Genomic DNA, 56,607 nt, shown 5'->3' on the forward strand with positions numbered 1-56,607 from the left:
GGGCGACGGGACCGTCAGGTTCTCGGTATAGATGAAGCGGGTGCAGGCCTGACGGAAGCTCTCGGGCGTCTTCTGCTCGCCGAAGCCGTAGACCGGGACGCCCTGCTCGCGGATGCGCGCCGCCAACCGGGTGAAGTCGCTGTCCGACGACACCAGGCAGAAGCCGTCAAACCGTCCCGAATGCAGCAGGTCCATCGCGTCGATGACCAGGGCGATGTCGCCCGAGTTCTTGCCCTTGGTGTTCTGGAAATTCTGCTGCCACTGGATCGCCCAGCGCGGCAGGACGTCGATCCAGCCGCGTAGCGCCGGACTGGCCGCGTCGCCATAGATGCGCCGCGCCGAAGCCTCGCCCAGCGTAGCGATTTCGGTGAACAGGGCCTCGGCGATGCGGGCCGAGGCGTTCTCGCCGTCGATCAGCACGGCCAGGCGCGGGGCGCGGGCGGAAGGGATCAGGGCGTCGGTCGGCATGAAGGCTCCGGCTGAAGGCAGCAGACGACGGGAAGGCTCGCCTCCACGGCCTTTCGGGTCAACCGCAAAGCAAAACGGCCGGCGGGTCGCCCCGCCGGCCGTCTCGTTACGTCTGGATGAAGCGGCTTACTGGGCTGGCTTACTGGGCAGGCTTCGGCGCCTCGGCGGCGCGCACCTCGACCGGCAGGCCCAGGGCGTCCAGCTGCGGTTTGACCACCGAGGCGTCGCCGACCACCACCCAGACGAAGCTGTCGGGCTTGATCGCGGCGCGGGCGGCGGCGTCCATCTGCTCGGCCGTCAGGGCGTTGATGCGGCCCGCCAGCGTCTCCTGATAGTTGTCCGGGCGGCCGTACAGGGCGTTCGAGCGCAGGGCGCCCAACACCTGGAACGACGTCTCATAGCTGCCCGACAGACCGCGCGTGTCGCCCAGAACGGTGCGCTCGCGCTCAGCCGCCGTCACGCCGTCAGCGCCCAGGAAACGCTCGTACTGACCGATCAGGGCGGCGATGGACTCGCCGGTGCGGTTGGCCTGCACCGGGGCGTTGACGATGTAGGGCGAGCGGTGCTGCAGGGTGCTGACGTTGCCGCGCACCCCGTAGGACCAGCCCTTGGTCTCGCGCAGATCGGCGTTGATGCGCGACAGGAAGTCGGCGCCCAGGACCGTATTGGCCGTGGTCAGGGTCAGCAGATCGTCCGTGCCCGACACCGGCAGCACCTGACCGCCATAGATCAGCGACTGCGGCGACTGCGGACGGTCGATCAGGACGATGCGGGCCGAGGTCTGGGGCAGGGCGGCGTCGAAGGCCTTGGTTCCCTTGGCCGTCGACGGCGCGCGCCAGTCGCCGAATGCGGCTTCCAGCTGCGGCTTCAGCTCGGCCAGCGGCAGGTCGGACACCACGAACAGTTTGGCGTTGTCGGGACGGATCCAGCGGGCGTGTTCGGCCATCAGGTCGTCGCGCGACAGGCTGCGGATCACCGCCTCGTCGCCCGTACCGCTGAAGGAGCGGCCATAGGGGTGGTTCTCGCCATAGATCAGCGGCGGCAGGGCGCGGCCGGCTATGGCGCCCGGCTGGGTCTTCTCATTGGCCAGGCCCGCCAGACGAGTGGCGCGCAGGCGCTCGATCTCGGCCGGGGCGAAGGCGGGGTTACGCACCACGTCCGACAGCAGGGCCAGCGACGGCTGCAGATTGGTCGTCACAGCCGACAGATTGGCCACCGTACGGTCCATCGAGGAGCCGACGGAGACGCTGGCGCCCAGACGTTCCTGCGCCTCGGCCAGGGCCTTGGAATCGCGCGTCGTCGTGCCTTCCTGCATGACGTTCAGCATCAGGGTGTGGGCGCCCAGACGGTCGGCGCGGTCGGCGGCGACCCCGGCGTCGAACTCCAGCGCCACGCGCGTCACCGGCACGGTGGTCGAGCGGGCGTAGACGATCTCGACGCCGTTCGACAGGGCGGCGCGCTCCACCGCCGGGAAGACAACGTTGGACACCTGGCCGATGGCGGGGGCGGCGTCGCGGGCGACGCGCTGGATCGGCTCGGCCGGCGTCGGGGTCGCGCCCGACGGCGCGGCGGCGGCTTCGGCATAGGCCTCACGCTCGCCCGGCATGACGATCTGGCTGTAGACGGGGCGGCTCAGCCATTTGCTCATGGCCGCCTGGACCTGGGCCGGGGTCACCGCCGCATAGGCCGCCAGCTCCTTTTTGTAGAAGTCGGGATCGTTCGAATACAGCTGCCCCTCGGCCAGGACCGAGGCCTTGCCGTTGGCCATTTCCAGCCCCTGGATGCGCTGCGAGGCGTAGCGCGTGACCACCCGGTCGATCTCGTCCTGGGTCGGGCCGTTGGCGATCAGGTCGGCCAGCACCTCGTCCATGCGCTTGGCCACGGCGTCGGCGTCGGCCCCCGGCTTGACCATGGCGGAATAGCTGAACATGCCGACGCGCTGGAACACCTGATTACCGGCCGACACGCCCGAGGCCGTCTGCTCGTCGCGCACCAGGACGTTGTCCAGACGCGAGCTGGCCAGGCCGCCCAGCACCGAGGCGCCGACGCTCAGCGGCACGGAGTCCGGATCGCCCAGGCCCGGCACGGCCCAGGTGCGGCTGATGCGGGTCTGGGCCACGCGGTCGTGCAGCACCTGTTCGACCGGCGCCGCCAGCGTCGGCACGGGGGCCGCCGCCGGGGTGTTGACCGGGCCGCGTGCGATGGAGCCGAAATATTTCTCGGTCAGCTCGCGGGCCTTGGCTTCATTGATGTCGCCTGACAGGACCAGGACGGCGTTGTTCGGGCCGTAGTTCTGGCGGAACCAGTCGCGCACCGTCTCCATGCTGGCGGCGTCCAAATCGTCCATCGAGCCGATGGTCGAGTGGCGATAGGGGTGCCCCTCGGGGAACAGGGCTTCCAGCGTGGCGTAATAGGTCATGCCGTAGGGCTGGTTGTCGCCCTGGCGCTTTTCGTTCTGGACGACGCCGCGCTGCAGATCCAGCACCTCCTGGCTGACCTGACCCAGCAGATAGCCCATGCGGTCGGATTCCAGATAAAGCGTGTACTCCAGCGCCGGGGTCGGCACCGTCTGGAAATAGTTGGTGCGGTCGAACCAGGTCGTGCCGTTCAGGCCCGTGGCGCCCGCTGCGTTCATCGTCTGGATGTGGCTGGAAGGCGAGTTCTCCGACCCGCCGAACATCAGGTGCTCGAACAGGTGGGCGAAGCCGGTCGACCCCTTGGGCTCGTCCTTGGAGCCGACGTTGTACCAGACCGACACCGCCACCACGGGCGCCTTGCGGTCCTCGTGCACCAGAACGGTCAGGCCGTTCTCCAGCTGAAAGCGCTGCCACGGAATATCGACGCGGGCGATCAGCTCAGACACCGGCGCGCCGCGCAGAGGCTGGGCCTGAGATGGGGCCTGAGTTGCAGCGGCGGCAGTCGCGACGGCGGTCGCGACGGGCGCGGCCAGAACGGGCGTGCTCACGGCCAGAAGGGCGGCGAGGGCTACGGAAGAGGCGGCAAGGCGCATGGTGGTCAGTCCCCAACGGATCATGTTGGGACGGACCTTAGCCGCGTAAATGCGTCCCGCAACGCGGCACATGGTTACATGAACGATTGTTCATGTTCGGCGCCCAGGCCCGCGCGGCGTCCGATCGGCCGAAAACAGCCGCTTCGCCTCAGGCGCGCTTGCTGGGCAGGAAGGGCGAGAAGGTGATGACGGTGAAGGTGTCGCGGATGTGCGGGCGCGTCTGCACCTGCTTGGTCACGAAGGTGCCGATGTCGGCGTCCTTCGGCAGCTGGAACTTGGCCAGAAGGTCGTGCTGGCCCGATGTCGAATAGACCTCGCTCACATTCTCGACATTATCGACCAGATCGGCCGCAACATCGTTGGCGTAGCCCAACTCGCATTTGATGAAGACGAAAATGGCGGTCATCATGGCCTTCAAGCCTCCCGTTCAAGCGGAGGTCTCTAGCGGATGGAGACGACATGGGTAAGGCTTTGTCGCCCGAGGCGACGCAAGTAGAACGGGCTGCGGCCTATGAGGCGGCCTATAACAATCGCGCCCGCGTGCCGGGCCACCCCGCCATTCTGGATCGCTGGCGCAAGGATTCGCTGCGGGTGATCGACGCCCGACGGCCTGAAACCCTCGAATACGGCCCGTCCGAGCGCCAGAAGATGGAGTGGTTCGACGCCGGCCCCGGCGCCCCGGTCGCCGTCTTCATGCACGGCGGCTATTGGCAGGCGCTGGACCGGGGCTGGTTCGCCTGGGTCGCGCCCGCCCTGCTGGAGCATGGGATCAGCGTCGCCGTGCCGGGCTATGATCTGGCGCCGGGCGTCACGGTCGGCAAGATCATCAGCCAGATGCGCGAGGCGACAGAGTTCGTCCGCGCCCGCAGCGGCAAGCGGCCTTTAGTGTTCGGCCATTCGGTCGGCGGCCACATGGCGGCGGGCATGCTGTCGGAAGGCCGGGCGCGGGCGGCGCTGGCGATCTCGGGCGTGTTCGATCTGGAGCCGCTGATCCACACCACGCTGAACGAGGCGCTGAAGCTGGACGCGCCGGTCGCGCGCGCCCTGTCGCCGATCCACTGGCCCGCGCCGAACGGGGCGACCCCGGGCGGCACGACGCTGGACTGCTGGGTCGGCGGGGCCGAGAGCAACGAATTCGTTCGCCAGAGCCGAGAGATGGCCGCCGCCTGGGGCGGCAAGGGCGCCGACACTCATGTCGAGATCGTTGACGGCGCCGACCACTTCACCGTTCTGGATCCTCTGGCCGATCCGAACAGCCCGATGGTCAAGCGTCTGGTGGAACTGGCGACCGCCGAATAGGCTTCGGCTCTCAGGCTGTAAGGAGTTTTCATGCGTCACGACCGCCTCGCCGTGCTGACCGCCATCGAGACGCAAGGGGTGGTGCCCGTCTTCTACCACCCCGACGCCGAGGTCTGCGCCGAAGTGATCCGGGCCTGCGCGCGCGGCGGCGCGCGGGCGGTGGAGTTCACCAATCGCGGCGACTTCGCCTGGGAGACGTTCACCGCCCTGTCGAAGGAGTTCGCGCGGACTGACCCGGATATCCTGCTGGGCGTCGGCTCGATCCTGGATGCGGCGACGGCGGCCCTCTATCTGGCCTCGGGCGCGCGGTTCGTGGTCAGTCCCTGTCTGGTTCCCGAGGTGGCGCAGGTCTGCAACCGCCGGATGGTGGCCTATTCGCCCGGCTGCGGCTCGGTGCGCGAGATCTCCGAGGCCCAAGGTCTGGGCTGCGAGATCGTCAAGCTGTTCCCCGGCGCCTCGGTCGGCGGGGCGGACTTCGTCAAGGCGGTGCTGGGGCCGATGCCGTGGACCAAGATCATGCCGACCGGCGGGGTCGACCCGGACGAAGCCTCCATCCGCGACTGGTTCGGCGCAGGCATCGTCGCGGCGGGCATGGGGGCCAAGCTGATCACCAAGGCCGCCATCGAGGCGAAGGACTGGGCGAGGATAGAGGCGCAGGTGCGCCGGACGGTCGAAGCGATTGCGGCGTTCAGGGAGAGGTAAAACGGTTCTCCCTCCCCTTCATGGGGAGGGTGGCTGAGCCTGAAAGGCGAAGCCGGGTGGGGGCGGCCGGGTCATTCAAGCGCCGAGGCCAGGATCGCCTGGCCCTCCCCACCCGGTCTCCGCTTCGCTCCGACCACCCTCCCCATGAAGGGGAGGGAGAAGGTCGCGCTCAAGCAGCGAGCCGCCGCGCGGCGAGCGATAGCGCCCAAAAAAAAGAGGCCCCGCCGTTTCCAGCGGGGCCTCTTCATTTTCAGACACGCGCGCCGATCAGGCGGCGGCTTCGTGCTTGGCGGCGAGTTTGGCCTGGTGAGCGGCCATGCCGGCGGCGATCAGCTCTGCGGCTTCGCCCGCGTCGCCCCAGCCGTTGACCTTGACCGACTTGCCCTTTTCCAGATCCTTGTAGCGGGTGAAGAAGTGCTCGATCTGCTCGATCAGGATGGCGGGCAGCTGACGATAGCTGGAGACCTCGGTGTAATAGGGGTTCAGCTTGTCGACCGGCACGGCCAGGATCTTTTCGTCGCCGCCGGCTTCATCGACCATCTTCAGCACGCCGATCGGGCGCGAGCGGATGACGCAGCCCGGCACCACCGGCGTCGGATTCAGCACGATCACGTCGCAGGGGTCGCCGTCATCCGACAGGGTGTGCGGCACGAAACCGTAGTTGCCCGGATAGTACATGGCGGTGTGCAGGAAGCGGTCGACGAACAGGGCGCCCGAGTCCTTGTCCATCTCATACTTCACCGGCAGGCCGCCCTGCGGGATCTCGATGATGACGTTGATGTCCCACGGCGCGTTGGGGCCGACCGGGATGGCGTCGATGTTCATGGTACGCTCTTGTTGCAGGTGCGAACGGGGAGAATTGACGCGCGTGATAAGCTTTGCGCGCCTTTACGGCAAGCGTCGCGGCGATCACGCTTGCCTTGCGCGGGCCGACGTGGCGTCAATCAGGCATGAGTCTGTTCGATTGGATCGCCCTGTTCGTCTTCGTCATCGCCTGGTTGGGCTATGGCCCGCTGATGCGTCTGACAGCGCGACGCAGCGGCTCGCTCAACGTGGACATGCTGTCGGTGCGCGACGCCTGGATGCGCGCCATGACCCACCGCGAGATGCGGCTGATCGACAGCCAGCTGCTGGGCCATTCGATCAACTCGGGCTCCTTCTTCGCCTCGACCAATCTGCTGCTGATCGCCGCAGTGGCGGGCGTGCTGTTCGGAGGGGAGGCGGCCCTGCGCGGTTTCGCCGCCGTCGGCGCCGAGGCCGTCACGCCGCGCCTGATGGAGGCCAAGCTAGCTCTGGTGCTGCTGTGCCTGGCGCGCGGCTTCCTCGACTTCATCTGGGCGCTGCGCCAGCTGAACTACACTGTCGCCCTGATCGGCGCGGCGCCGGAAATCCATGAAGAGGCCGACCGCGTCGCCTATGGCCGGGCCGTGGCGCGGGTGCTCAATCCCGCCCTGACCAACTTCAATCAGGGTGTGCGCGGCTATTATTTCGCCCTGGCCGCCGCCGCCTGGCTGTTCGGGCCGCTGTGGCTGCTGCTCGGCGCAGTGTCTGTGTTCGCCCTGCTGGCCTGGCGCCAACTGGCCTCCCCCGCCGCCGGCGCCATTCGCCAGGCCCGGCGCCTGCTGGAGCGGGGCTAAGGCCATCTCGCAGTTGCGAAGGCGGCCATGACGCCCGGCGCCCGGAGAACGGCCAAACTTCGTAACATCCCGTGATTGTATAAGGTTGAATCGGGCCTTGTTTTTTTGTGCGCTGCAAACTAACTTTGCTTTCGACGCTTTCGGGCGTCTTGCCCTTCCTGGGCGTTTCCTCCCTATAGACTTTCCAAAGCCGCGCCGTTTGGCGCGGCTCTTTTTTGTCCCGCGCCCAATCGTTAGGCGACTTGTCGTCAGGCGCGCCAGTCGGCGCACAACTCGGCGATCACCCGTCGCAGGGCCGAGCGGCAGCGGTTCCAGCCGGGGGAGGGGGCCCAGGCGGCCTCGTCCCAGTACAGGCCCCGGCTCAGTTCCACCTGAATGGCCTCAAAGCCCTCGTCCGGCCGTCCCCACCGCTGGGTCGCATAGCCGCCCGCATAGGGCCGGTTCAGCCCTACCGTCAGCCCCTGCGCTTCGAACAGCCGTCGCAGCCGCCGCGTCAAGGCCACGTCGCAACTGGTCCCATGCCGGTCGCCCAGCACTACGTCCACCGCGCCGCCTGTCGCCCGCGCAGGCATGGAGTGCCAGTCGACCAGCACCGCCCGCCCGACGCGCGATCGCGTCGCCTGCATCATCTGCGTCAGGGCCGCGTGATAGGGGGCATGGACCTGCGCCACCCGCGCCTCGGCCTCGCTCTTGGTCAGGCGTCGGTCGTACAGAGGCGTCCCGTCTCCCGCCAGACGCGCCACCACGCCGTATCCGGCCAGAGCCTTGGCGGTGGCGGGCGCCTCGTCCGCGTCGATGATCAGGGCCGGATCCCACTCGTCCGGCGCCCTGTTCAGATCCACATAGGCCCGGCCGAACCGCGCGGCGATCACGGCGGCGCCCTCCTTCGGCCCGCAGTCGATCAATTGATCCACGGCGGCGTCCTCTGCGCTGCGGACGGCGCGGACAGAGGCGGCGGTCTTCATGTCCTCCGGATAGACGTCCCCCGAATGCGGCGAGGCGAACACCAACGGCGTCGCGCGCCCGGCGTCGGCCGGAACGATCCAGAAGGGCGACTGAGGCGCATCCATGCTTCGCCCATAGCCTGCTTCGCGCGCAAAGGCGCGTCTGGCGAGGTCGCCCTTCCTCTTCATCGCCGGTTTACCCGGCCTGCCTAGGCTGTCGGCTGATTTCCAACGGTTTAGACTCGATCATGGCGCGCATTCTTCTGGCCGAAGACGACAACTCCCTTCGCGGCTTTCTGACCCGCGCGCTCGAGCGGGCCGACCATGAGGTCGTGGCCTGCGAGAACGGCGACGACGCCATCGACGCCCTGGACCAGGGCCCCTACGACCTGCTGCTGACCGACATCGTCATGCCGGGCGCCGACGGGATCGAGGTCGCCCGCGTCGCCGCCGCCCGTCAGCCTGGCCTGCGCATCATGTTCATCACCGGCTTCGCCGCCGTCGCCCTCAGCGCCGCTCAGGCCTCGCCCCAGGCCAAGGTCCTCTCCAAACCCGTCCACCTGCGCGACCTGGTGAACGAGGTCGAACGCATGATCGCGGCCTAAGCGAAAGAAAAGTCGGAGAAAGGCGCCGAACCCCCTTGCAGCCCCCGCAAACTGCGGGTTATAGACGCCGCCTTCCCGCCCACCGGCCCAACCGCCGAGGGGCCGCAGAACAGGCGGACGCGTAGCTCAGCGGGAGAGCACTACGTTGACATCGTAGGGGTCACAGGTTCAATCCCTGTCGCGTCCACCATTCTTTTCAAGCAGTTATCTGGGATGCGTGGCGCGAGGGCGGTTTCACTTGCGCCGGGTTTGCCTCTGTCGGCGTGTGACGAGCTGTTCGCCAGCTTCGAGCCTCTTGCTGTCCGGGGTCGCATTTTCTTCGGCAAATGGTCGTGGCGTCATCGATCTGTCCGGGATTTCTGCGCGGGCCCTTGGTTTACATTCGGCGTAGCTTGCCGCCCAATCCCCCATTGGCGACGCTTGTTTGCGCGCCTGGCTCTCGAGGGGAGCCGTGACGCTTATTGGGGGTTGATGATGAAGAAACTGCTTGTCGCCGCGGTGTCGGCGCTCGCTCTGGCCGGGCCGGTCATGGCTCAGGACGCGGCGCCGGCCGGGGCGCGTTCGGATGCGGCGCGTGAACGTGGCGAGGCGGCCATTCCGCCGCCCGTGATGTCCGAGACCCGCCACACCGGCGTCTTCGGCGGGCAGCGCATCGCCTACCGCGCCATCGCCGGAGAGACCTATCTGAAGGACAAGGACGGCAAGCCGCTCGCGGCTATGGTCTCCTACAGCTACATCAAGGAAGGCCCGACCGATCCGAACCGTCCCGTGACCTTCCTGTGGAACGGCGGTCCTGGCTCGGGCTCGCTGTGGCTGCACATGGGCGCCTTCGGACCCAAGCGCGTGGTCGTGCCCTCCGACGCCAAGGATGACGGCGCCGCGCCGTTCCCGATCATCGACAACGTCGATTCCCTTCTGGACGTCACCGACATCGTCTTCATCGACCCGATCGGCACCGGCTTCAGCCGCGCCCTGGGCAAGACCGACCCCGCCGACTACTGGGGCGTGACCAAGGACGCCAAGTCCATCGCCGAGTTCATCCGCCTGTGGCTGAACGAGCATGGCCGCTGGAATGCGCCGAAATTCATCGGCGGCGAAAGCTATGGCACCACGCGTTCGGCGGCGGTGATCCATGAGCTGGAAGGCAGCTATACTGACGTTTCGATCAACGGCATCCTGCTGATCTCGTCGATCCTGGACTTCAGCCTGGCGGCCGATGCGCAGGGCAATGAATTGGGCTTCGTCACCAATCTGCCGTCGATGGCGGCGACGGCCTGGTATCACGACAAGGTGCCGAACAAGCCTGCCACGGTGGAAGAGTTCGTCGCCGAGGCCCGCGCCTGGGCCATCGGCCCCTACGCCACCGCCCTGCTGAAGGGCAATGATCTGACGGCGGAAGAGCGGGCGGCCATTCTGCCGCAGCTGTCGCGCTATACCGGCGTGTCCCAGACCTATCTGAGCAACGCCAACCTGCGCCTGTCGCCCAGCCGTTTCTACAAGGAGCTGCTGCGCGATCGCGGCCTGACCATCGGCCGTCTGGACACCCGCTACACCGGCGTCGACTATGACAATGCCGGCGACCGGCCGGACAATGACCCCAGCTTCTACGGCATCGACGGCGCCTATACCGCCGCCATGAACGCCTGGGCGCGCGAAGGTCTGAAGTATTCGCCCGACGTGGTCTATTCCTCGATCGGCGGCACGCGCGGCTGGGACTGGAACCTTCCTTCCGCCGGGCGCGGCGGGGCTGAGTATCTGAATGTGGCCCCCTATATCGGCCGCGCCCTGCGTGAGAACAGCGGCCTGCGCGTCTGGGTGGGGCAGGGGTACTACGACTTCGCCACCCCCTTCTTCGGCGCCGAATATTCGCTGAACCGTCCAGGCTTCCCGACCGACGGCCGCATCGAGTGGCACTACTACCACGCCGGCCACATGATGTACGTGCGTGAAGACGACCTGAAGAAGCTGTCCAGCGACATCCGCTCCTTCATCCGCGCGCGCTAAACAAGCGCCCGCCAAGGCTGAGACGCCGCCCGTTCCTCATGCAGGGACGGGCGGCGTTTTTCCGTCGCCCCTGAGCGGCGATGAAGGACGCCGGTCGTCCCTGAGGTCTGATCTTCGCCTCCTTGCGCGTCAGCGTCGTGGCGCAAAGCCGCGCGCCGTGCTACGCGCGCCGGACCATGACGACGCCCCCTATCGAACGCATCCGCAACTTCTCGGTGGTCGCCCACATCGACCACGGCAAGTCGACCCTGTCCGACCGCCTGATCCAGTTCACGGGCGGCCTGACCGCGCGCGAAATGTCCGAGCAGGTGCTCGACAACATGGACATCGAGAAGGAGCGCGGCATCACCATCAAGGCGCAGACCGTGCGCCTGAACTACAAGGCCAAGGACGGGCTCGACTACGTCCTGAACCTGATGGACACGCCGGGCCACGTCGACTTCGCCTATGAGGTGTCGCGCTCGCTGGCCGCCTGTGAAGGCTCGATCCTGGTGGTGGACGCCTCGCAGGGCGTCGAGGCGCAGACGCTGGCCAACGTCTATCAGGCCATCGACAACAACCACGAGATCGTCCCGGTCCTGAACAAGATCGACCTGCCCGCCGCCGAGCCGGAGCGGGTCAAGGCCCAGATCGAGGACGTCATCGGTCTGGACGCCTCGGACGCCATCGAATGCTCGGCCAAGTCGGGTCTGGGCATCGAGAATGTGCTGGAAGGCATCGTCGCGCGCCTGCCTGCGCCCAAGGGCGACATCAACGCCCCGCTGAAGGCCATGCTGGTCGACGCCTGGTACGACCCTTATCTGGGCGTGGTGCTGCTGGTGCGCGTCTTCGACGGCGTGCTGAAGGCGGGGATGCGCGTCAAGATGATGCAGACCGGCTCGACCCATCTGGTTGACCGCGTCGGCGTCTTCCTGCCCAAGAACACCCCGGTCGAGCAGCTTGGCCCCGGCGAGGTCGGCTTCATCACCGCCCAGATCAAGGAAGTCGCCCACGCCGCCGTCGGCGACACCATCACCGACGAGAAGAAGCCCACGGCTGAACCGCTGAAGGGCTTCAAGGAAGTCCAGTCGGTGGTCTTCTGCGGCCTGTTCCCGGTCGACGCCGCCGATTTCGAGGACCTGCGCGCCGCCATCGGCAAGCTGCGCCTGAACGACGCCAGCTTCACCTATGAGATGGAGAGCTCGGCCGCCCTTGGCTTCGGCTTCCGCTGCGGTTTCCTGGGACTGCTGCACCTGGAGATCATCCAGGAGCGCCTGAGCCGCGAGTTCAACCTCGACCTGATCGCGACGGCGCCTTCGGTCGTCTACAAGATCGGCCTGCGCGACGGGACCGAGATGGACCTGCACAATCCGGCCGACCTGCCGGACGTCATGCAGATCGAGACGATCAGCGAGCCGTGGATCAAGGCCACCATCCTGACCCCCGACGAATACCTCGGCGGGGTGATCAAGCTGTGTCAGGACCGTCGCGGCAGCCAGATCGAACTGTCCTACGTCGGCGCCCGCGCTCTGGTGGTCTATGAGCTGCCGCTGAACGAGGTGGTGTTCGACTTCTACGACCGGCTGAAGTCGATCTCGAAGGGCTACGCCTCGTTCGACTATGAGATCACCGACTACAAGGTCGGCGACCTGGTGAAGATGTCGATCCTGGTCAACGCCGAGCCAGTGGACGCCCTGTCGATGCTGGTCCACCGCGCCCGCGCCGAGACGCGCGGCCGCGGCATGGTCGAGAAGATGAAGGAGCTGATCCCTCCGCATATGTTCACCATCCCGATCCAGGCGGCCATCGGCGGCAAGATCATCGCCCGCGAGACGGTGCGCGCCCTGCGCAAGGACGTGACGTCCAAATGCTACGGCGGCGACGCCACCCGCAAGAAGAAGCTGCTGGAGAAGCAGAAGGCGGGCAAGAAGCGCATGCGTCAGTTCGGCAAGGTGGAGATCCCGCAGGAAGCCTTCATCGCCGCGCTCAAGATGGACGAGGACTGACGGCCGAGCCCGCCCGTCTTCATCCCTGTTCGCACACGGATGATGCCTGGGCGGGTTTGATCCAGGGCAAAGTCATCCCCCTCGGGGTGACGCTGCGATGCGGATCGCTTACATCTCTCGTCAAGGGAGAAACGATATGACGCGATCCAACGCGCCCGCCTATCAGACAGGCTTCGCCAACCACTTCGCCACCGAGGCGGTGGACGGCGCGCTGCCGGTCGGCCGCAACTCGCCGCAGCGCCCGGCGCTGGGCCTCTATGCCGAACAGCTGTCGGGCACGGCCTTCACCGCCCCGCGCGACCACAATCTGCGCAGCTGGCTGTATCGCCTGCGGCCCTCGGCCCAGCACGGGCCGTATAAGCCGTTTGAGCAGGGCCGGGTGCGGTCCGGCCCCTTCACCGAGACGCCGCCCAATCCCAACCGGATGCGTTGGGACCCGCTGCCCATGCCGGACCAGCCGACTGACTGGGTCGAGGGGCTGACCACCTATGGCGGCAATGGTTGCGCCGATTCCGGCACGGGGGTGGGCGTCCACCTCTATGTCGCCAACCGCTCGATGGTCGACCGCGTCTTCTATTCCGCCGACGGCGAACTGCTGATCGTGCCGCAGCAGGGGACGCAGCGCTTCGTCACCGAGATGGGCGTGATCGAGGCGGCGCCGGGCCACATCCTCGTCATCCCGCGCGGCGTCCGCTTCCGCGTCGAGGTTGACGGTGAGGCGCGCGGCTATGTCTGCGAGAACTACGGCGCGCCCTTCCGCCTGCCGGACCTCGGCCCTATCGGTTCGAACGGTCTGGCCAATCCGCGCGACTTCGAGACGCCCGTCGCCTGGTTCGAGGACGTGGATCGCCCGACGCAGTGCGTTCAGAAATACGGCGGCCAGCTGTGGGCCACCACCTTCGATCACAGTCCGCTGGACGTTGTGGCCTGGCACGGCAACTACGCCCCCTGCCGTTATGACACGGCGCGGTTCAACACCATCGGCACGGTCAGCTTCGACCACCCGGATCCGTCGATCTTCACCGTCCTGACTTCGCCCAGCGACACGCCCGGCACGGCCAACTGCGACTTCGTCATCTTCCCGCCGCGCTGGATGGTGGCCGAGGACACCTTCCGTCCGCCGTGGTTCCACAGGAACGTCATGAGCGAGTTCATGGGGCTGATCTTCGGCGAATACGACGCCAAGGCGGGCGGGTTCGCGCCCGGCGGCGCCTCGCTGCACAACCGCATGAGCGGCCACGGCCCTGATCAGGCCAGCTGGGACGGCGCAACCAGGGCGGACCTGAAGCCGCACAAGATCGAGAACACCCTGGCCTTCATGTTCGAGACGCGGATGGCGATCCGCACGACGCAATGGGCCGAACAGACGCCGTTGATGCAGCTGGACTACGACGACTGCTGGACCGGCTTCGAGAAGGGTAAGGTCGAATAGGCCATCAAAAAGGCCCCCGTCGCAGGCGCGGCGGGGGCCTTTTCTATAAGGGTATCGCCGACCTTAGTTGGGCTTGGCGGCGTCCTTGATGGCGTCGGCGCGCTCGCCGGCCGCCTGCTGGGCGTTGTCGGCTTGAGCCTTCATGGCGTCGGCTTGCTGTTCGGCCTCGGCCTTGACGGCGTCGGCCTGAGCCTGCGCCTGGGCGACGGTGGCGTCGGCCTGGGCGTTCAGTTGGTCAGCGGCGGCGTCGCCTTGAGCTTCGACCGCATCCGCGCGGCTGTCCGCAGCTTGCTCAGCCGGGGTTTGGTTGCAGGCAACGAGACCGGCGACGGCGAACAGGGCGGCGGCGGTGAGGGCGATCTTCTTCATGGAATTGCTATCTCCTGAACTCATGAACCCCATTAACGCCGTATTTCAAATTCGGTTCACGCGGCCGTGATCATTTTGCCGGACAGCGCCGACCCTGCGCGCGCAGCCCCCAGCAGGGCGGCGTGTTCGTGCAGGATCACCTTCGTCGGTATGGCGGCCATATAGCCCTCAAACCGCCCCTTGCGCTCGAACCGGCGCCGGAAGGGGCTGGCCTTGATGAAGGGCAGGATGCGCGGGACGATGCCCCCGGCGATATAGATCCCGCCGCGCGCGCCGGTGGTCAGGGCGATGTCGCCCGCCACGGCGCCCAGCATGGCGCAGAACCGGGCCAGGGTGGCGCCGCATGCACTGTTCGGATCGTCCAGCGCCTGAGCCGTGATCTGGGCGGGGTCGTCGATATGGGTCTCGCGGCCGTCAATCTCGGCCAGGGCGCGATGCAGGTTCAGCAGACCGGGGCCGCAGATCAGCCGCTCGATCGAGACCCGTTCATAGCGGCGTCGCAGGATGCGCAGCACCTCGTCCTCCACCGCGTCGCCGGGGGCGAAGCAGGCGTGCCCGCCTTCGCTGGCCAGCGCGGTCTCGCGCCCCTGGGCGTCGCGCGCCAGGGCCGATACGCCGAAGCCCGTGCCGGGCCCGACCACGGCGATGGCGGCGTGGGGATCGCCCTCGTCCGGCCCGCCGAGCGACGCCAGCTGATCCGGCGGCACGACCGGCGCGCCCCAGGCCTGGGCCTCGAAGTCGTTGATCAGCCGCACGGGATCGAGGCCCAGCGTCTGCAGCTCCTGCTCCGACACGCGCCAGGGCGAGTTGGTCATGTCGATGGCGCCGTGCGTGACCGGCCCGGCCACAGCGATCACTCCCCCGGCAGGCCGAACGGGGCATCCGTCCAGATAGGCGGCCACGCCCTCCAGAAAGGTCGGATAGGTGCGGGCGGGAAAGCTGTCGAAATGCTCCAGCACCGTGCGGCCCTCGACGGTGCGGGCCAGGGCGAAGCGGGCGTTGGTGCCGCCGACGTCGCCGACCAGAAGCGGGGCCGGAGTCATGTTTTCCTGCGTCATGCGTCCACCGCGCGATCGACCAGGTTCGGATCGGGCGGGCCGTCGTCGTGGCCGTCGGCGCCGATGGGGGCGGTGAAACAGACGCTGGCGCCGTCCTCGGCCGTGGACACCGCCTGGCGGAAGGCGCCGAACAGCTCGCGCCCATAACCCCAGGACGAGCCTTCGGCGTGTGCGCGCGACCGCACCGCCGCTGGACGCGCGCTCAGGTCTCCGACGCCCACCGTAGTCAGCACCCCGGCCTCGGGGTCCAGCCGGATCACGTCGCCGTCGCGCACATGGGCCAGCCGCCCGCCCGCCAGCGCCTCGGGGCTGACGTGGATGGCGGCGGGCGTCTTGCCGCTGGCGCCCGACATCCGGCCGTCGGTGACGAAGGCGACCCTGAAGCCCTTGTCCTGCAGCACGCCCAGCGCCGGCGACAGGCTGTGCAGTTCCGGCATCCCATTGGCGCGCGGCCCCTGAAAGCGCAGCACCACCACCACATCGCGGTTCAGCTTCCCGTCCTTGAAGGCCTGCAGCGCGTCCTCCTGCGTCTCGAACACGGCGGCGGGAGCCTCGACGATGCGGTTCTCAGGCTTGACCGCCGAGATCTTGATCACCGCCCGGCCGAGGTCGCCCTGCACCAGCCGCAGCCCCCCCTCGCGGTCGAACGGGTCCGAGGCGGGGCGCAGGATGGTCAGGTCCAGACTCTCCTTCACCGTATCGAGCCAGACCAGTTCGCCGTCCTCCAGCCGAGGCTCCTTGAAATAGGGCTCAAGGCCCTGGCCCATGATGGTCGTTACATCGGGGTGCAGATTGCCCGCCTCGACCAGTTCGCGGGTGACGAAGGCGACCCCGCCCGCTGCCTGAAAGGCGTTCACATCGGCCGAGCCGTTCGGATAGACCCGCGCCAGCAGCGGCGTGACCGAGGACAACTGGTCCATGTCGGTCCAGTCGATCAGCACGCCAGCCGCCCGCGCCATGGCGACCAGATGGATGGCGTGGTTGGTCGATCCGCCGGTGGCCAGCAGGGCCACGATCATGTTGACGATGGTCTTTTCCGACACGACGTCGGCCATGCGACCTTTGCCTTCGCGCGCCAGTTCGATCGCCCGTTGGGCCGCCGCCGCCGTCAGGGCGTCGCGCAGCCCCGTATCCGGGTGAACGAAGGCGGTGGACGGCATGTGCAGCCCGGCGATCTCCATCATCATCTGATTGGAGTTGGCCGTGCCGTAGAAGGTGCAGGTGCCGGGCGAGTGGTAGCTGGCGATCTCGCTCTTCAGCAGTTCGGCGCGATTGATCAACCCTTGCGCATATTCAGCGCGCACCCGGGCCTTCTCGGCATTGGGGATGCCGCTGGGCATCGGCCCGGCCGGGGCGAAGACGACGGGCAGATGGCCGAACGCCAGCGCGCCCATGAACAGGCCCGGCACGATCTTGTCGCACACGCCCAGCATCAGGGCCGCGTCGAAGGCGTCGTGGGTCAGGGCCACCCCCGTCGACATGGCGATGACGTCGCGACTGAACAGGCTCAGCTCCATGCCGGGGCGGCCTTGCGTGACGCCGTCGCACATGGCCGGGGTGCCGCCCGCCACCTGGGCCGTGGCGCCCGCCTCGCGCGCGGCCTGTCGGATGATCTCGGGGAAGCGCTCGAACGGATGGTGCGCCGACAGCATGTCGTTATAGGCGGTGACGACGCCGAGGTTCGGCTGGGCGCCGGTCATGGCCGTCAGCTTGTCGGCGACGGTCTGCCCGGCGAAGGCGTGGGCCCAGTTGGCGCAGGACAGCTTGGCCCGCCCCGGTCCCGAGGCGGAGCCCGCGTCCATGTGGCGCAGATAGTCGGCGCGGGTCTGTCGGCTGCGTACGACGATGCGGTCGGTGACCTCGGCCACCACAGGATTGAGCGCCATCACCCGGCCTCCGTCCACAACACTTCAAGGGGAGCGTTCGCCGCGATCAGGGCGGCGACAGGGCTGACGGCCGGATCGCCCGCCGCCTCACGCTCGAACACGGCGCGCTTGTTCGCGCCCGTCAGGGCCAGCACCACGCATCGAGCCCCCGTCAGCCACGGCAGGTTGAGCGTCAACCGCTCCTGCGGCGGCGCCGCGCCGTCGCGCCCGGCAGGCACGCCATAGACGGCGGGTTTCAGCCCCGGCGTCAGCAGGGTGGTCAGCGTCGGACTGCCGGGAAACATCGAACAGATATGCCCGTCCTCGCCCATGCCCAGCAGAACGGCGTCCAGGGCTCTCCCCTCGGCGGCCAGAGCCTGAGAGGCGAGGGCGGCCGCCCGATCCACCGTCACGGCGGGACTGTAGAGGGGAATGAACCGCGCAACGGCGGCTGGACCGGTCAGCAGGGCTCGTTTCAGCAGGGGTGCGTTCGAATCCGGCGAGGTCTCGGGCACATAGCGCTCGTCCACCAGCGTCGCCGTGACCCTGGTCCAGTCGAGATCGGCCTGCGCCAACCGGGCGTAGATGGGCGAGGGCGTCGATCCGCCCGACCCGGCGAACAGGGCGCGCCCGTCGGCGGCCAGCGCCTCCGCCAGCGCCGCGGCCAGCCGATCCGCGGCGGCCTCGGCCCATGCCTCGCGGGTGGGAAAGTTCTGGATCATGCCGACACGCTCCTTCTCCCCTCGGGGGAGAAGGTGGGCCGCAGCGCGGCTCGGATGAGGGGGACGCCAGATGCAGGCTCTACGTTGACGGTCGAGCGGGCGGACACAGCCCCCTCATCCGTCCTGCTTCGCAGGCTGCCTTCTCCCCCGAAGAGAGAAGGAAGGGCGTTGCCGTTTCTCATCTCACGTTCCACTTCCTGCCCGTGCGCGACAGCAGCACGTCCGCCGCCTCCGGCCCCCAGCTTCCTGCTCCATAGTCCAGAGGCCGACACGTGCGGCACGACCAGGCGTCCGCCACCTCATCCACCCATTTCCAGGCCTGCTCGGCCTCGTCTCGCCGTACAAACAGGGTGGAGTCGCCATGCAGGGCGTCCAGCAGCAGCCGCTCATAGGCGATGCGGCGACGCGGAGCCGCGCCGTCCTTCCCGTTCGTGTTTTTTGGCTGCCCCCACGACAGACTCATCTGGATCGGCTGAAGCTGCATCCGCTGCTCCAGCCCCGGCTTCTTGTTCATCACCGACAGGGAGATGTCCTCGTCCGGCTGCAGCTCGATCACCAGCCGGTTGTCATAGATGTCCCCGCGCTCTCCGTGGCCGAAGATGGAGTGGGGCACCGGCTTGAACTGGATGACGATCTCGGTGCGCTTTTCGGCCAGCCGCTTGCCGGTCCGCATGAAAAAGGGCACGCCCGCCCAGCGCCAGTTGTCGATATCGGCGCGGATGGCGACGAAGGTCTCCGTGTCCGACGGCTGGCCGCGTTCGGTTTCATAGCTCTCGACCGCTCTGCCCTCGACCTCTCCGCTCGTATACTGGCCGCGTACGGTCACGCGCTCGGAGTCCTCAGCCATGACGGGGCGCAGCGAGCGCAGCACCTTCACCTTCTCATTGCGCACCGAGTCGGGGTCCAGGTCGCTGGGCGGCTCCATCGCCACCAGACACAACAGCTGCAGCATATGGTTCTGCACCATGTCCCGCAGGGCGCCGTATTCGTCGTAATAGGGCCAGCGATCGCCGACGCCGACCGTCTCTCCGACCGTGATCTGCACATGGTCGATGGTCAGATTGTTCCACAAAGGCTCGAATATGGCGTTGCCGAAGCGCAGGGCGATCAGGTTCTGCACCGTCTCCTTGCCCAGGTAGTGGTCGATGCGGAACACCTGCCGCTCGTCAAAGGCGTGGGCCACGGCGTCGTCGATTTCGCGGAAGCTCTCCAGATCGCGCCCGACCGGCTTTTCCAGCACGATGCGGTCGTCGGGACCGGCCAGACCGGCCGCCTTCATCGCCGTGACGATGCGGCCGTACAGCGACGGCGACACCGCCAGAAAGGCTGTGATCGCGCCCTCGCCAGCGCGGGCCTTCAACGGCTTCAGACTCTCGGCGTCGGTGGCGTCTACGGCCATGTATTCCAGCCGCCCAGTCAATCGCCGCCAGCTGTCTTCGCTCCAGGCGCCGTCAGCTTCGGCGCGGGGCTGCACCGCCTCGCGCACCTTCTCCAGATAGGCCTCCGTCGTCTCTTCGGTGCGCGCGGCGGCGATGATCTTCAGCCCGTCCGGCAGAAGGCCGTCGTGATCAAGGAAATACAGCGACGGCAGCAGCATCCGCATGGCGAGGTCGCCCCCGCCTCCGAACAGTATCAGCGCCGCCATTCAGGTCTCCTTCGCTTAAGGCCGACCCGCACGGCGGGCCGTCAGCCTTGATCTTCAGCCGGTTCCGCCCGCTGGGCCAGAACGTCCAGCACGTCCTGGAACACCATGTCACGGGCGTGCAGAAGCACCAGCAGGTGATAGATCAAATCCGCCGCCTCGCTGGCGAGTTCCGCATTATCTCCCGCCGCCCCGGCCAGAGCCGTCTCGACGCCCTCTTCGCCCACCTTCTGGGCCGCGCGTTTGGGCCCCTGCGCCATCAGCCGTGCGGTCCAGCTGTTGTTGGGATCGGCCTGAGCCCGGACATGAATGGTGCGCTCCAGCCGCCCGATGCGGCCCAGCCCCGGCGCGTCCTCGTCGCCGAAACAGCTGATGCGGTTCAGGTGGCAGGCGTTGCCGACCGGACGCACCTTCACCACCACGGCGTCGCCGTCGCAGTCGGGCGTCACCGAGACGACGTTGAGAAAGTCCCCTGACGTCTCGCCCTTCCTCCACCGCCCGCCGCGCGAGCGCGAGAAGAAGGTGGCCTGTCCGCTGTCCAGCGTCTCGCGCAGAGCCGCTTCGTCCATATAGGCCAGCGTCAGCACCTGCAGCGTGTCGGCGTCCTGCACCACGGCCGGGATCAGGCCGCCGCCCTTGGCGAAGTCGATCTCCATCATCCTTCTCCCCTCGAGGGAGAAGCGGAAGATGAGGCAGGCAGCCCCCTCATCCGTCTCGCTGCGCGAGCCACCTTCTCCCCCAAGGGGAGAAGGGCGTTGAACGTCTTCATATCCTGACCTCCACGCCCTGCTGATCCAGATAACGCTTCAACTCCGGCACAGCGATCGCGCCCGAGTGAAACACGCTGGCCGCCAGCGCGCCCGACACGTCCGCCTGCACGAACACCTCGCGGAAATGCTCCACCGCCCCCGCCCCGCCGGACGCCACCAGCGGAATGGTCAGCCGTCTGCGCGCCTCGGCCAGCTGGCCCACGTCATACCCTTTGCGCACCCCGTCCTGATCGATGCAGTTCAGCACGATCTCGCCCGCGCCCAGCCCCTGCGCCTCGACGATCCACTCCATCGTCAGCCGCCCGGCGCCGCGCCGCGCATTGGGATCGCCGGTATACTGATGCACCCGCCATTCGCCGTCCTGAAAGGCGCTGTCGACGCCGACGACGACGCACTGGCGCCCCAGCCGCGCAGCCATCTCGCCGATCAGTTCGGGCCGCTCCAGCGCGGGCGAGTTGATCGACACCTTGTCCGCGCCGTGGTCGAGACAGCGCGCCGCCTGTTCCACGGTGCGGATGCCGCCCGCCACGCAGAAGGGAATGTCCAGCAGGCGGGCGATATCCTGCACCCAGCCGTAGTCCAGCGTGCGTCCTTCAGGGCTGGCGGTGATGTCGTAGAAGACCAGTTCGTCGGCGCCCTGATCGCGATAGCGCGCGGCCAGCTCGGCGGCGTCGCCCATGTCGACGTGCCCCTCGAACCGCACGCCCTTGACCACCCGGCCGTCCTTGACGTCTAGGCAGGGGATGATGCGTCTCGCGGTCATTGAGACACCGCCTTCAGCGCTTCGACCACGGTGAACCGCCCCTCATAGATGGCCCGCCCGACGATGGCGCCGTCGCAGCCGATGGCCCGCGCGGCGGTCAGGTCGTCCAGCGTCGCCACCCCGCCCGAGGCCTGTATCTTCAGCTCGGGCCGCCGCGCCCGCGCCTCGCCCAGCAGGTCGAGGTTCGGCCCGGTCAGGGCGCCGTCGCGACCCACATCGGTCATCAGCACATGGGTCAGCAGGTCGGACGGATAGCGGTCCAGCACGCTCCACAGACCAACGCCCGCCGACTGGGTCCAGCCCTTCAGCGCCGGGACCGGAACCCCATCCTCATACTTTACGTCCAGCGCCAGGGTGATGCGCTCGGACCCGAAACGGTCCAGCCAGGCCAGCACCTCGTCCGACTTCGTCACGGCCAGCGACCCCACCACGACGCGGCTGACGCCGGCCGCCAGCAGACGCTCGATATCCTCTTCAGAGCGCACGCCGCCGCCCGACTGGATTTTCACCGCGACGCTGGTCGCCAGTTCTCCGATCAGGCCGTGCTGCATGGCGCGTCCGGCCTCGGCGCCATCAAGATCGACGACGTGAACCCATTGGGCGCCCTCTGCCGCAAAGGCGGCCAGACGTGCGGGCGGAGACTCGTCATAACGGGTCACCTGATCGAACCGCCCGTGCATCAGCCGCACGCAGACGCCGTCCTTCAGGTCGATGGCGGGATAGACGATCACGCGGGCAACTCCAGGAAGTTCTTCAGAATACGCGCCCCGGCGGCCGCCGAACGTTCCGGGTGGAACTGGCAACCCCAGCGGTTGGCGCTGTTGACTACGGCGGGGACAGCGATGCCGTAATCGGCGGCGGCGAGGGTCGCCGGGCCGTCCGGGCAGACAAAGCCGTGGACGAAATAGGCCCAGTCGCCGGACTGGACGCCGTCCAGCAGCGGATTGTCGCGCCGGATCGTCAGGCGGCTCCAGCCCATGTGCGGCGAGGGGCGCGACGGGGCGGGCAGGATGGCCTCGACCCGGCCGGGGATCAGACCCAGCAGGTCGGCGCCCCCGTTCTCGGCGTCCTCGTCTTCCGCACTCGTCTCGAACAGCAACTGCTGGCCCAGACAGACGCCCAGCAAGGGGCGCGGGAAGCGCCGCAGCGGCTCGATCAGGCCCAGCGTCTTCAGCCGCTGCATGGCGTAGCCGGCTGCGCCGACGCCGGGCAGGATAATCCGCTCGGCCTCGGCCACATCGGTCGGGTCGTCGGTGATCCGCACCCGCGCGCCCAGCCGCTCCAGCGCGAACCGCACCGAGGCGACATTGCCCGAGCCGTAACCGATCAGGGTGACGTTCACAGCACGCCCTTGGTGCTGGGCACTACATCGCCTTCGACGCGGATCGCCTGACGCAGGGCGCGGCCCAGCGCCTTGAACACGGCCTCGGTCTTGTGGTGGTCGTCGTCGCCGGTGATGCGGACGTGGATCGCTGCGCCCAGGTTTTCGGCCAGAGACCGCACGACGTGCGCTGTCAGATCGGTGCGGTAATCGCCCAGCATCGGCGTGGCGAACGTCCCTTCGAACACCGGATAGGGCCGCCCCGACAGGTCGATGGAGACCGACGCCTCGGCCTCGTCCATCGGCAGGACGAAGCCGTAGCGGCCGATGCCGCGCCGCTCGCCCAGCGCCTGTTTCAACGCCTGACCCAGCGCAATGGCGCAGTCCTCGATCGTGTGGTGCGGGTCGATGTGCAGGTCGCCCTCGCACGACAGGCGGATCGAGAATCCGCCGTGCGCGGCCACCTGTTCGATCATGTGGTCGAAGAAGCCGACGCCGGTTTCGATCTTCACCGGCCCGGCGCTGTCCAGATCGACGGCGCAGACGATGCGCGTTTCCTTCGTGTCGCGGATGGCCTGACCGACGCGGCTGCGACGGACGCCGGGGCTGGCGGCGCCGAGCGCGGCCAACAGGCGATCGTTGACCTCGGGCTTCAGCGAGACGGGCAGGCGCAGCCGCTCGCCCGCCGGATCGGCGCTCAATCCATAGCGGCGCAGGGCCTCCACCGCGCCGGTCAGATCAGACGGCTTGGTGATGATCACCGGCCCGACCCCGGCCTCCAGCGCCATGATGCGCGACAGGGCCTCGGCGACACGGACGCGCTCGCGGCGCACGGCGTCGATACGCGCCGCCGTCTCGATCATCCGCGACGGGTCCAGCGCTTGCATCGCCAGCCGCACCGAGACCTCGGGCAGGGCCCAGGGCTCCAGCACGTCCGCCAGCCGGGCGAGCGTCTGCGCCTGTGCGGCTGCGGCCCCGACCCGCGCCCCGGCCAGCCCATAGGCCAGCGACAGGCTGCGCAGCACGATCAGATTGGCGTGATCCTTCACCACGGCGGCAGCGGACGGCGTCTCGGCGAACTCGACCAGCCCTTCATCCACGACCAGCAGGGCGGGAGCGACGCGCTCGGCCATCTCGGCCACGGCCTCGGGCGAGCCGAGGGCGCGGATGATTACAGCGGCGGTGTCGGCGTCGTCGGCCGGGCGGGCGTAGAGGGCGGCCAGTTGCGTATAGGGTTCGGCATCGGGCGCCTGCACCTTCTGACCGTCGCGCGCGGCCAGACGCCAGACCAACTCCAGCCCGTGCGTCAGCCCGCGCGTCGGCAGCACCTGATCTGCGCCGACGCCGTAAAGTGCGGCCATGCGGGCCGCCAGCGCGGCAGGCTCGACCGGATAGCGATCCAGACCATCGCCGCCTGAAACCAGCGGAGGATAGGGGGCGGGCAGCGTCATGATCCTTCTCCCCTCGTGGGAGAAGGCAGCCTGCGCAGCGAGACGGATGAGGGGGCAGTGTCCACACACGCGACGGAGGAGGGCGAAGCCGGCACACCCCTCATCCGAGCGCCTCCGGCGCCCACCTTCTCCCTCAAGGGGAGAAGGAAGCGATCGTTGCTCATCCCGCGCTCCTCAGATCGGCGGCTCTGGCGTGGGCCTCCAGCCCTTCCAGTCGGGCCAGTGCGGCGGCGACGGGGGCGAGGGCGGCGGCGCCCTGCTTGCTGACGGTCTGCACCGACATGGTGGTCATGAAGCTGGCGGTGGTGACGCCTCCCATCGTCCGCGCCGCGCCGTCGGTGGGCAGGACATGGCTCGGCCCCGCCGCATAGTCGCCCAGCGTTTCCGCCGCCCAGCGCCCGACGAAGACGGCGCCCGCCGCGCCGATCTGTTCGACCAGTTTTTCGGCTTCCTGCGTCTGGATCGACAGGTGTTCGGGGCCATAGAGGTTGGCGACCTCGCACGCCTCGGTCCTGTCGCGCACGCGGATGGCGCGGGTCTCGGCCAATGACGCGCGGGCGATGGCGGCGCGGGGCAGACGCTCCAGCTGGCGCTCGACCTCAGCGATGATCTCGCTCAGGGCCGTGCCGCTGTCGGAGACGAGGATGACCTGCGCATCGGCGTCATGCTCGGCCTGGCTGAGCAGGTCGGCGGCGACGATCTTGAAGTCGGCGTCGCGGTCGGCGATGACCAGCAGTTCCGACGGTCCCGCAGGCAGGTCGCAGGCCGGGCCGCAGGGCAGGGCAGCGGCATAGCGCTTGGCCTCGGCCACATAGGCGTTACCGGGACCGAACAGCTTGTCGACCGGCGCGATGACGCCGTCTTCCAGTTCGACGCCGAAGGTCAGGGCGGCGATGGCCTGCGCCCCGCCCAGCAGCCACAACTCGTCCAGTCCCGCCTCGGCGGCGGCGGCGATCATGGCCGGGTGGACCGAGCCGTCCTTCGACGGCGGCGTCACGGCGACGCGCCGCCCGACCCCGGCCACGTCCGCCGGTATGGCCAGCATCAGCAGCGATGAGAACAATGGCGCCGTCCCGCCCGGAACATAGAGGCCCGCCGAGCCGATGGGCCGCCAGACCAGCTTCGACCTCACGCCGGGCGTCGTCTCGATGAAGGGCGTGTCCTCGGGTTTCGTCGCCTGATGGAAGACGCGCACATTGTCGGCGGCGACCCGCAGGGCGCGGGCGGCGGCGGGCGGCAGGTCGCGACGCGCCTTGGTCGCAGCGGCCTCGGTGATTTCGATGCGGCGCGGCGGGGCGCCGTCCAGACGGGTCGCCCAGTCGCTCACGGCCTCGCCGCCGCGCGCCTGCACGTCGTCGAAGATTTCGCGCACCACGCTGGAGACGAAGCCCTCGGTGCGACGCTGCGGGCGGGCCAAAGCGGCTTTGCGCCCGGCGGCGTCCAGTTGGTTCCAGTCGATACGCTTCATCACATCATCTTCTCGATGGGCAGGACCAGTATGGCCGACGCCCCTTCGGCCTTCAGTTTCTCCAGCGTCTCCCAGAAGACCGCCTCCTGACACACGGCGTGGACGGCCACGGCGTCGTCGCGACCCGACAGGGGCATGACGGTCGGCGACCCCGCGCCGGGCAACAGGGCGGTGATCCGGTCCAGCGCCGCGCGCGGCGCGTTCAGCATCACGTATTTGGCCCCCTGCGACGACACCACGCCCGCCATCCGCTCGACGATGGAGTCCAGCAGGTGCTGCAGACCCGCTTCGGGCGCGGTCGGCGCCTTGATCAGCACCGCCTGACTGTCCAGCACCGTCTCGCGCGCGCTCAGGCCGTTGGCCTCCAGCGTGGCCCCGGTCGAGACCAGATCGCAGATGGCGGCGGCCAGCTTCAGCCGCGGGGCCACCTCGACCGCGCCGCGCATGGTGACGATGTCGGCGTCCACCCCCGCCTCATCCAGAAAGCGCCGCAGGATCTTGGGGTATGAGGTGGCGATCCGCAGGCCCTGCAGCGACGTCGGCCCGGCGTAATCCAGCCCCGGCGGCGTCGCGATCTTCAGCGTGCATCGACCGAAGCCCAGAGGCATGACGACCTCTGCGTTCGGCCCGCCGTTCTTCACCTCTTCCAACACATTCTCGCCGACGATGCCCAGATCACAGACCCCGTCCGCCACGAAGGTCGGGATGTCGTCGTCGCGCACCCGCAGCAGGTCGATCGGATAGTTCTCGATCCGATACAGCAGGTCGTTGTTGCCCTTGACCACGCGCAGGCCCGCATCGCGGACCAGATCGAGGCTTCGTTCGGCCAGGCGGCCGGATTTCTGGACGGCGATGCGCAGCCGCCCCTGAACCGTGCTCATGATGTCAACTCAGGCTTTCAGTCTGTCCAGCACCAGCCGATAACCCTGGTGCGGCATGTCCTTCAGGGAGCGCGCGACGCGCACCACGGTGGTCGGGCTAGCCGGGGCCTCGGCGGCGATCTCGCGATAGGTTCTGTCCCCGGCGTCCAGCATCCGCGCCACCTGCCACCGCTCGGCCATGGCGCGCAGCTCGGCCGGGGTGCATAGGTCGGCCAGAAACGCGTCCGCCTCCTCCCGCGTTTTCAGCGAGAGCAGGGCGTCCAGCAGGGCGGTCTTGGCGGCGTCGGTGCTCATGGCGCGTTCCATTATGCTGTAACAATGGAACGGTCAACCCGCCGAGTTGACGTCACCTCTTTTTCCTCCCCATTCCATGGGGAGGAAAAAGTTGACGACCACTCGCTAGTCGAGCCTCGCCGCTCTATCTGTCCGCCATGAGCAAGGTTCTGATCATCGGCGCGGGACACGCGGGGGGCTCGGCGGCGGCGCTGCTGAGGCAGTATGGGTTTGAGGACGAGATCGTCCTGGCGGGGCAGGAGACGGTGCCGCCCTATCAGCGACCGCCCCTGTCCAAGGCCTGGCTGAAAGGCGAGGCGGGTCTGGAAGACCTGTTGCTGCGCCCCGAGAGCTTCTACGCCGAGCAGAATATCGCGCTGCGCACCGGCGTCACGGCGACCGCCATCGACGCAGGCGCCAAGACCGTGACCTTCGCAGATGGGGCGGTCGAAACATACGACACGCTGATCCTCGCCACCGGCTCGACAGCGCGCAAACTGACGCTTCCCGGCGCCGACCGGCCCGACCTGCTGGAGCTTCGCACCCTTGAGGACGCCGAACGGCTGAAGGCGGTTCTGGCTCCGGGCAAGCGGCTGGCGGTGGTCGGCGGCGGCTATGTCGGGCTGGAGGCGGCGGCCTCGGCCCGCGCCCTCGGCGCCGAGGCGGTGGTGATCGAGCGTATGGACCGGGTGCTGGCCCGCGTGGCCTCTCAGCCCCTGTCGGCCTTCTTCACCGACCTGCATAAAAAGCACGGCGTCGAGATCCTGACCGGCGTCGAGGTCGCGGGGTTCGAGGATGCGGGCGTGCGGCTGGCGGACGGGACGCTGATCGCGGCCGACGCGGTGCTGGTCGGCGTCGGCGCCTTCGCCTGCGAGGCTCTGGCGCATACGGCGGGACTGGTGTGCGAAAATGGCGTGGTGGTGGACGAGACGGCCCGCACCCGCGACCCGCACATCTACGCCATCGGCGATGTGACGCGGCGGCCGATCCCGGTCCATGGCGGCGTCATGCACCGGCTGGAGAGCGTGCCCAACGCCCTTGAACAGGCCAAGCAGGCGGCCTCGGCCATCGTCGGCCGAGCGGCCCCGGCGCCGGAGGTCCCCTGGTTCTGGTCTGACCAGTACGACGTCAAGCTGCAGATCGCGGGCGTGCCCTTCGACGCAGACCGCCAACTGGTGCGCGGCGATCCGGCCAGCGGCGCCTTCTCGGTCTTCCATCTGGCGGGAGAGCGCATCGTGGCGGTGGAGGCGGTCAACGCCCCGGCCGACTTCATGGGCGGGCGCCTGCTAATCAGCAAAGGGGCGCCGGTCGACGACGTTCTGCTGGCCGACCCTGCGGTCTCGATCAAGGCGGTGGCCAGGCCTCAGACGTGACCTGCGTGTGACATTGAAGTCGCAAGTGCGATTTAGTCGCAGGAGTCAGATTGTCGCACCCCGAAATGGTGCTAATGCGAGCCGGTCTCAATCATAGATCGGTTCCTCCCCCATGTCCGACGCTCGCCCCGACGCTCGCCCTGACACTCGCTCCGCCGCCCTCAAGGCGCTCCTGTTCGCGTCCAGCGCTGCCGGCATGCTGTGCGCCGCGCCCGCGATGGCGGCGGCCGCTGACGAAGCCGCGCCTGCCGATGGCGTGATCAGCCAGGACGCCACCCACCTGGGCACGGTGGACGTGAACGGCCATCGCGTGAAGCGCGAGCCGAAGGACCCGCAGTTCGTCGCCCCCCTGGTCGACACGCCGCGCGCCGTGACCGTGATCCCGCAGCAGATCATCGAACAGACGGCGGCCACCTCGCTGCAGGACATCCTGCGCACCTCGCCGGGCATCACCTTCGGCGCGGGCGAGGGCGGCCAGCCCCTGGCCGACCGGCCCTTCATCCGGGGTCAGGCCTCGGGCAACAACATCTTCGTCGACGGGGTGCGCGACACCGGCGGCCAGCAGCGCGAGGTCTTCAACCTGGAGCAGGTCGAGGTCATCAAGGGCGCCGATTCCGTCTACTCGGGCCGGGGCTCGGGCGGCGGCAGCATCAATCTGTCATCCAAGGCGCCGCGCCTGACCAACTTCGTCAACGGCTCGGCCGGGGCCGGTACGGACGATTATCTGCGCGGCACGGTGGACGCCAACTGGCAGGTCGGGCCGACCGCCGCCATGCGCCTGAACCTCATGGCCTCGCAAGGCGACGTGCCGGGCCGCAACGGCGCCGACTTCGACAAGTGGGGCGTCGGCGCCGCGATCGCCGTGGGTCTGGGCGCGCCGACGACCGTCACCGCCAGCTACTACCATCTCGACAGCAATCAACTGCCTGACTACGGCGTCCCGCTCTACACCAAGCTGGGCGGGGCGACCGCGCCGCGTCCTGACGCCTCGGGCGTGCTGGACGTGCCCTACGACAGCTTCTACGGCCTGAAGGCGCGCGACTATCTGAACAATACGGTCGACAGCCTGACGCTGGAGATCGAGCACCGGTTCAGCGACAATCTGGCCCTGCGCAACGTCACCCGCTACTCGCAGACGCTGAATGATTACGTTGTCACCAACCCCGGCGACGGTGGAAACGCCCAGTTGATCGACGGCGTCTGGTGGATGAAGCGGGGCCTAAAGTCGCGCTGGAATCCGGCCGAGACCCTGGCCAACGTCACCGACCTGCACGGCGCCTTCCTGACCGGTTCGATCAAGCACGACTTCGACGTCGGCGTCGAGCTGTCGCGCGAGAAGAACCAGAACGCCTCCTACACGGTCACGACCCTGACCGGCACGGCTTGCCCGGCGCCGCTGACGGGGCTGGACTGCACCCAGGTCTATGCACCCAATCCGAACGACCCGTGGACGGGCACGAAGACGCGCGGTCTGGTCAGCCGGGCCGACACCGATTCCATCGGCGTCTACGCCTTTGACGCCATTCACCTGAGCGACCGGCTGATCCTGAACCTGGGTCTGCGCTGGGACGACTATTCGGTTGAAGGGCTGAACGCCTCGGGCACGGTGACGGCTCCGGTCTATAGCCCCACGCGCGGCGACTGGGACTTCGTCAACTATCAGGTCGGCCTAGTGTACAAGCCGACGGCGAACAGCAGCATCTACGCCTCCTTCTCGACCGCCTCGACGCCGCCGACCATCTCGGCCGGGGATCAGAATACGGGCACGACCAACGGCAGCGCCAACTTCGTCGCCACCGTTCTCGACCCTGAGGAAACCGAGAGCTTCGAGATCGGCGCCAAGGCCAATCTGTTCGGCGATCGTCTGGCGCTCAGCGGCGCCCTGTTCCACCTGACCCGCAAGAACGCCGCCATTCTGGTGGCGCCGGACCGCTATGAGCAGGCGGGCGAGGCCAGGGTGCAGGGTCTGGAACTGGGCGTGTCGGGCAACATCACCGACAAGTGGCAGATGTTCGGCGGCTACACCTGGATGGACTCCGAACTGGTGCGCGGCGCCTATAACAGCATCAATCTGGGCGACGCCCTGGCCAATACGCCCGAGCACAGCGCCAGCCTGTTCACCACCTATCGCCTCCTGCCGAAACTGAGCCTGGGCGGCGGCGTCTACTACGTGTCCAAATCCTGGGGCGGCAATCAGGGCGGGGCCGGCGGTGGCGGCAATCGCGTCTATGCGCCCGAATACACCCGGTTCGACCTGTTCGCCTCCTACGATATCAACGAGCGCGCCTCGCTGCAGCTGAACGTCCAGAACGCCGGGGATGAGGACTACATCATCCGCACCAACGGCGTGCACCACGCCGACGTCGCCCCGGCGCGTCAGGCCATCCTGACGCTGAACGTCCGCTACTAAGAGGCCGCGTTTCGCGCCATCATGTCGGCCCCGCGCTTTCGCCAGCAGCGGGGCCGATGCGTTTCCAGACGGTGAGAGAACCATGCTGCTGCACATCCCCGAAGTCTTCACCAAGGCCGAGGTGAAGGCGCTGCGTCAGACGCTGGACGCCGGTCCCTGGGCCGACGGCAACATGACCTCGGGCCATCAGTCGGCGACGGCCAAGCGCAATCAGCAACTGCCCGAGGACAGCGCCCCGGCGCGCGAGGTGTCGGCTCTGGTGGTCCAGGCGCTGAACGCCAATCCGATGTTCGTCTCGGCCGCCCTGCCGCACACGATCTTTCCGCCCCTGTTCAACCGCTATGAGGGCGGCGGCGAGTTCGGCACGCACGTCGACAACGCCATCCGCCAGCGCGAGGGCCATCGCATCCGCAGCGACCTGTCAGCCACCCTCTTCCTGTCCGAGCCCGAGGACTATGACGGCGGCGAACTGATCATCGAGGAGATGTACGGCGCCCAGTCGATCAAGCTGCCGGCGGGCGATCTGGTCCTCTACCCGTCCAAGAGCCTGCACCGGGTGACGCCCGTCACGGGCGGCGCCCGCGTCTCCAGCTTCATGTGGCTGCAGAGCCTGATCCGCGACGACGCCGATCGCGAGACCCTGTTCCGCCTCGACGTGGCGATCCAGCGCGTCAACCTCGACAAGGGGCCCAAGGATGCGGCCGTGATCGAACTGACCGGCGTCTATCACAACCTTCTGCGCCGCTGGTCCGAGGTGTGACGCCTCGGCGCGCTCAGGCCGCCTGCGCCGCCTCGCCGCGCGACAGTACAAGCCGTATCGCGTTCAGCAGGGCCTCGGGCTGGATCGGCTTCTGCGCCACCCCGTCCATCCCCGCCGCCAGGTAGACGACCTCGTCGCGCGGATCGGCGTTGGCCGTCAGCGCCAGAATGGGCAGGGCGGCGGCCGGGCCGGGCAGGGCGCGGATCGCCCGCGTCGCCGCCACCCCGTCCATCACCGGCATCTTCACATCCATCAGGATCAGATCGAAGGGCGCGGCTGCCGCGCGATCGACCGCCTGACGGCCGTTCTCGGCGGTCTCGTGGGTGCAGCCGAACAGCTCCAGCACCTTGCCCGCGACGAAGCGGTTGGCGGCGTGGTCGTCCACCACCAGCACATGCAGGGTGTCATGGAAGGTCGGCGCCGCCTGACGGTCCTCATCGCGGCGGCCGTCGGCCTGCGCCAGCGGCAGGCGCAGGTCGAAGCAGAAGCGCGCCCCGCCCTGAGGCGAACGCTCGACCGCCAGCACCCCCTCCATCCGTTCGACGATCTGACGGCAGATGGCCAGGCCGAGGCCCGCGCCCGCGCCCTGCCGTCCCGCCTCGCCGGTGTTGAACGGCTCGAAGATGGCGCGCGCCGCCTCGTCGCTGACGCCGGGGCCGCTGTCGTCGACGGTCGCGGACAGCCGCACCTGTCCGTCCTGCAGCGCCGTCGCCAGCCGCACCCGCACCACGCCCGCCTCGGTGAACTTCAGGGCGTTGCCGATCAGATTGTTCAATAGCTGTTTGAGCCGCATCTCATCGCCGACGACCCATCGCGCGGCCGTCAGCTCCGCCTCGACCTGCAGTTCCAGCGCCTTCTCCTCGGCGCGCGGGCTCCACAGGGCCGACAGGTCCGCCGCCACCGACTGCAGGTCCAGCGGCGCGGGCTCCAGCGTCAGCATCCCGGCCTCGGCCCGCGACATGTCCAGCGCATCGGTCAGCAGCCGCAGCAGGCTGGCGCCCGAATCCAGAATGGTGCGCACGTGCGGGCGCAGGGCTTCCTGCGTCAGCTGCCGCTCCATCAGGGCGGCCACCCCCAGCACCCCGTTCAGGGGCGTGCGGATCTCGTGGCTCATCACGGCCAGGAACTCGGACTTGGCGCGGCTGGAGGCGCGGGCCTCCGCCTCGGCGCGGACCAGATTCTGGGCCAGTTCGGCCATGGCCTCCGCGCGGCGTTTGTGGATCGCCACCCCGGCCTGAAGCACGTGCAGCCCTGCGCCCACCCCCACATAGCGGCCGCGCGAGACGACAATGAATCCTTTCAGCAGGGCGCCCAGACCGGCCGCGTCCATCGACTGGAACAGCACGTCGGCTGAGGCGTCCGCCTCCACCACCATCGGCGCCGGGTCCATCAGCGCCGAGACCGGGCGCCGGACATAGAGGGCGCGGCCGAACTCGGCCGCCAGCTTCAGGGTGAAGGCGTTGCGCTCGATCAGGCCGACGGGCCGTCCCTCGGCGTCGGCTACGGCGATGACCAGGGTTTCGGGCTCAGCCTCGAACCGGGCCAGCGCCTCTGCGCCCAGGGCGTCGGGCGCCATCGGCGCCGAGGCGTCCACGAAATCTCCGATCCTGGCCATTTCCTAGCCGTCTCCTGCGTCTTGCCAGAGCAGGGTTAGGTCAGGGCGCTTAACAGGCGCTTTGCCGGAAATGAATGTTTTGCAAGGCTAATTTGACGATTGATCTGATGGCGGACAGTCAGAGGCGCGCCAGCAGTTCCGCCGCAAAGGTCGACAGGCTGTCGTCGCGCGCCCCCATGACCACGACCCGGTCGCCGGGACGGGCCATGTCCACGATGCGGTCGCCGCAGTCGGCGCGGGTCGCCAGCGCCTGGGCCTGACGCCCGGCCGCGCGCACGCCGGCCGCTATGTCCTCGCTGCCGACGCTGCGGTCGGTGGTGCCGCCGTAATAGACCGGCTCGGGCATCAGCAGCACGTCGTCGGGCCGCATCAGCCCGGCGAAGCCCTCGATGAACGCCTGCTGCATCAGCTTCAGCGGGCCGAAGCCGTGCGGCTGGAACAGGATCAGCAACCGTCCGTCAAAGGCGTGCAGGGTCTTAAGGGTGGCGGCGATCTTGTCCGGATTGTGAGCGAAGTCGTCGATGACGGTGACGCCGCCCTGCGTTCCCACCACCTCCAGCCGCCGCCGGATACCGCTGAAGGTCTCCAGCGCCGCGACCGCCTGATCCATGTCGACGCCCAGCGCCCGAACCGCGCCCAGCGCCGCCAGCGCATTGGCGACATTGTGCGCGCCCGGCACGTTCAGCCTCGCCGCCCGCGTCGCCTCGCCGCGCACGCGCAGCTCAAACGTCATGCCGGTCGGCAGGGGCTGAAGGTCGTGCGCCGACAGCTCCGCCTCTTCCTCGCCCAGCGCGAAGGTGATGGCCTTGCCGGCGGGCAGCGTTTGGGCCAGCGCCGCCGTCTCGGGATTGTCGAGGTTCAGCACCGCCGTCGTGGCCCGGCCGACGAAGCCGCCGAATAGCTCGCGCAACTCCTCCATCGACTTGTGGTCCAGCGAGATGTTGGAGACCACGGCGACCGTGGGGTCATAGCGGGCGATGGAGCCGTCGCTCTCGTCCACCTCGGCCACGAACAGGTCTGGTCCGCCGACCAGGGCGCTGGCGAAGGGGTGGTCGGCGTCGGCGAAGTTCTTCATCACCGCGCCGTTGACCACGGTCGGCGCGCGCCCCGCCTGATCGAGAATCCAGGCGACCATGCCGGTGATGGTCGACTTGCCGCTGGTGCCCGCCACGCCGATGGAGGTCGGGGCGGCGTTGAACAGTTCGCTGAGCAACTGGGGCCGGGTCTTGATGACGGCGCCGACGCGCCTGGCTGCGCCGATGTCGGGCACCGTATCCTCGACCGCGCCGGTGGCGACGACGACCTGATCGGCGCTGACCACGCCCGAACCGTCCTGAGGATGCAGGGCGACGCCGTGGGCGCGCAGCCAGTCGAACTTCTCGGGCGTGCGGCCCTGATCCAGCGCCCGATCGGAGCCTGAGATTCGGTTCCCCTGCGCCTGAACGATCATGGCCAGCGGCATCATGCCGGAGCCGCCGACGCCGCAGAAGAAATAGTCTTTGTTCATCGGCTTGATTTCAGAGCTCGAAACCGGGGAATGTCCGGCGGCCTGACTAGCACGTGAGGCGACCGAGGCCACCCCGTCCATGCAGACCAGACCGTTCCGAATCGGCGTCGTCAACGCCAGCTCCCGTCTCGATCCGGCGCGGGGCGAGGCGATCCGGGCGTGGGCGGCGGCGCAGTGGCCGGACGGGGCGGTCGAACTGGTGCTGCACCCGGCCCTCCATGACGTCCACGGTCATTTCGGCGGCGACGACGCCACCCGCGCCCGCGCCTTTGTCGAGACGGCCAACGACCCCGACATCGACGCCGTCTGGTTCGCGCGCGGCGGCTACGGCGCCTGCCGCATCGCCGAGGCGGTGATCCCCGAACTGACGGCCCACGCCTACGCCAAGCGTTATCTCGGCTATTCCGACGCGGGCAGCCTGCTGGCGGCGCTGTATCGCGCGGGCTTTCCCCATGTGGCGCACGGACCGATGGCCTCGGACGGATCGCGTCATGACGCCACGGGCCTGCGCGCGGTGAACTGGCTACGGAGCGGCGACCCGGCCTCGCTGGAGCCCTCCCTGCTGAGCGATCCCCGGCCGGCCGTCGGCTTCAACCTGACCATCCTGAACGAACTGGTCGGCACGGCGATCGAGCCGGATCTGACCGGCCACGTCGTCATGCTGGAAGAGGTGTCCGAGGCCCTCTATCGCGTCGACCGGATGATGTTCCACCTGACAGGCCAGGCCTCGATCCGCCGCGTGGCGGGCATCCGTCTGGGCCGCGTGTCCGACGTGACGGCCAATGACCCCGACTTCGGCCTGACGGCGGAGGAGATCGTGCGTCACTGGTGCGTACGCTCAGGCATTCCCTATCTGGGGCTGGCCGATATCGGTCATGACCGGGACAACAAGGTCGTGCCTTTCGGCTCCCGCGCCTGAGGCCCAGTCTGCCTTTCAGGATCAGCCCCTCAGAATCAGCCCGTCCGGCCGCGCCTCAAAGGCCGACAGACGGCCCAGAAAGCTCATCCCCAGCAGGGCCGCGGGCATGTCGCGGTCGATCACCAGGGCCTCGACGGAGGTCATCTCCACCCCCGCCACCGACAGGGAGGTCAGCAGCACCCGCGCGGCGGGAACCTGGCCCGAGGCGGTGTTCAGCGTATGGCTGAAGTCGTGAGCCTTCAGCCGCACGCCCAGCCGTTCGGCGTCGGCGCGGCTCAGCGTCACCACGCTGGCGCCGGTGTCGACCAGCATCCGCATCGGCCGCCCTTCGACCGTCGCTTCGGCCCAATAGTGGCCGTCGGCCGCGCGCGTCACCGACGGCGCCTCCTTCAGCGCCACGGCGGCGTAGGCCTGAGCCGGGCCTTCCCACCACATCAGGGCGCCGATGCAGGCGCAGCCCGACGCCAGGGCGGCGGCGAAAACGACAGCGGAGCGCGGGTCAAAGCGGATCATGAAGCGGACTATGCCGCCTGGGTCTTCCCATGCGGTGAAGCGACGTGGCGAACGAAAGGTTGACGCCCGACCGCTGATCGCCCCGGCTCACTCGCCCAACAGCCTGGGGTCGATCCGGCTCTTGCGGCCCGGCAGGTCGGCCATGACGGCGGCGCGACCCTCGTCCGTCATCCGGCTCCAGGTCGCGATTTCCTGCAGCGTTCGCAGACAGCCCAGACACAGGCCCGAGGCGCCGTCGACGGTGCAGACCATGACGCAGGGGCTGGCGATGGAGCGGGGCGGGGGGGAGGCGGGGGTGGCGGACATGGTTCGTGACGGTATCGCAACAATGAGTCCGGGAACGGACTATAATTTCTTGACTTTTCGCGCTAGGCGGCTATATTCATCCTCGACGCGAAACGACTGACAGGGTGAGAGTCCCAAAAAGCACGACGTGTCTTCTTTCATCGTTCAACGAAAGGAGACGCCAAAAATGAACGAAAACAAAGAGCGCAATCTCCAGCACGCCATGATGTCCTTCGCCCTGTTCGGCGGGATGCTGGTGAACACGAAGCAGATGAACGGCGCCGCCGACCGCGTGGTCAGCCACCCGTCCAACTTCGTACCCATAACGATCAAACGGCCGCGCGCGTAGTCGCGAGACTGGATGATCCAGCCAGAAGCCCCGGTCAGAACGACCGGGGTTTTTCAATTCCGCCCTTGCCATCGCCGCGCGCCCTGGCCGAAACCCAAGCCTGCATTGTCAAAGAGGGTACGCGGCATGGGTCTGATCGTCGAAGAGCGCAAAGGCGCGGTCATGGTCTGGACGCTGGACCGGCCCGACCAGCTGAACGCCCTGCCGGACCTTGAGGACGGCGAGGCCTTCGCCGCCGCATGCGACGCCGTCAACGCCGACTCCTCGATCCGCTGCGTGGTGATGACCGGGGCCGGACGCGCCTTCTCGGCGGGCGGCGACCTGAAGGCGATGAAGGACCGCCGCGACCTGTTCGAGGGCTCGGGCGCCGCCATCCGCGAACGCTATCGCCGGGTCGTCCACCGCATCGTGCGCGCCCTCTATGGGCTGGAGGTGCCGTTGATCAGCGCGGTCAACGGCCCGGCCATGGGGCTGGGCTGCGACATCGCCGGTCTGGGCGACATCCGCATCGCTTCCGAGCGCGCCAGCTTCGGCGTGCCCTTCATGAAGCTGGGCATTATTCCCGGCGACGGCGGCTCCTGGTTGTTGCCGCGCAACGTGGGCTACGCCCGCGCCGCCGAACTGCTGTTCACCGCCCGCTCGATCGACGCGGCGACGGCCGAGCAGTGGGGCCTGGTCAACCGCGTCGTCCCGCATGAAGCGCTGATGGACGAGGCGATGCAGACGGCGGACCAGATCGGCGCCCAGCCGCCCCAGGCCCTGCGCATGGCCAAGAGCCTGCTGCGTCAGGGCCGGGACATGAATTTCGATCAGATGCTGGAACTGTCCGCCGCCATGCAGGCCCTGGCCCACCTGACCGACGACCACATCGAGGGCGTGAGCGCGGTGCTGGAAAAGCGGGCAGGAGAATTTACGGGAAACTGAGTTCCTCTCTTCCGCTCACCCCGGCGGACGCCGGGGCCCAGTGAGAGCCGCGTGCACCGCGCCTGCCCATTCCGCCTCCGCAAGTGAGGCCAAAACACTGGGTCCCGGCGTCCGCCGGGATGAGCGGGGAGGAGGGCGATCAGCCAACAAAAAAGGGGCCCCGCGCGAGGCCCCTTTTCCGTCTTCATCCCGATCCGCCCTTACGTCCGTGCGGGCGCCTTCATGGCGCGCGTAGCGGGCACGCCGGTCGAGGCGTTGTCGCGCTTGGCGCCCGCCGTCTCGCCCGGCTTCATGAACTTGACCAGCACGCGCTGGCCGATCAGCAGCGGGGCCTCGTCGACGGCGACCACCACCTCGACCACGCGCTCGTCGGTGCGTTGCGACGGGTCGTCCGAGGCCAGTTTGCGGGCGCCGAAGACGGCGGCGCGGCGCAGCACCTTGCCGACATAGACCTTGGACGGATCGCCTTCGGGGGTGATCTCGACGGCCTGATCGACGCTGACGTTGGGGATGTCGGCCTCGACGATCTCGGCGCGGGCGATGCGCGGGGCGGCGGGCTCCAGGTCGAACATGTTCGACACGTTCAGGGTCGAGGCGCCGGCGCCGGGGTTGGCGTAGCGGCGCACGATGCGGCCGTCGGCGGGCGAGCGGATCACCGTCAGCTCGACATTATAGGCGGCCTGATCGCGGCGGGCGCGGGCGGTCTGGACGGCGGCCTGTTGCGAGGCGAGGCGGGCCTGGGCCTGGGCGATGGCGTCGCGGGCCTGATCCATGCGCTGGGCGGCGACGAAGTTGGTCGCGACCAGTTTCTGCAGCCGGTCGTGCTCGCGCTGGGCCGTGGCGATGTCGACGTTGATCATGCGCAGCTGGCTTTCGGCCTGGGCCAGATCGGCGGTCGCCGTCTGCAGCGACAGGCGCGGCTCGTCGTCTTCCTGACGGGCCAGAATCTGACCGGCCTTCACCAGGTCGCCTTCCTGAACCAGGACGTCACGCACCACGCCGCCGCGCCGCGCGGCGATCTGGATGATGCCGCCCTCGATGTCGATCTTGCCGTTGGCGATGGCCGAATAGGGGCTTTCCACCTTCTTCTCGGCCGCCTCGGCCAGCTCGGCCTTCTTGGCGGCGCCGGCCTTCTGCATCAGGCTCAGGCCGATGACGACGGCGACCAGCAGCGCCAGGCCGATCCAGAGCCATTTGTTTTTCAGGAATGCGGGCATGGAGGTCCTCAAGGGGATCGGGGTCAGTGCGACGCCAGGATGGCTTCGGGATTGGGGGTGCGGCGCTGATCGTCGATGATCACGCCGTCTTCGATGTGGATGACCCGGTCGGCCCAGGCTTCCAGGCGCGGGTCGTGGGTCACGCAGATGACGGCCGCGCCGTGTTCGGTGGCCGCCCGGCGCAGCAGTCTGATGACCACCTGGCCGTTCTCGCCGTCCAGCGCCGAGGTCGGTTCATCGGCGAACAGGATCTGCGGGTCCTTGGCCAGGGCGCGGGCGATGGCGACGCGCTGCTTCTCGCCGCCGGACAGGGCGGCCGGGCGCTGATGCAGGCGATGGCCCAGGCCGACCTCCTCCAGAGCGAGCGCGGCGCGCTTCTTGGCCTTCTCGGGCGACAGGCCCTGATATTTCAGCACCGTCGTCACCTGCTGCAGGGCGCTGAGCGCCGGGAACAGGTTGAAGCCCTGGAAGATGAAGCCGCAGTGATCCAGCCGGAACTTGTCGATCCTGCCGCCCGACAGTTTCCACAGGTCGTCCACGTCCAGGGCGTCGACGCGCCCTTCCTCGGGCCGCAGCAGGCCGGACAGGGCGGCGATCAGCGTCGACTTGCCCGAACCCGACGGCCCCATGACCATGGTCAGGTCGCCGTGGCGGGCGTCGAAATCCACGCCCTTCAGCACCTCGACATAGGACCGGCCGGACTTGAACCGCTTGACCAGTCCCCTGGCTTCCAGGGCGAACTCGCCGTGCTTGCCGTGAACCTTGGTGTGCCCAGAAGCCATAGTGTTCATCGCAGCAGGTCCGCAGGTTGGCTCTTCTTCAGAATGCCCATCGACAGCAGGCCCGAGAGCATGGAGATGGCGATCAGGCCGCCCCCGACGATGATCAGCAGCATCGGCGGCATGGAGATGATGACGGCGTTGGACAGGGCCAGCAGCGACAGCAGCCAGGTCAGCAGGATGGCCGCGCCGACTCCCACCATTCCGACCCAGAAGCTAAGCTCCATGACGATGCGGCGCAGGCTGCCCATGCCGACGCCCAGGGCGCGCAGCGAGGCGAACTCCTTGATGTTGGCCATGATGGCGCCGCGCAGGGTCTGCCAGGTGATGGCCACGCCGATGATGATCCCCAGCACGACGCAGCCGCCGATGATGATGACCAGAATGCCTTCCTCGAACATGGCGCCGGCGTTGGCGTCGGCCAGCTGCTGGCGGGTCCAGGCCTTCCACTGGCCGTTGCCCATGGCGTTCAGCTGGGCGACCACGACCTCGGCGCGGGCCGGGTCCTTGATCTTGAGCATCAGCGGGCCGACGCGCGGCCCCTCAAAGGCCTGGCCCAGCATCCGCAGGCTGTCGCGCGACATGACGATGGTCGGCTGCATCATGTTGGGATAGCCGCGCAGCACGCCGACCACGGTCACGGTCTGGCCGTTGAACAGGGCCTTGTCGCCCAGTTTGACGCCCAGCGGCGTCAGCGCCGTCTCGTCCACCGCCACGGTGAAGGGCTGGCGCAGGGCCTCGACCAGTTCTTCGGAATAGTCGCGCGGGATGGTGACCGAGCCGGGCGCCGTGTCGATGATGTTGACCAGCACGCTCTTCTGGCGCGGCGCGCCCTGCTTGGCGCGGTCGGCGGCCGTGGCGGTCGGGTCGACGTTCTTGATGTTCTGGAAATTGCCGCCCGACATGTCGAGCGTCTTCACCTCGACCACCTCGGGGTGGTTATAGGCCAGCGGGACAAAGCGTCGCGGCATGCCCATCGGCCCGCTGAACAGGGCCTTGGCGCCCGGCTGCATGATGAAGATATCGGCGCTGGAGCGCTCGATGGCGGCGGTGAATCCCTTGCCGATGCCGATGAAGACCCCGGTCATGGCCAGCACCAGCAACCCCGAAAGGGCCAGCGCCATGACGGCGGCCATATAGCGGCGCCACTCGAAGAGCAGCGTGGACAGCGCGAGCGACATGACGCGTATTCATTCCCCTGACTTGCGCTGTTATCTGACCGCCTGCGGGCGCTGGGCCAAGTTAAATCGGGGTAAGGCTGGCTGCGCCGGATTTGTTACGGGGGTTGAGGGCGCGGCCCTTGCGGGTCTAGTGACGGCGGACAGCAAGGCGTGGGCGTGGTGTCCCGCCTCACGGAGACGCCCATGTCGCTTCGCCGCACCCTTTCCTTCACCGCCTCGCTGGCCGCCCTCGGCATGGCCGCCGTGGTGGTCAACGCCCCCGCTTCGGCCGCGCGCGCCGACGAGGGGATGTGGACCTTCGACAGCTTCCCGATCCAGACGGTCAATGAGAAGTACGGCACGCGCATCGACCAGGCCTGGCTGGACCGCGTCCGCAACGCCGCCGTGCGCCTGCAGGGCTGCTCGGCGTCGTTCGTGTCGGGTGAAGGCCTGATCCTGACCAACCACCACTGCGTCATCTCGTGCGTCCAGGACCTGTCGACGGCCCAGAACGACTACGTCAAGAACGGCTGGATGCCCGCCACGCGCGAGGAAGAGAAGACCTGCCCCGGCCAGACGGCCGAGGTCCTGACCGACATCACCGACGTCACCGATCGCGTGCTGGGCGCTGGTTCGGGTCTGGAAGGCGCGGCCTTCGTCGCCGCCCGCTCGGCGGAGATCGACGCGATCCAGAAGGAGGCCTGCGGCGACGACCGCAAGCTGACCTGCCAGGTCATCAGCTTCTATCGCGGCGGCAAATACGCCCTGTACAAGTTCCGCAAGTATGAGGACGTGCGTCTGGCCTTCGCGCCGGAGTTCCAGGCGGCCTTCTTCGGCGGCGATCCTGACAACTTCAACTTCCCGCGCTACGCCCTCGATGCGGCCTTCCTGCGCGCCTATGAGGACGGCAAGCCGGTCGCCTCGCCCAACCACCTGAAGTGGAACCCCAACGCTCCGACCGACGGCGAGGCCACCTTTGTGGCGGGCAACCCCGGCTCGACCTCGCGCTTGCTGACCATGAGCCAGCTGGAGCGCCTGCGCGACCAGCAGATCCCCATCACCCTGATCCAGAGCGCCGAACTGCGCGGCCGTCTGGTCGAATATTCGACCCTGGGCGAGGAAGAGAAGCGGGTCGCTCTCGACCCCATCTTCGGTCTGGAGAACAGCTTCAAGGTCTACTACGGCCAGCAGGGCGCCCTGACGGACCCCGCCTTCATGGCCAAGAAGCGCCAGGAAGAGGCCGAGCTGCGCCAGCGCGTCGCCGCCGACCCGGCCGTGGCCGAGCGCATCGGCGACCCGTGGGCCGATCTGGAAAAGGTGCAGGCGACCGCCCGCGACCTCTATCTGCCCTATCGCCAGCTTGAGGCGAACGCCGGCGGCGGCTCGACCCTGTATTCCTACGCCCGCGCCATCGTCCGCGCGTCGAAGGAACGCGCCAAGCCTGTCGCCGAACGCCGCGCCGGCTATGCCGATAGCGACATCGCCGCCCTGGGCCGCCGCCTGGCCTCGGACGCCCCGATCCCGGTCGGCGTCGAGGAGATCCAGCTGTCGCACTGGATGCTGAAGACCCGCGAATACCTGACGGTCGACAGCGCCGATGTGAAGGCCATGCTGGGCGCTGAAAGCCCCGAAACCATCGCCGCCCGTCTGGTGCAGAGCCGCCTGATCGACCCGGCCTTCCGCGCCGAAGCCCTGGCCATGACGCCGGAGCAGCTGGCCGCCTCGGGCGATCCGATGATCGCCTTCGTCCTGGCCAATGACGACGCCGCTCAGGCCGTACGCACCCAATGGGACGCCGGGGTCAACGCCCCGACCGCCCGCGCCGCCGAAAAGGTTGCCCAGGCCCGCTTCGCCGTCTACGGCGACAACCTGTACCCAGACGCCACCTTCTCCTTGCGTCTGTCCTACGGCCAGGTGAAGGGCTGGACCTATCGCGGCGTCACCGTGCCGTCCTTCACCCACATGGGCGGCCTGTATGAGCGTGCGACCGGCGCCGAGCCGTTCAACGCTTCCGAGCGTTTCCTGGCCGCCAAGGACCGGATCAACAAGGACGTGGTCTACGACTTCGTCTCGACCAACGACATCATCGGCGGCAACTCCGGCTCGCCGGTGATCAACGCCAAGGGTGAAGTGATCGGCGCCGCCTTCGACGGCAACATCCACTCGCTGGGCGGCTCGTTCGGCTACGACGGCGAACTGAACCGCACGGTCAGCGTCTCGACCGCCGCCGTCACCGAGGCCCTGCGCAACGTCTACAACCAGCCGCGCCTCCTGCGCGAACTGGGCGTGCGTCGCTGACGCAAGCACGCGCGGCGTCCCAGCCAGACGCCGCGCCTCTCCCTCCCCTTCATGGGGAGGGTGGTCGCGTAGCGACCGGGTGGGGAGGGCCGGGCGATCCCGGCCTCCAGTCACGGCTTTGGCCGAGCGCCCGAACAGCCGCGCCGCCCCCACCCGGTTTCGCCCTGTCGGGCTAAACCACCCTCCCCATGAAGGGGAGGGAGAAAACAATACGCCCCCGTCTGACGCATCGGCCTGCTAGCTTTCTTCCCGCCGATTTCAGACTATTCAGACGAATTAGACTCTGTTTTTCCCTCGCCGGAGTCTGAAACAGGAGCTTCTCATGCGTCACATGCTGTTCGCCTCGGCCGCCGTCCTGGCCTTCGCCGCCGCTTCCGCGGCCGCCTCTTCCGCCAAGGCAGAGGAGGGCATGTGGACCTATGACAACTTCCCCATCGCCCGCGCCAATCAGACGCTGGGCACGAACATCGACCAGGCCTGGCTGGACCGCGTGCGCCTGTCGTCGGTGAAGTTCGGCGGCTGTTCGGCGGGCGTCATCTCAGCCGAGGGGCTGGTGATGACCAACAACCACTGCGTCTCGTCCTGCGTCGCCAACCTGTCGACGCCGCAGCTTCAGTATAACGAAACGGGCTTCACCCCCAAGAGCCGCGAGGAAGAGCTGCAATGCCCCGGCGCCTCTGCGGAAATCCTGACCGACATCACCGACGTCACCGAGCGGGTCCAGAAGGCGGGCGCCGGTCTGGACGGCCAGGCCTACACCCAGGCGCGCGAGGCCGAGGCGGGCCGCATCGAAACCGAAAACTGCGGCGACGACGCCAAAATCCGCTGTCAGGTCGTCAGCCTGTATCGCGGCGGCCAGTTCAAGCTCTACAAGTTCCGCAAATATTCGGACGTGCGTCTGGCCTGGGCGCCGGAAGACCGCGCCGCGACCTTCGGCGGCGATCTGGACAACTTCTCCTTCCCGCGCTTCGCCATCGATGCCGCCTTCATCCGCCTGTATGAAGACGGCAAGCCCGCCGCGACCCCGACCCACTTCACCTGGAATCCGAACAAACCGACCGAGGGCGAGCCCGTCTTCGTCACCGGCAACCCCGGCTCGACCCAGCGCCTGCTGACGCAGGCCCAGCTGATGACCATCCGCGACGTGGTCCTGCCGCTGGACCAGCTGATCGCGTCCGAACTGCGCGGCCGTCTGATCCGCTATTCGGAAGAGGGCGCCGATCAGGCCTTCATCGCCATGGACCCGCTGTCGGGCGTCGAGAACACCTATAAGCGCGGGCGCGGCCGGATGGCCGCCCTGATCGACCCGGCCTTCATGGACCAACTGGCCGGGCAGGAAACCGTCTTCCGGCGCGGCGTGGCCGAGAACGAGGCCCTGTCGGCCGAGGTCGGCGATCCCTGGGCCGTTCTGACCGATGTTCAGCCGATCGCGCGCGAGCTCTATGCCCCGATGGCCTTGCTGGAAGGCGGCACCGGCATGGGCACCACCTCGGTGGCGGGCGGCTCGCCCCTGTTCCAGTGGGCGCGAGCCATCGTGCGCGGGGCGCAGGAGCGCGCCAAGCCGTCCGACCAGCGCCTGGCCGAGTTCGCCGACAGCCGCCTGCCGGGCGTCCAGTCCGGCCTCTTCGCCGCACGCCCGACCTATCCGGCGCTGGAGCAGGTCCGTCTGGAATGGTGGCTGTCCAAGACGCGCGAATGGCTGACCGTCGACAGCCCTTACGTCCGCACCCTGCTGGGCAAGGAAAGCCCGGAAGGCCTGTCCGCCCGCCTGATCGAAGGCACGAAACTGGCCGACCCCGCCGTGCGCCGCGCCCTGTGGGAAGGCGGCCTGCCCGCCGTTCAGGCATCGACCGATCCGCTGATCCAGTATGTCCTGGCTATCGACGCCGACGCCCGCGCCGTCCGCACCGACTGGGAGAACCGGGTGCAGGCGCCGACCGACCGCGCCTCGGAACAGCTGTCGGCCGCCCGCTTCGCCGTCTTCGGCGACGCTGTCTATCCGGACGCCACCGGCACCCTGCGTCTGACCTACGGCCGGGTCGAGGGGACCGACGTGCCGGGCCAGCGCATCCCGGCCTTCACCACCTTCGCCGGCCTGTGGGATCGGGCGACCGGCGCCGAGCCGTTCAACGTCGCGCCCAAACTGCTGGCCGCCAGGGACCGCATTGACCCGAACGCGGTGATGAATATGGCCGTCTCGTCCGACACCATCGGCGGCTCGTCGGGTTCGCCTGCGGTGAATGCGAAGGGCGAGATCATCGGCGCCAACTTCGACTCCACCGTCCTGACCCAGCGCAACGCCTATGGCTATGACCGCAACGTCAACCGCAGCGTCATCGTCACCACCCAGGCCGTGACCACGGCCCTGCGCGACGTCTACGGCATGGATCACCTGATCGCCGAACTGGGCGCGGATGCGCCCAAGGCCGCCTCGCGCCGGGCGCGCCGTTGAACGGCCCGGTCTTTCGACCTGCGGCGCCGGACGACGTTCCGGCGCTGCGCGCCCTGATCGAAAGCGCCTATCGCGGCGACAGCGCCAAGGCCGGCTGGACCCACGAGGCCGACCTGCTGGAGGGTCAGCGCACCGACGAGGCGGAGTTGCGCAACATCCTCGCCGACGCCTCGCGGATCATCCTGCTGGCCGAGGTCGACGGCGCCCTGATCGGCTGCGTTCAGGTCGCGGATCAGGGGCGGGGTCTGGCCTATCTGGGCCTGCTGACCGTCGATCCGGCGCGTCAGGCGGGCGGTCTGGGCCGTCTGTTGATCGAGGCCGCCGAGGCCGAGGCCGCCGCCCGCTTCGCCGCCACGCGCATGGAGATGACCGTCATCCGCCAGCGCGCCGAACTGATCGCCTGGTACGAACGGCGCGGCTATCGCCTGACCGGCGAAACCCGCCCCTTCCCGCTGGACGACCCCCGCTTCGGCCTGCCCCGCACCCGCGACCTGGCCTTCGTGGTTCTGGAGAAGACGCTTTAGATCAGCGGGGAAGGGCGCAATTTTCGTTCTCATAAGGTTTGGTCTGGCCTAGACGAGCACACGCTTCGTTTCTTTTTCTGACGCCTGACCGAGATCATCGTGCAAGATACCGTCCGCCGCATCCTGACCGCCCGCGTCTATGACGTGGCCGAGGAGACCCCCCTCGATCCGCTGAAGCGGCTGTCGGCGCGGATCGGGCGCCCCGCCCTGCTGAAGCGCGAGGACCTGCAGCCGGTCTTCTCGTTCAAGATCCGCGGCGCCTACAACCGCATCGCGGCGCTCAGCGAGGCCGAGCTGGCGCGCGGCGTCATCTGCGCCTCTGCGGGCAATCACGCGCAGGGGGTGGCGCTGGCGGCGGCGAAGCGCGGGGCGGCGGCGACCATCGTCATGCCGACCACCACGCCCGGCATCAAGGTGGCGGCGGTTCGGGGGCTGGGCGGCCAGGTCGTGCTGCATGGCGAGAGCTTTGACGACGCCTACGCTCACGCCCGCGCGCTGGAAAAGGAAACCGGCGCGACCTTCGTCCACCCCTTCGACGACCCCGACGTCATCGCCGGGCAAGGGACGGTGGGGCTGGAGATCCTGCGCCAGCACGCCGATCCGATCGACGCCGTCTTCATCCCCATCGGCGGCGGGGGGCTGGCGGCGGGGGTGGCGGCCATCGTCCGCTTCCTGCGGCCCGAGACGCGCCTCATCGGCGTCGAACCGGCCGAGGCCCCGACGATGAAAAGCGCCATCGAGGCCGGGCGCGTCGTCGATCTGGATCAGGTCGGCCTGTTCGCCGACGGGGTGGCCGTTCGCCGCGCGGGCGACGAGACCTTTCGCCTGTGCCGCGATCTGCTGGACGAGATCGTCCTGGTCGACACCGACGCCATCTGCGCCGCCGTGAAGGACATCTTCGACGACGTGCGCGCCGTGGCCGAGCCGTCGGGCGCCGTGGCTCTTGCCGGGCTGAAGGCCTGGGCCGCGCGCAACCCCGGATCGGGGGCGCTGGTGGCGATCAATTCAGGCGCCAACGTCAATTTCGACCGTCTGCGCCACGTCGCCGAGCGGGCCGAGATCGGCGAGGGCGCCGAGGCCCTGTTCGCCGTCTCCATGCCCGACCGGCGCGAGGATTATCACCGCTTCCTGCAGAGCCTCGACGGCCGCTCGATCACCGAATTCAACTATCGCTGGTCCGGCGACGGGACGGCCCAGATCTTCGTCGGCGTGGCCCTGCGCGACGGCGCCGCCGAGCGCGAAAGCCTGCTCAGGCGCCTGACCGCCGACGGCTATTCCGTCGTCGACATGAGCGACAACGAGACCGCCAAGCTCCACGTCCGCCACATGGTCGGCGGGCGCACCATCGGCCTGCCGCACGAGCGGCTGCTGCGCTTCGAATTCCCCGAGCGGCCGGGCGCCTTCCTGCGCTTCCTCAACAGCCTGCAGCCCGCCTGGGCCCTGACCCTGTTCCACTATCGCAACCACGGCGACGACGCGGGCCGGGTGCTGGCGGGGGTCAGCGTCCCGCCAGACCAGGCGGCGGCCTTGAGCGCCGCGCTGGACGAGCTGGGGTATCCCTACGTCGACGAGACCGACAACCCGGCCTGCCGCCTGTTTCTGGATGGCTCCGCTTGATAGCTAGGCCCGGCTGATGGCTTCGGCGATCTCTTCGGCCGGACGGCCGGCCAGGGCCTTGGGAATTTCGCCGACCAGCAGGCCTTCCAGCGTCTTGTGCCAATGCTTGCGCAGCTGGCCCAGTGTCTTGGGCGCGGCGACCACGGCCAGGGCCTCGATCTTGTTGGTCAGGGCCATGTGGTTCAGCGCCTCGGCCACGCCCATGGCGAAGCCGTCCTCGGCCTGGGTGTCGTTGTCGGGATTGGCGTCGCTGGAGCGGCGGCCCGGCGCGCCGGACAGGCGTTCGGGGATCTCGGGCGTCGCCATCGGCTTGAGCTGGATGTCGAGGTTGTGGCCGGTGTTGCGGAACAGGCTCAGCTTCTCGCCGTCGGCGACGGCGACCAGGGCCCCGTTGGGCAGGTTCATCATCAGACTCCAGAAATGAGCGCCGAAAGGGAGGGCGCTGTCAGTCCAGCGCAAACGCCCCCTGTCCTGTTCCCTTCTGCGACGCTTCGTGCGCCAACAGCCAGCGCTTGCGCTCCAGCCCGCCCGCATAGCCGGTCAGGGTTCCATTGGCGCCGACGACGCGGTGGCAGGGCACGATGACGCCGATCGGATTGGCGCCGTTGGCCAGGCCCACGGCCCGCACGGCGGCGGGCTTGCCGATGGCCTGGGCCAGTTGGCCGTAGTTCCAGGTCTGCCCCGCCGGAATGGTCCGCAGCGCCGCCCAGACCGCGCGCTGGAAGTCCGTGCCGCCGGTCTTCACGGCGAGGTCGTCCAGCGCCGTCAGATCGCCGTCAAAATAGGCGGCGACGGCGGCCCGCACCGCCTCAGGCGCGCGGCCCGGCGTCAGCTGAACCTCGCCGTAATGACGGGCCAGCAGCGTCATCATCCGCGCCTCATAGTCGGTGAAGTCGAAAGCGCGCACGGCGTCGTCCGCATCGGTGACCAGCAGCACCTCGCCCACCGGCGTGGCGATGCGGTCCAGCGTAAAGGCTTCAGGCTGCGTCTTTTTCATCGTCGTTCTCCATGATCGTCATGCCGTCGATCCCCGCCTCGCGCAGGTGCAGCACGCCATAGGCCCGCCAGGGCCGCCATCGTTCGGCCCGCCCCGCCAGCCGCTCGTCTTCCAGCCGGTCGCTGGCCATGTCGGGCGCTTCATCGCTCCAGACGCCCGGCAGGCGCAGACCGGGCCGCGCCTCGACCAGCGGCGCGAGCACAGGGTCAGCAGCCAGATCACGCTGGATCGCCTCGGGATCGGCCGACAGGTCGAACAGCCGCCGCACCCGCGCCAGTACCCCCGGCAGGGCCTTCAGATCATCCAGCGCCGCTGTCACCGCCAGCCGGTCGCCCGCCTCGAACCGGGCCGAAACCTCGCCCGTCGCCCCGTCCGTCGCGGGGTTCAGGACGCGGCGCCAGACGCCGTCCTCGACCGTCTCGCCGTCCGCCTTCAGTGCGGCCAACATGGCCTCGACCTCATAGGGCGGGCGATAGGGCAGGCTCAGTCTGACCCCGCCGTCCCACGGCCGTTCAGCGCGTGCCCTCAGCGCCGACGGCGGGCGCCCGTACAGCGCCTGAAACGTCTCGTTGAAGCGCCGTACGCTGCCGAAGCCAGACGCCATGGCGACCTCGGCCATCGGCAGGTCGGTCTGGTGGATCAGGGCCTTGGCCAGCAGGACGCGGCGCGTCTGGGCCACGCTGACCGGGGCGGCGCCTAGATGCTGGCGGAACAGGCGACGCAGGTGCCGCTCGCCCACCCCCAGCCGCGCGGCCAGGGTGTCGACGTCGCCCTCATCGAGCGCGCCCGCCTCGATCAGGTTCAGCGCTCGACTGACGGTGTTGGAGGTGCCGCGCCACGCGCCCATATCGGGCGCGGTTTCCGGCCGACAGCGCAGGCAGGCCCGAAAGCCCGCCTCCTCGGCCGCCGCCGCGCTGATGACGAAGCGCATGTTCTCACGCTTGGGCGTCCGTGCCGGGCAGACCGGGCGACAATAGATTCCGGTGGACTTCACGCAGGTGAAGAAGCGCCCGTCGAAGCGCGGGTCGCGCGTCAGGACCGCCCGATAGCAGGCCTCCTGATCCAGACTGTCGCGGGCGTTTTCCATAGCCGCACCCTGCGCCTTCGACGCCGCCCTGTCTCGCGGTTTTCGGACATGACGGCGCCGCGCGATGATCCTGCGGTTTTGTCGTGGCCGCTTCCTTCGCGGCGCCTGCACGGCTAAGTTCGTCGGTCTGTAGGGGGAGTATTCTGAATGTCGTATCGTCGCCGCGCCGCCTGTTCCTTGCTGGCGCTCAGCCTGGCCCTGGGCGCCGCGCCCGCCCTGGCGCAACAGACGCCGCCTGCGCTTCAGGCCGTCGTCGGCCATGACAGCGGCGAGCGCATCACCCGCTCGGCTGATGTGCGCCGCTATTTCGAGGCGCTGCGCGCCGCCAACCCCGACCGCATGGTCATGGGCGACTACGCCCAGTCGTGGGAAGGCCGCCCGCTGTTCTGGGCGGCCATCGGCTCGCCGCGCAACATCGCCCGGCTGGACGCGATCAAGGCCGCGACCAACGCCCTGGCCGATCCGCGCAAGACCAGCCCCGATCAGGCCCGCGCCCTGATCAACGACACCCCGGCCATCGTCTGGATGGCCTATTCTGTCCACGGCAATGAGATCAGCCCCGCCGACGCCGCCATCATGGCCGCGCGTCGCCTGACCGACAGCCTCGACGCCGAGGCTCAAGGGTGGCTAGAGGACGTCGTGGTCGTCTTCGTCCCGACCCAGAACCCCGACGGGCGCGAACGCTTCATCAACAGCTTCGAGGCGGGCCTCGGCGCCCAGCCCAACGGCGATCCCCTGTCGGCGGAGCGGGCCGAGCCCTGGCCGTCCGGCCGCTACAACCACAATCTGTTCGACCTGAACCGCGACTGGTTCATCCAGTCCCAGCCGGAGACGCAGGGCCACTCGGCCCTCATCCGCGAATGGCGCCCGCAGGTGGTGGTCGATTCCCACGAGATGGGCACCGACTCCAGCTTCTTCTTCCCGCCCGAAGCGCAGCCGCTGAACCCGTGGATCTATCCGCCGATCCTCGACGCGCGCGAACGGTTCGGCCGCAACACCGCCGGACGCTTCGATCAGGCCGGGCTGGACTATTTCACGCGCGAGACCTTCGACGCCTTCTATCCCGGCTACGGCGACGGTTGGCCGGCCTATTTCGGCGCCGTCTCCATGACATATGAGCAGGGATCGTCGCGCGGTCTGTTGGCGCGCCGGTCGTCGGGCGAGATGCTGACCTACGCCGACACGGTCAAAGGCCATCTGACCGCCACCCTGTCGACCATCGAGACCGCCGCCCGCGACCGCGAAAAACTGCTCAGCGACTTTTACGCCTTCCATCGCGACGGGATTTCGGGCGGACGCGGCGCCTATGTCCTGTCGCGCTCCGCCGCCGCCGATCCGGCCGCCGCCGACAAGCTGGCGGGCCTGCTGGTCCGTTCGGGGCTGGAGGTCGGACGCGCCACCGCCGCCTTCTCCGCCTGCGGCCAGACCTATCAGGCGGGCGACTACATCGTGAACCTGGCCCAGCCTCAGCGCCGCATGGCCGAGACCCTGCTGGCCAAGGACGTGCCGCTGGACCCCAAATTCCTCGCCGAACAGGAGGCTCGCCGCGCGCGCGGTCTGGGCGATGAGATCTATGACCTGACCGGCTGGTCCCTGCCGCTTCTGTTCAACGTGCCGAGCCAGCGCTGCACCGGCGCTCCGTCGGTGCAGACGGCCGCTGTCGGCCCGGAACTGATCCGCCCGGCCGCCGTGGCTCAGGGCGACGCGACCTATGGCTACGCCATCCATCCGGGCACGGCGGGTATGCGCTTCCTGACCGCCGCCCTGACCGACAAGCTGCCGGTCCGCTCTGTCGAGGAGCCCTTCACCCTGGACGGCCGCGCCTATCCGGGCGGGACCTTCATCGTGCCGCGCGCCGGGTCGCCCGCCGACCTGGACGAGCGCGTCCGCCGTCTGGCCGCAGGCAGCGGCGCCCAGGTGACGCCGCTGGCGACGTCGTGGGTTTCCAGCGGTCCCAGCGTCGGCTCGGACAAGGCGACCGTCATCGCCGCCCCGCGCGTCGCCATGGCCTGGGACGACCCGACCGAGCCGGAATCCGCCGGTTCCATCCGCCATGTACTGGAGCGTGAATACGGCTGGCCCGTCACGGCGGTGCGCACCCGCCGCCTGGCGAACGCCGACCTGTCCCGCTACCAGGTGCTGATCCTGCCGTCTGGCGGAAACTATGAGCAGATCCTCGGCGAGAGCGGCGTCGCCAACCTGCGCGCCTGGGTTCAAGCGGGCGGCGTCCTGATCGGCGTCGGCTCGGCCAGCCGCCTGCTGACCGATCCCGATTCCAAGCTGCTGGACAGCCGCCGCGAGAGCGCCGTCTCCGGCGACGGCGACAAGGACAAGAAGGACGGCGGCAGCGAGATCGCCACCGACGCCGAATACCTGGCCCTGACCGGCCACCACGGCGGAGCGCCCGATCCTGTCGCCGGCGTCCTGGCCAGCGCCGTGGTCGACAATGAACACTGGCTGGGCGCAGGCGTCGCCCCGACCCTTAGCGTCATGGTGCGCGGCTCGGACATCTACACTCCGCTGGCCCGCGATCAGGGAACCAACGTCGTGCGTCTGGCCGGCCCGGATCAGGTGCTGGCGTCCGGCCAGCTGTGGGCCGAGAACCGCCGCCAGCTGGCCTACAAGCCCGTCGCGATGGCGTCCGAAGTCGGTCGCGGTCAGGTCGTCGCCTTCACCCAGGACGTGACCATGCGCGCCTTCCTGGAAGGGCTGAAGCCGCTGTTCCTCAACGCCGTCTTCCGCGGTCCGGCCCACACCTCGGGGGCCAAGGGGAACTGAAACGAGTGAAGGGGAGGGGCGTCAGCGCCCCTTCCTGAACGCCTCGGCCTTTTCGGCCGCCGCTTCCCTGCGCCAGCGTTTGGGGGCTGACCTGTCCACCTCCTCGCCCGCGCCGGTGAGGGCTTCGTTGGCGAATTCGAGGTCGAGGAGCTTCATCTTCTTGATCTCGTCGCGCAGGCGGGCGGCTTCCTCGAACTCGAGGTTGGCGGCTGCTTCGCGCATCCGACCTTCCAGATCCTTGAGCGCGGCCTGGAAGTTGGACCCGACGAAGGGCTTGGCTTCCTCGGCGACGCCGGGGCGGGTCAGGCGGTCCAGGTCGCGGGACTCATAGGGGCTGTCGAGGATCTCCTTGATGTCGCGCTTGACCGTCTCGGGCGTGATGCCGTGTTCGAGGTTGTAGGCCTGCTGTTTCTCGCGGCGGCGGTCGGTCTCGGCGATGGCGCGCTCCATCGAGCCGGTCATGCGGTCGGCGTAGAGGATGACGCGGCCGTCGACGTTGCGCGCTGCGCGGCCGATGGTCTGGATCAGGGAGGTCTCGGAGCGCAGGAAGCCCTCCTTGTCCGCGTCGAGGATGGCGACCAGACCGCACTCGGGGATGTCGAGGCCCTCGCGCAGCAGGTTGATGCCGATCAGGCAGTCGAACGACCCCAGGCGCAGGTCGCGCAGGATCTCGATCCGTTCCAGGGTGTCGACGTCGGAGTGCATGTAGCGGACGCGCACCCCTTGCTCGTGCATGTATTCGGTCAGATCCTCGGCCATCTTCTTGGTCAGGGTGGTGACCAAGGAGCGGTAACCCGCGCGGGCGGTCGCCTTCACCTCGTCGATGACGTCGTCGACCTGGTTGCGGGTGGCGCCGGAGACGGGGCGGATCTCGACCGGGGGGTCGATCAGACCGGTGGGGCGGATGACCTGTTCGGTGAAGACGCCGCCGGTCTTGTCCAACTCCCAGGCGCCGGGGGTGGCCGAGACGAAGACGGTCTGGGGCCGCATGGCGTCCCATTCCTCGAACTTCAGCGGGCGGTTGTCGATGGCCGAGGGCAGGCGGAAGCCGTATTCGGCCAGGGTCGATTTGCGGCGGTAGTCGCCGCGATACATGGCGCCGATCTGGCCCACGGTGACGTGGCTCTCATCCACGAACAGCAGGGCGTTGTCGGGGATGTATTCGAAGAAGGTGGGCGGCGGCTCGCCCGGCGCGCGGCCGGTCAGCCAGCGGCTGTAGTTCTCGATGCCGGCGCAGGAGCCGGTGGCCTCCATCATCTCCAGATCGAAGCGGGTGCGTTGTTCGAGGCGCTGGGCCTCCAGCAGCTTGCCGTTCTCGACCATCCAGTCGAGCGTCTCCTTCAACTCGGCCTTGATGCCGTTGACGGCCTGATTGAGCGTCGGGCGCGGGGTGACGTAGTGGCTGGCGGCGTAGACGGTGACCTCGTCCAGCGCATTGGTCTTCTTGCCGGTCAGGGGGTCGAACTCGTCGATGGCCTCGATCTCGTCGCCGAACAGGCTGATGCGCCAGGCGCGGTCCTCGAGGTGGACGGGGAAGATCTCCAGCGTGTCGCCGCGCTTGCGGAACATGCCGCGCTCGAAGCTTGCATCATTCCTTTTGTACTGCAGGGCGATCAGGTCGGCGCGCAGCTTGGCCTCGTCGATCTGGTCGCCAACCTTCAGGCCGAAGGTCATGGCGGTATAGGTCTCGACCGAGCCGATGCCGTAGATGCAGCTGACCGAGGCGACGACGATGACGTCGTCCCGCTCCAGGATCGCGCGGGTGGCGGCGTGGCGCATCCGGTCGATCTGCTCGTTAATCGACGAGTCCTTCTCGATGTAGGTGTCGGTGCGCGGGACGTAGGCCTCGGGCTGGTAGTAGTCGTAATAGCTGACGAAATACTCGACGGCGTTGTCGGGGAAGAAGGCCTTGAACTCGGAATAGAGCTGGGCCGCCAGCGTCTTGTTGTGGGCCAGGATCAGGGCCGGGCGCTGGGTCTGTTCGATCACCTTGGCCATGGTGAAGGTCTTGCCCGAGCCGGTGACGCCCAGCAGCACCTGTTCGCGATCGCCCTCATCCGCCTGGGCGACCAGTTCGGCGATGGCCGAGGGCTGGTCCCCGGCGGGCTGGTATTTCGTCTCCAGCCGGAAGGGGATGCGCTTCTTGTTGGTCGGCCGGTCGGGGCGGTGAGGGACCCAGTCGGCGGGGGCGGCGGGGGCCTCCTCCGGCGTGAGGCGCGGGCCGTTTACCGGCGCGAACATGGGCGCGCGGCCGTGGTCGAAGGCGACCGGCGCCTCGCTGAGACCGGGATTAGGCGTGTGGACGGGCTTGGTCAGCTTCTGGGACGGTGTCGCGGGAGAACGGGCCATGAACATCAAGGTAATGCCTGCGCGTGCGTGACGCTAGGGCGAGCGGATCGGCGATTCCGATAAAGAGAGGCCCCTGAACCGATGATTTCCGGCTTGTGCGGCGCCGGGCGCGTCGCCAAGGTCCGCGCCATGAGTATGCTTCGCGACGTCTTCATCACCGGGACCGGCGCTGTGCTGCCTGGAGAGCGGATCGGCAACGATCGGATGGAGGACTTCATCGGCCGCATCGGCGGGCGGGCGTCCGCCGTGGGGCGGCGCGCCCTGCGCTGGAACGGGATCGAGGGGCGGCATTACGCCCTGACGCCGGACGGGCGGCCGCTGCATTCCAACGCCTCCATGTGCGCCGGGGCGGTGCGGGCGGCGCTGGATGAGGCGGGGCTGAGCCTGGGCGATTTGCAGCATCTGGGCGCGGCGGCGACGCAGGGCGACTATCTGGTTCCCGGCCACGCCAGCGCGGTTCAGGCCGAATTGGGCGCGGGGCCGCTGGAGGCGTTCAGCTATCAGTCGGTCTGCGCCAGCGCCCTGATGGCGGCCAAGGGGGCGTGGCTGAGCGTGCGGGCGGGCGAGGCCGATGTGGCCGCCGCCTGCGCCGGCGAGTTTTCATCGCGCTGGTTCCGCCCTCATTTCTATGAGGGAACGGCCTTGGTGGACGAGAAGGGCCGGGCGCGGATCGAGGCGGACTTCCTGCGCTTCACCCTGTCGGACGGGGCGGGCGCCGTGGTGATGGAGCCGAGGCCGAAGCCCGATGGTCTGAGCCTGAAGGTCGAGTGGATCGACATGACGTCGCTGGCCGGGCGCTTCGATCCCTGTATGTGGGCCGGATCGACGCCGGAAGCGCGCGCCGACTTGACCAGCGCCTGGAGCCACGTAGGCCCGGCGGCGGCCCATGCGGCGGGGGCGGTGGCCCTGTTGCAGGATTTCGAGCTGCTGAAGATCGTCATCCGCGCTTGGATCGGCGTCTGGCTGGAGAAGGTGGACGCCGGGCGGATCGTCCCGGATCAGGTCGACCATCTGCTGTGCCACTACTCCGCGCGGTCGCTGCGTCAGGAGATCGTCGGCCTGCTGGAAAGCACGGCGGCCATGATCTCTGAAGAGAAGTGGTTCACGACCCTGAGCGACAGCGGCAATGTCGGCTCGGCCTCGATCTGGGTCATGCTGGACGCCTTCCAGAAGTCGGGACGCGGAAAGCGCGGAGACAGGGTGCTGTGCATCGTGCCCGAGAGCGGGCGGGCGATGATCGGCTTCATGATGCTGGAGATTGTGTGATGGCGGAACAACTGGCTGAGGCGGCGGTGGCCGACACCCTGCGCAAGCTGGCGGTGGTCTTCGCCGATTTTGAACAGCGGCTGGAGGCGACGCCCCTGATCCGCAAGCTGACGCGCGGGCGGTTCGAGGTCGCCGACTACCACGCCTTCCTGATCAACCTGCGCCAGCAGGTGAAGGACGGGGCGCTGTGGATGAGCCGGGCGGCGTCGAACATCGGCGAGGATCATCTGGAGCTGCGGTCGACCCTGATGCGCCATGCGGTGACGGAGCATCGGGACTTCCGCCTGCTGGAGGCCGACTTCACAGCCTCGGGCGGGGCGCTGGACGACATCCAGTCGGCGCCGAAGAACGTCGGGTCCGAGGCCCTGTCGGCGTGGATGTTCCATGAGGCGTCGAAGCCCGATCCCTTCGGCCTGCTGGGCGCCATGTTCATCATCGAGGGGCTGGGCTCGATCAAGGCCAAGCCGTGGGGCCTGAAGGTGCAGGAGCGGCTGGCCCTGCCCGACGAGGCGGTGCGCTTCCTGCTGTATCACGGCGACAACGACGCCGAGCACATGAAGGAGTTCGAGGAGATGCTGGGCATGGTCCTGCCCGATCCCTTCATCGCCGAACGCATCGTGACTACGGCCAAGGTGACGGCCCGCCTCTACGCCCTGCAGATCGAGGAAATCGCGGCGTGAGATACTACAAGCCGGGGGAGGATCCGTTCGACCCCGCGCGGTTCGACCCCAAGGATCCCGATCCGTGGATGGCGCTGTA

At 68.4% G+C, this 56,607-nt stretch carries 50 protein-coding genes and 1 tRNA gene (2 of these 51 running past the window's edge); 22 read left to right on the top strand and 29 right to left on the bottom strand.

Going from position 1 to position 56,607, the window contains the following annotated elements:
• The 3 genes from RSD66_RS02895 to RSD66_RS02905 form a co-directional block, all read right to left on the bottom strand.
• Positions 1-468, bottom strand: partial view of an NYN domain-containing protein gene (locus tag RSD66_RS02895; RefSeq protein ID WP_415288921.1) — the 5' portion only. It extends 288 nt beyond the left edge of the window; 468 of the gene's 756 nt are visible here — the first part of the coding sequence; its start codon is at positions 466-468; its stop codon lies off the left edge, out of view.
• A gap of 139 nt (positions 469-607) precedes the next feature.
• Positions 608-3,502, bottom strand: a complete 2,895-nt coding sequence (locus RSD66_RS02900) for a M16 family metallopeptidase (RefSeq protein ID WP_415288922.1) — start codon at positions 3,500-3,502, stop codon at positions 608-610.
• A gap of 124 nt (positions 3,503-3,626) precedes the next feature.
• Positions 3,627-3,887 (bottom strand): Lrp/AsnC ligand binding domain-containing protein, encoded by a 261-nt coding sequence (locus RSD66_RS02905; protein WP_024353765.1) that lies wholly within the window; start codon positions 3,885-3,887, stop codon positions 3,627-3,629.
• Positions 3,888-3,937: 50 nt separating this feature from the next.
• On the opposite strand from RSD66_RS02905, the gene RSD66_RS02910 reads away from it, so the two are divergent.
• The gene (locus RSD66_RS02910) at positions 3,938-4,777 is read left to right on the top strand and encodes an alpha/beta hydrolase (protein WP_415288923.1); all 840 of its coding nucleotides are present in this window, start codon (positions 3,938-3,940) and stop codon (positions 4,775-4,777) included.
• A 30-nt stretch (positions 4,778-4,807) separates the two neighbouring features.
• A complete protein-coding gene (locus RSD66_RS02915; RefSeq protein ID WP_415288924.1) occupies positions 4,808-5,479 on the top strand; it encodes a bifunctional 4-hydroxy-2-oxoglutarate aldolase/2-dehydro-3-deoxy-phosphogluconate aldolase in 672 nt (223 codons plus the stop codon).
• Positions 5,480-5,746: 267 nt separating this feature from the next.
• Here RSD66_RS02915 and ppa read toward each other — a convergent pair whose 3' ends face one another.
• The gene (gene ppa, locus RSD66_RS02920) at positions 5,747-6,304 is read right to left on the bottom strand and encodes an inorganic diphosphatase (protein WP_024353762.1); all 558 of its coding nucleotides are present in this window, start codon (positions 6,302-6,304) and stop codon (positions 5,747-5,749) included.
• A 125-nt stretch (positions 6,305-6,429) separates the two neighbouring features.
• On the opposite strand from ppa, the gene RSD66_RS02925 reads away from it, so the two are divergent.
• Complete coding sequence (locus RSD66_RS02925; protein ID WP_119412767.1) at positions 6,430-7,116, top strand: DUF599 domain-containing protein; 687 nt, start codon at positions 6,430-6,432, stop codon at positions 7,114-7,116.
• A gap of 248 nt (positions 7,117-7,364) precedes the next feature.
• Here RSD66_RS02925 and RSD66_RS02930 read toward each other — a convergent pair whose 3' ends face one another.
• Positions 7,365-8,186 (bottom strand): N-formylglutamate amidohydrolase, encoded by an 822-nt coding sequence (locus tag RSD66_RS02930; RefSeq protein ID WP_415288925.1) that lies wholly within the window; start codon positions 8,184-8,186, stop codon positions 7,365-7,367.
• A 122-nt stretch (positions 8,187-8,308) separates the two neighbouring features.
• On the opposite strand from RSD66_RS02930, the gene cpdR reads away from it, so the two are divergent.
• The 5 genes from cpdR (at position 8,309) to hmgA (ending at position 14,086) form a co-directional block, all read left to right on the top strand.
• Positions 8,309-8,665, top strand: coding sequence for a cell cycle two-component system response regulator CpdR (gene cpdR / locus RSD66_RS02935; protein WP_003166166.1), 357 nt, complete (start codon positions 8,309-8,311; stop codon positions 8,663-8,665).
• Positions 8,666-8,780: 115 nt separating this feature from the next.
• Positions 8,781-8,855 (top strand) — tRNA-Val (locus RSD66_RS02940).
• Positions 8,856-9,139: 284 nt separating this feature from the next.
• Positions 9,140-10,669 carry a S10 family peptidase gene (locus RSD66_RS02945; RefSeq protein ID WP_024353759.1) on the top strand — a complete coding sequence of 510 codons (1,530 nt, stop codon included), beginning with the start codon at positions 9,140-9,142 and terminating at the stop codon, positions 10,667-10,669.
• A gap of 176 nt (positions 10,670-10,845) precedes the next feature.
• Positions 10,846-12,654, top strand: a complete 1,809-nt coding sequence (gene lepA, locus RSD66_RS02950; protein ID WP_119412768.1) for a translation elongation factor 4 — start codon at positions 10,846-10,848, stop codon at positions 12,652-12,654.
• 136 nt (positions 12,655-12,790) lie between these two features.
• Positions 12,791-14,086 carry a homogentisate 1,2-dioxygenase gene (gene hmgA / locus RSD66_RS02955; RefSeq protein ID WP_415288926.1) on the top strand — a complete coding sequence of 432 codons (1,296 nt, stop codon included), beginning with the start codon at positions 12,791-12,793 and terminating at the stop codon, positions 14,084-14,086.
• A 63-nt stretch (positions 14,087-14,149) separates the two neighbouring features.
• Here hmgA and RSD66_RS02960 read toward each other — a convergent pair whose 3' ends face one another.
• From RSD66_RS02960 to RSD66_RS03020, 13 genes are all read right to left on the bottom strand, one after another.
• A complete protein-coding gene (locus RSD66_RS02960; protein WP_024353756.1) occupies positions 14,150-14,455 on the bottom strand; it encodes a hypothetical protein in 306 nt (101 codons plus the stop codon).
• Positions 14,456-14,511: 56 nt separating this feature from the next.
• Positions 14,512-15,498 carry a glucokinase gene (gene glk / locus RSD66_RS02965; protein ID WP_415288927.1) on the bottom strand — a complete coding sequence of 329 codons (987 nt, stop codon included), beginning with the start codon at positions 15,496-15,498 and terminating at the stop codon, positions 14,512-14,514.
• Between the two features lie 11 nt (positions 15,499-15,509).
• A complete protein-coding gene (gene edd, locus RSD66_RS02970; RefSeq protein ID WP_415288928.1) occupies positions 15,510-17,399 on the bottom strand; it encodes a phosphogluconate dehydratase in 1,890 nt (629 codons plus the stop codon).
• Positions 17,399-18,100, bottom strand: coding sequence for a 6-phosphogluconolactonase (gene pgl / locus RSD66_RS02975; protein ID WP_415288929.1), 702 nt, complete (start codon positions 18,098-18,100; stop codon positions 17,399-17,401). Before pgl ends, edd begins: the two co-directional genes overlap by 1 nt.
• Before the next feature lie 178 nt (positions 18,101-18,278).
• Entirely contained in the window at positions 18,279-19,745 is a 1,467-nt protein-coding gene (gene zwf / locus RSD66_RS02980; RefSeq protein WP_415288930.1) for a glucose-6-phosphate dehydrogenase, read from the bottom strand.
• Positions 19,746-19,786: 41 nt separating this feature from the next.
• Positions 19,787-20,401: a bifunctional phosphoribosyl-AMP cyclohydrolase/phosphoribosyl-ATP diphosphatase HisIE gene (gene hisIE / locus RSD66_RS02985; RefSeq protein WP_415288931.1), complete on the bottom strand. Its 615-nt coding sequence runs from the start codon at positions 20,399-20,401 to the stop codon at positions 19,787-19,789.
• Between the two features lie 106 nt (positions 20,402-20,507).
• A complete protein-coding gene (gene hisF / locus RSD66_RS02990) occupies positions 20,508-21,275 on the bottom strand; it encodes an imidazole glycerol phosphate synthase subunit HisF (protein ID WP_415288932.1) in 768 nt (255 codons plus the stop codon).
• Complete coding sequence (hisA, locus tag RSD66_RS02995; protein WP_415288933.1) at positions 21,272-22,006, bottom strand: 1-(5-phosphoribosyl)-5-[(5-phosphoribosylamino)methylideneamino]imidazole-4-carboxamide isomerase; 735 nt, start codon at positions 22,004-22,006, stop codon at positions 21,272-21,274. The genes hisF and hisA overlap by 4 nt, the downstream gene beginning before the upstream one ends.
• Positions 22,003-22,617, bottom strand: a complete 615-nt coding sequence (hisH, locus tag RSD66_RS03000; protein ID WP_415288934.1) for an imidazole glycerol phosphate synthase subunit HisH — start codon at positions 22,615-22,617, stop codon at positions 22,003-22,005. Before hisH ends, hisA begins: the two co-directional genes overlap by 4 nt.
• Entirely contained in the window at positions 22,614-24,047 is a 1,434-nt protein-coding gene (gene hisB / locus RSD66_RS03005) for an imidazoleglycerol-phosphate dehydratase HisB (protein ID WP_415288935.1), read from the bottom strand. The genes hisH and hisB overlap by 4 nt, the downstream gene beginning before the upstream one ends.
• Before the next feature lie 160 nt (positions 24,048-24,207).
• Positions 24,208-25,515 (bottom strand): histidinol dehydrogenase, encoded by a 1,308-nt coding sequence (gene hisD, locus RSD66_RS03010; protein ID WP_415288936.1) that lies wholly within the window; start codon positions 25,513-25,515, stop codon positions 24,208-24,210.
• Positions 25,515-26,396: an ATP phosphoribosyltransferase gene (gene hisG / locus RSD66_RS03015; protein ID WP_024353745.1), complete on the bottom strand. Its 882-nt coding sequence runs from the start codon at positions 26,394-26,396 to the stop codon at positions 25,515-25,517. The genes hisD and hisG overlap by 1 nt, the downstream gene beginning before the upstream one ends.
• Before the next feature lie 9 nt (positions 26,397-26,405).
• A complete protein-coding gene (locus RSD66_RS03020; protein ID WP_134582277.1) occupies positions 26,406-26,702 on the bottom strand; it encodes a YerC/YecD family TrpR-related protein in 297 nt (98 codons plus the stop codon).
• Positions 26,703-26,827: 125 nt separating this feature from the next.
• Between RSD66_RS03020 and RSD66_RS03025 the strand changes: the two genes are divergently transcribed.
• The 3 genes from RSD66_RS03025 (at position 26,828) to RSD66_RS03035 (ending at position 31,212) form a co-directional block, all read left to right on the top strand.
• Positions 26,828-28,042, top strand: a complete 1,215-nt coding sequence (locus RSD66_RS03025; RefSeq protein ID WP_415288937.1) for an NAD(P)/FAD-dependent oxidoreductase — start codon at positions 26,828-26,830, stop codon at positions 28,040-28,042.
• A gap of 112 nt (positions 28,043-28,154) precedes the next feature.
• The gene (locus tag RSD66_RS03030; protein ID WP_415288938.1) at positions 28,155-30,452 is read left to right on the top strand and encodes a TonB-dependent receptor; all 2,298 of its coding nucleotides are present in this window, start codon (positions 28,155-28,157) and stop codon (positions 30,450-30,452) included.
• Between the two features lie 82 nt (positions 30,453-30,534).
• Positions 30,535-31,212 carry a Fe2+-dependent dioxygenase gene (locus RSD66_RS03035; RefSeq protein ID WP_415288939.1) on the top strand — a complete coding sequence of 226 codons (678 nt, stop codon included), beginning with the start codon at positions 30,535-30,537 and terminating at the stop codon, positions 31,210-31,212.
• Positions 31,213-31,225: 13 nt separating this feature from the next.
• Here the strand turns inward: RSD66_RS03035 and RSD66_RS03040 are convergent, their stop codons facing one another.
• Positions 31,226-32,827 (bottom strand): ATP-binding protein, encoded by a 1,602-nt coding sequence (locus tag RSD66_RS03040; protein ID WP_415288940.1) that lies wholly within the window; start codon positions 32,825-32,827, stop codon positions 31,226-31,228.
• A 118-nt stretch (positions 32,828-32,945) separates the two neighbouring features.
• Positions 32,946-34,334, bottom strand: coding sequence for a UDP-N-acetylmuramate--L-alanine ligase (locus tag RSD66_RS03045; RefSeq protein ID WP_415288941.1), 1,389 nt, complete (start codon positions 34,332-34,334; stop codon positions 32,946-32,948).
• Positions 34,335-34,413: 79 nt separating this feature from the next.
• Here RSD66_RS03045 and RSD66_RS03050 point away from each other — a divergent pair, with 79 nt between their 5' ends.
• Positions 34,414-35,253 carry an LD-carboxypeptidase gene (locus RSD66_RS03050; RefSeq protein WP_415288942.1) on the top strand — a complete coding sequence of 280 codons (840 nt, stop codon included), beginning with the start codon at positions 34,414-34,416 and terminating at the stop codon, positions 35,251-35,253.
• Positions 35,254-35,274: 21 nt separating this feature from the next.
• On the opposite strand, the gene RSD66_RS03055 is transcribed toward RSD66_RS03050, so the two are convergent.
• Together RSD66_RS03055 and RSD66_RS03060 are read right to left on the bottom strand one after the other, a co-directional pair.
• Positions 35,275-35,766 (bottom strand): TIGR02281 family clan AA aspartic protease, encoded by a 492-nt coding sequence (locus RSD66_RS03055; protein WP_346524329.1) that lies wholly within the window; start codon positions 35,764-35,766, stop codon positions 35,275-35,277.
• Between the two features lie 87 nt (positions 35,767-35,853).
• Complete coding sequence (locus tag RSD66_RS03060; RefSeq protein WP_415288943.1) at positions 35,854-36,072, bottom strand: DUF1289 domain-containing protein; 219 nt, start codon at positions 36,070-36,072, stop codon at positions 35,854-35,856.
• 166 nt (positions 36,073-36,238) lie between these two features.
• On the opposite strand from RSD66_RS03060, the gene RSD66_RS03065 reads away from it, so the two are divergent.
• Together RSD66_RS03065 and RSD66_RS03070 are read left to right on the top strand one after the other, a co-directional pair.
• A complete protein-coding gene (locus RSD66_RS03065; RefSeq protein WP_003167825.1) occupies positions 36,239-36,400 on the top strand; it encodes a hypothetical protein in 162 nt (53 codons plus the stop codon).
• Between the two features lie 126 nt (positions 36,401-36,526).
• Entirely contained in the window at positions 36,527-37,324 is a 798-nt protein-coding gene (locus tag RSD66_RS03070; protein ID WP_415288944.1) for a crotonase/enoyl-CoA hydratase family protein, read from the top strand.
• A 200-nt stretch (positions 37,325-37,524) separates the two neighbouring features.
• On the opposite strand, the gene RSD66_RS03075 is transcribed toward RSD66_RS03070, so the two are convergent.
• From RSD66_RS03075 to RSD66_RS03085, 3 genes are read right to left on the bottom strand one after another with little or no spacing between them, the layout of a single operon-like run.
• The gene (locus tag RSD66_RS03075) at positions 37,525-38,541 is read right to left on the bottom strand and encodes an HlyD family secretion protein (RefSeq protein ID WP_024353724.1); all 1,017 of its coding nucleotides are present in this window, start codon (positions 38,539-38,541) and stop codon (positions 37,525-37,527) included.
• Between the two features lie 23 nt (positions 38,542-38,564).
• Positions 38,565-39,323, bottom strand: coding sequence for an ABC transporter ATP-binding protein (locus RSD66_RS03080; RefSeq protein ID WP_415288945.1), 759 nt, complete (start codon positions 39,321-39,323; stop codon positions 38,565-38,567).
• Between the two features lie 5 nt (positions 39,324-39,328).
• Positions 39,329-40,501, bottom strand: a complete 1,173-nt coding sequence (locus RSD66_RS03085) for an ABC transporter permease (RefSeq protein WP_024353722.1) — start codon at positions 40,499-40,501, stop codon at positions 39,329-39,331.
• A gap of 183 nt (positions 40,502-40,684) precedes the next feature.
• Between RSD66_RS03085 and RSD66_RS03090 the strand changes: the two genes are divergently transcribed.
• The 4 genes from RSD66_RS03090 (at position 40,685) to ilvA (ending at position 47,371) form a co-directional block, all read left to right on the top strand.
• Positions 40,685-42,778, top strand: a complete 2,094-nt coding sequence (locus tag RSD66_RS03090; protein ID WP_415288946.1) for a S46 family peptidase — start codon at positions 40,685-40,687, stop codon at positions 42,776-42,778.
• Between the two features lie 322 nt (positions 42,779-43,100).
• Positions 43,101-45,230, top strand: coding sequence for a S46 family peptidase (locus RSD66_RS03095; RefSeq protein WP_415288947.1), 2,130 nt, complete (start codon positions 43,101-43,103; stop codon positions 45,228-45,230).
• On the top strand, positions 45,227-45,754 hold the full coding sequence (locus RSD66_RS03100; protein ID WP_415288948.1) for a GNAT family N-acetyltransferase: 528 nt from the start codon (positions 45,227-45,229) through the stop codon (positions 45,752-45,754). The genes RSD66_RS03095 and RSD66_RS03100 overlap by 4 nt, the downstream gene beginning before the upstream one ends.
• A gap of 96 nt (positions 45,755-45,850) precedes the next feature.
• Positions 45,851-47,371 carry a threonine ammonia-lyase, biosynthetic gene (ilvA, locus tag RSD66_RS03105; protein ID WP_415289559.1) on the top strand — a complete coding sequence of 507 codons (1,521 nt, stop codon included), beginning with the start codon at positions 45,851-45,853 and terminating at the stop codon, positions 47,369-47,371.
• A 3-nt stretch (positions 47,372-47,374) separates the two neighbouring features.
• On the opposite strand, the gene RSD66_RS03110 is transcribed toward ilvA, so the two are convergent.
• The 3 genes from RSD66_RS03110 to RSD66_RS03120 are packed head-to-tail and all read right to left on the bottom strand — an operon-like array spanning position 47,375 to position 49,455.
• The gene (locus tag RSD66_RS03110; protein ID WP_035302822.1) at positions 47,375-47,779 is read right to left on the bottom strand and encodes a host attachment family protein; all 405 of its coding nucleotides are present in this window, start codon (positions 47,777-47,779) and stop codon (positions 47,375-47,377) included.
• A gap of 37 nt (positions 47,780-47,816) precedes the next feature.
• Entirely contained in the window at positions 47,817-48,368 is a 552-nt protein-coding gene (locus tag RSD66_RS03115; RefSeq protein ID WP_415288949.1) for a methylated-DNA--[protein]-cysteine S-methyltransferase, read from the bottom strand.
• Complete coding sequence (locus tag RSD66_RS03120; RefSeq protein WP_415288950.1) at positions 48,349-49,455, bottom strand: bifunctional transcriptional activator/DNA repair enzyme AdaA; 1,107 nt, start codon at positions 49,453-49,455, stop codon at positions 48,349-48,351. The genes RSD66_RS03115 and RSD66_RS03120 overlap by 20 nt, the downstream gene beginning before the upstream one ends.
• A 147-nt stretch (positions 49,456-49,602) precedes the next feature.
• On the opposite strand from RSD66_RS03120, the gene RSD66_RS03125 reads away from it, so the two are divergent.
• Positions 49,603-52,233, top strand: a complete 2,631-nt coding sequence (locus tag RSD66_RS03125; RefSeq protein ID WP_415288951.1) for a M14 family metallopeptidase — start codon at positions 49,603-49,605, stop codon at positions 52,231-52,233.
• Positions 52,234-52,254: 21 nt separating this feature from the next.
• Here the strand turns inward: RSD66_RS03125 and uvrB are convergent, their stop codons facing one another.
• Positions 52,255-54,582 (bottom strand): excinuclease ABC subunit UvrB, encoded by a 2,328-nt coding sequence (gene uvrB / locus RSD66_RS03130; RefSeq protein WP_415288952.1) that lies wholly within the window; start codon positions 54,580-54,582, stop codon positions 52,255-52,257.
• A gap of 81 nt (positions 54,583-54,663) precedes the next feature.
• Between uvrB and RSD66_RS03135 the strand changes: the two genes are divergently transcribed.
• The 3 genes in view from RSD66_RS03135 to RSD66_RS03145 are tightly spaced (each overlapping or abutting the next) and all read left to right on the top strand, a layout consistent with a single transcriptional unit that may run on beyond the window.
• On the top strand, positions 54,664-55,848 hold the full coding sequence (locus RSD66_RS03135) for a beta-ketoacyl-ACP synthase III (protein WP_415288953.1): 1,185 nt from the start codon (positions 54,664-54,666) through the stop codon (positions 55,846-55,848).
• The gene (locus RSD66_RS03140) at positions 55,788-56,528 is read left to right on the top strand and encodes an iron-containing redox enzyme family protein (RefSeq protein ID WP_415288954.1); all 741 of its coding nucleotides are present in this window, start codon (positions 55,788-55,790) and stop codon (positions 56,526-56,528) included. Before RSD66_RS03135 ends, RSD66_RS03140 begins: the two co-directional genes overlap by 61 nt.
• Positions 56,525-56,607 carry the beginning of a DUF6999 family protein gene (locus RSD66_RS03145; protein WP_415288955.1) on the top strand. Its footprint extends 847 nt past the window's final position, so 83 of the gene's 930 nt are visible here — the first part of the coding sequence; the start codon lies at positions 56,525-56,527; its stop codon lies beyond the right edge, outside the window. The genes RSD66_RS03140 and RSD66_RS03145 overlap by 4 nt, the downstream gene beginning before the upstream one ends.

This window comes from Brevundimonas sp. S1H14 (assembly GCF_047716865.1).
In the GTDB taxonomy this organism is placed as follows: domain Bacteria; phylum Pseudomonadota; class Alphaproteobacteria; order Caulobacterales; family Caulobacteraceae; genus Brevundimonas; species Brevundimonas naejangsanensis.

Coding starts and splice junctions, on each gene's coding strand:
- RSD66_RS02915 (WP_415288924.1), top strand. CDS start 4,808: ATGCGTCACGACCGCCTCGCCGTGCTGACCGCCATCGAGACGCAAGGG.
- uvrB (WP_415288952.1), bottom strand. CDS start 54,582: ATGGCCCGTTCTCCCGCGACACCGTCCCAGAAGCTGACCAAGCCCGTC.
- pgl (WP_415288929.1), bottom strand. CDS start 18,100: ATGATCCAGAACTTTCCCACCCGCGAGGCATGGGCCGAGGCCGCCGCG.
- RSD66_RS03125 (WP_415288951.1), top strand. CDS start 49,603: ATGTCGTATCGTCGCCGCGCCGCCTGTTCCTTGCTGGCGCTCAGCCTG.
- RSD66_RS03085 (WP_024353722.1), bottom strand. CDS start 40,501: ATGTCGCTCGCGCTGTCCACGCTGCTCTTCGAGTGGCGCCGCTATATG.
- RSD66_RS02945 (WP_024353759.1), top strand. CDS start 9,140: ATGAAGAAACTGCTTGTCGCCGCGGTGTCGGCGCTCGCTCTGGCCGGG.
- RSD66_RS03050 (WP_415288942.1), top strand. CDS start 34,414: ATGCAGACCAGACCGTTCCGAATCGGCGTCGTCAACGCCAGCTCCCGT.
- edd (WP_415288928.1), bottom strand. CDS start 17,399: ATGGCGCTCAATCCTGTGGTGGCCGAGGTCACCGACCGCATCGTCGTA.
- RSD66_RS03035 (WP_415288939.1), top strand. CDS start 30,535: ATGCTGCTGCACATCCCCGAAGTCTTCACCAAGGCCGAGGTGAAGGCG.
- RSD66_RS03080 (WP_415288945.1), bottom strand. CDS start 39,323: ATGGCTTCTGGGCACACCAAGGTTCACGGCAAGCACGGCGAGTTCGCC.
- RSD66_RS03020 (WP_134582277.1), bottom strand. CDS start 26,702: ATGGAACGCGCCATGAGCACCGACGCCGCCAAGACCGCCCTGCTGGAC.
- hisF (WP_415288932.1), bottom strand. CDS start 21,275: ATGACCGCGAGACGCATCATCCCCTGCCTAGACGTCAAGGACGGCCGG.
- RSD66_RS03090 (WP_415288946.1), top strand. CDS start 40,685: ATGTCGCTTCGCCGCACCCTTTCCTTCACCGCCTCGCTGGCCGCCCTC.
- RSD66_RS03110 (WP_035302822.1), bottom strand. CDS start 47,779: ATGATGAACCTGCCCAACGGGGCCCTGGTCGCCGTCGCCGACGGCGAG.
- RSD66_RS03060 (WP_415288943.1), bottom strand. CDS start 36,072: ATGTCCGCCACCCCCGCCTCCCCCCCGCCCCGCTCCATCGCCAGCCCC.
- RSD66_RS03095 (WP_415288947.1), top strand. CDS start 43,101: ATGCGTCACATGCTGTTCGCCTCGGCCGCCGTCCTGGCCTTCGCCGCC.
- RSD66_RS02905 (WP_024353765.1), bottom strand. CDS start 3,887: ATGATGACCGCCATTTTCGTCTTCATCAAATGCGAGTTGGGCTACGCC.
- RSD66_RS03055 (WP_346524329.1), bottom strand. CDS start 35,766: ATGATCCGCTTTGACCCGCGCTCCGCTGTCGTTTTCGCCGCCGCCCTG.
- hisB (WP_415288935.1), bottom strand. CDS start 24,047: ATGACGCTGCCCGCCCCCTATCCTCCGCTGGTTTCAGGCGGCGATGGT.
- RSD66_RS03115 (WP_415288949.1), bottom strand. CDS start 48,368: ATGAAAAAGACGCAGCCTGAAGCCTTTACGCTGGACCGCATCGCCACG.
- RSD66_RS03135 (WP_415288953.1), top strand. CDS start 54,664: ATGATTTCCGGCTTGTGCGGCGCCGGGCGCGTCGCCAAGGTCCGCGCC.
- RSD66_RS03070 (WP_415288944.1), top strand. CDS start 36,527: ATGGGTCTGATCGTCGAAGAGCGCAAAGGCGCGGTCATGGTCTGGACG.
- RSD66_RS03030 (WP_415288938.1), top strand. CDS start 28,155: ATGTCCGACGCTCGCCCCGACGCTCGCCCTGACACTCGCTCCGCCGCC.
- hisIE (WP_415288931.1), bottom strand. CDS start 20,401: ATGATGGAGATCGACTTCGCCAAGGGCGGCGGCCTGATCCCGGCCGTG.
- cpdR (WP_003166166.1), top strand. CDS start 8,309: ATGGCGCGCATTCTTCTGGCCGAAGACGACAACTCCCTTCGCGGCTTT.
- RSD66_RS03065 (WP_003167825.1), top strand. CDS start 36,239: ATGAACGAAAACAAAGAGCGCAATCTCCAGCACGCCATGATGTCCTTC.
- zwf (WP_415288930.1), bottom strand. CDS start 19,745: ATGGCGGCGCTGATACTGTTCGGAGGCGGGGGCGACCTCGCCATGCGG.
- RSD66_RS02960 (WP_024353756.1), bottom strand. CDS start 14,455: ATGAAGAAGATCGCCCTCACCGCCGCCGCCCTGTTCGCCGTCGCCGGT.
- RSD66_RS02900 (WP_415288922.1), bottom strand. CDS start 3,502: ATGATCCGTTGGGGACTGACCACCATGCGCCTTGCCGCCTCTTCCGTA.
- glk (WP_415288927.1), bottom strand. CDS start 15,498: ATGACTCCGGCCCCGCTTCTGGTCGGCGACGTCGGCGGCACCAACGCC.
- hmgA (WP_415288926.1), top strand. CDS start 12,791: ATGACGCGATCCAACGCGCCCGCCTATCAGACAGGCTTCGCCAACCAC.
- RSD66_RS02925 (WP_119412767.1), top strand. CDS start 6,430: ATGAGTCTGTTCGATTGGATCGCCCTGTTCGTCTTCGTCATCGCCTGG.
- RSD66_RS03120 (WP_415288950.1), bottom strand. CDS start 49,455: ATGGAAAACGCCCGCGACAGTCTGGATCAGGAGGCCTGCTATCGGGCG.
- ppa (WP_024353762.1), bottom strand. CDS start 6,304: ATGAACATCGACGCCATCCCGGTCGGCCCCAACGCGCCGTGGGACATC.
- RSD66_RS02910 (WP_415288923.1), top strand. CDS start 3,938: ATGGGTAAGGCTTTGTCGCCCGAGGCGACGCAAGTAGAACGGGCTGCG.
- RSD66_RS03040 (WP_415288940.1), bottom strand. CDS start 32,827: ATGGCCAGGATCGGAGATTTCGTGGACGCCTCGGCGCCGATGGCGCCC.
- RSD66_RS03025 (WP_415288937.1), top strand. CDS start 26,828: ATGAGCAAGGTTCTGATCATCGGCGCGGGACACGCGGGGGGCTCGGCG.
- lepA (WP_119412768.1), top strand. CDS start 10,846: ATGACGACGCCCCCTATCGAACGCATCCGCAACTTCTCGGTGGTCGCC.
- RSD66_RS03075 (WP_024353724.1), bottom strand. CDS start 38,541: ATGCCCGCATTCCTGAAAAACAAATGGCTCTGGATCGGCCTGGCGCTG.
- RSD66_RS03045 (WP_415288941.1), bottom strand. CDS start 34,334: ATGAACAAAGACTATTTCTTCTGCGGCGTCGGCGGCTCCGGCATGATG.
- RSD66_RS02930 (WP_415288925.1), bottom strand. CDS start 8,186: ATGGATGCGCCTCAGTCGCCCTTCTGGATCGTTCCGGCCGACGCCGGG.
- hisG (WP_024353745.1), bottom strand. CDS start 26,396: ATGAGCACGGTTCAGGGGCGGCTGCGCATCGCCGTCCAGAAATCCGGC.
- hisD (WP_415288936.1), bottom strand. CDS start 25,515: ATGAAGCGTATCGACTGGAACCAACTGGACGCCGCCGGGCGCAAAGCC.